Raw genomic sequence first — 57671 nt, 5'->3', positions numbered from 1 at the left:
CATCAATAAATCCACCTGCATTAGATTTACCAGACTGTTCGGCTAAACAGACTCAAGCTGCTCAAAATGGTTCAGCTAAGGTAGATTTATCATGAGCTTACCTGTTTTCAATACAATCCAATACGATGATTATTCGAAAGATATTACTTCTAAAATTGAAGAACAGTGCATCCAAATTCTGAACAAATATGGTCAGATTATTTTTTTATTAGATACTACACTGAATGATTCTATTTTTAACGGTGTAATAGATAATCTATCAAACAAAAATATTGCATATATTCCTTTAGCGCATAAAAAAGAAATTGCAAAGTCAAATCTCTTTTTTATTTGTATTGATGATAAAAAAGTATTTGAGCAGGTCAAAGAGGACTTATTGCAAAATCTATCGAGAAATAAAAATATTACGAATGATTGCTATTTTGTTCATGGGTTTGGCGTGGCGAAGACACGCTCACTTGAGGAATTGCGAGATCAGATAAAAACTAAATTAGTGATTTCTGATCAAGGTAAAAAAATTCTTTTCCGTTGGTATGATCCTAGAGTCATGATCTACTTGGATGAGATTTTTAAAACAGAATATATAGATGGCTTATTGGATGGCTTTAAAGAATGGCATTTTTTACACCCAAAAGGTCTATTTAGTTTTAAGACTTATGATGAATCTCGATCAATCTTGAATCTAACAAAAGTGAACCTTGAGCAATCTATAGATTTAGATTTAATTGAAATTGCTAATAATGTATTTCAACAATTAAATGAATTTGAACAAGTTGATCTAATAAAAATTCATCCAGTTGAAATCCATCAAAATCTTAAAGAGGCTTACTATGATTATGGTCTTCAAAATTATTTAGATTTAGTCACATACGGCCTTTACAGCCAAATTATACATAAAAATTTTATAAAGCATCCTGTGGTAACCAATGTGCTCTACGACCATTGTGTAATGAATAAAATGTCTTTTACAGACGCTATGGATTATGTATCGAAAGACTTATATGAACAGATAGCTAAAGAGTTGAATGGATAAAAAGATGACAGCAAATCAAAAAATGATATTGGGTAAGTCAAAAACGAATAATTCATTTAATGAAATTATTGCTCAGCAAAAACAGAAGCAGGGTCAAATTCCTGTTATGGGAAAAACAGCAACAGTGGGTGATATGCGTAACCCAGCAGTTGCTAAAAATATTAATAAGAAGATTGAAGAAAGTGAAATTGCAAAGTCGGCAAAACAGTCAACTGCTGCAAATATGCAAAATAGTAGTGCGGGACAAACACAGAAAGAGTGTTCAAACTTTTGCCGTAAAAAAGGCTTTAATATTTTACCTTTACGATACACTGTTGTTAAAGATAATCCACCTGCTTTACCTGCAACATTAGGGAAAAATGTCAAAGATATTCAGTTAAGCCATCTCAAATATGCGGTTGAGATGATTGATACTGGTTATATCTATCGCTTAGTAAAAAGAACATCTGGAGCTTTGGAGTGGGCTGGGTATAAAGTTACTCCAAATGGACATTTGTCTTATTTTCCTGTAGGTAAAGAAGCTCCTAAAAGTGTTCCAGAGTTCGCATGTAAAGGAGCAGGTCATAGTTTTAATTCATCTGTGATAGCTGTAGAAAGTAATCCTAAAGATGAGGCGAAGATTGCATATATTATTCATACGCATGTGCCTATGAGTAAAGCCAAAATATCCGAATATGAAAAAAATGCTGATAAGTTTGTAACAGAAGGAAAATGGCAGAAAATTTTAATTAATGGTGGAAGTGCACAAGAACATTGTATTGCTGCAAGCCAATTTAAAACTACGGTTTATAATCTAAACAGTTTTGGTAAAAACCGTATCGATGCGACATTAAATAAATTCAAAAATGAGCCTAAATCGCTTGCCTGTATGGCATTGTATGATCCTGTAGGAATTACAAGAAAATTAAATACATTGCGCAATTCAGAATTTAAAAAAGTAATGGATTTTTTAGCAAAAAAAGAAGGGGATTTTACAAACGAGCATCGTTTACATAGTTCTCAATGTATTGATAGTATTAAAATTTGCTTAGAAAATAGATTGTTAAATGAACGTAGCCAATTGAGTAGTCAGGTAACCAAAAGTCAAGTATTAATGGGTTTGTGGGATGAACTACCAAAGAACTTAACGGATGCTGATGATATTAATTATGAGTTAGAAAAAATATATAAAAGAAAATCAAAAGCAGAACAAGAAAGGCTATTAAAGAAAGCTCAAGAGAAGCAAACGGCAAATAGAGGTATTTATACTGAAGATATGGGGAAATTAAGTAGGAGGGACGGAGAACAGATTTGGATTCAAAAATATAAGCCAAATTTAGATATGGTGGCTAAATCAAATTTTGATAAAAAAATTAACGCATTAATTCAAGAATGTTTAGCTGGAGCAAGAGCTATAGGAGATGATCATATTAAATGGTTATTGTCTAAGGCTGTAATCAATGCTCTTCATGCTTATGATGATCAAGTGCAAGTTCCATATGGAAATATTTTTTATGTTCATGCGATGGATATGATTAATGGTATGAGTGGGGTGCCAAGTGGACAGGCATTGCTTGAAACTTGGTTAGGGGTGGAAAAAATTGCCAAAGAAAATATTTACATGAGGGCAATTTGTTATAACCAAGAAAGTTTAAAAAATAAATATAATGCAGCGGCACCAAGTATTATCGATATTTCTTGGGATGATGGACAAAATGCTGCAAAGACGGTTATTGCTGCATTTGTTGCGGCGGATAAAGCTTGGCAAGAATGGGCGGCAGATAAAACCAATAACGGTTATATGTTACATGGGCAAAAATTTAGCTTGTTAAAAACTTTTTACTGGATGTCTGAACTGACCCAAAGTGCAGTGAAATGGAGTATGAAATATACGCCAGGTTCAGAATTTGCAAAAAAACTTGGACGCTTAACGTTTTATACCTTTGCCCATAGTGGGGCATTGGTTGAGCATGTTGCAAAGAACTCTCTGTATTATCTTATTCCAGTTCAAACTTTAACGGGTCGGATTAAGTTGACACCTGAAATGGTGCAGAACAACTGGAAAAAGTATTCTTCATCCGCAACCAACCCAAGTAAAGCAGCCAAACAAATTGATCGGATAATTGCAAATAGTTCACCAAGTGCAGGTTTACGTATATCTGGTGTGGTTGCAATATTTGAGCTGATTAACTTTGGAACACAGGTTTCTAAATTTAATAATGATCCATCTGTAGATAATGCTCTTTCATATATGTCAGGCATGATGGCAACAACAGCTGCTATTTTAGAAGTGGGTAGTAGTTCAATGGAAAAGTTTTCTTTTGCAGAGCGCGCCGCGTATATTGCTAAGTGTGGGGCATATTTCGCGATCATGGGTGCTACATTTTCTTTAATAATTGATGGTAAAAGTGCCTATAAGTCGTGGAATGAAAGTAATCCATATGCAAAAGCACTTAATACTGCCAAAACAATTAACTCTTTTGCGACTTTAGTTGTGGGAGTTAGTGCTTTCTTGAATCTTCCACTCATGAAAAACACATCACTGTATTATAATGTTGAAAAATATGTAATTGGCCGCGCATTATTAGGTATTAGGGCGATAGAAGCTGCTGCAACCCTAAGTATATTGGGGATAGCACTTGTCGCCTTAGAGATTTATTTAAAGAATTATGTCTTAGATAATGCAATGCAAGATTGGTGTCAAAAATGTGCATTCAAGCTAAAAAAGGAAAATGGTGAAGATGCTTTTAAAGATGTGAAAGAAGAAGAAAAAGAGTTTAATAATGCTGTGGTGAGTGTCTAAATGGAAAATTTAAAGTTAAATCTTAAGTTGGTTAAAGGTCAAATACATTCTTTAGAAAAAGCAAAGTCTAAAATTCCCGTAAATCAGAACATTGGTGGAATTGCAGCTGGGACTGCTTTTGCAGGTGTGCTAGCTGAAAGTAGTTCGTTACTTACCAGTGCTCCTATACTAGTAATGGCAGGTAAGGCTAAAGATGGCATCACCTTTACGGGAGAAATAGAAGAACATTCTTTACTGGGGCAATTTACGACGGTTCGTTTTAAAGAAAATGATGAACTGATTGCTGTAATTAATGATAGCCCTGTGGATGGACGCTACCAAGTTTATGCAATAGTCGATCCCCAATCAGGTCTGTTGTATATGATTTATCAAATGGGGCGATCGGTAAAAAAAGGCTATAAAGCTATTATTATGCAAACCTATTATTTTACTATTATTTGTGGAGGTGGGGTGTCAATAATGTTCTTGCTTTTCTATATTTTTGATTTCAATTACTCTTGGGATTCTTTTTTCTCTTTATTATCTTGGATCTTTATAAGCTTACTAATGTGCATAGGAATGATGGCTTTTGTGAATTACTTTGGTTATCGTAAAAGTTATGAAAATTTTGGAATATTATCAGAGCAAATATTTGAAAAATTGGGTTTTGAAAATCCTAAAGAGCAAGATTTTTACAATGATTTTTTAACTGATGATGGTGTTCAGATTAGTGTAATGAAGTATCGAAAAAATTTAAAAGGTAATGACCCTTACCCTCAAGATTATTTTAGTAAGAATACAACAAGTGAATAAGTAGTGGAACTTAAATTAATTCAGGGTCCAATCTACTCTCTAGAAAAAGCCAAATCTAAAATACCGGTAAATCAGAACGTGGGTGGCATTGCAGCAGGTACCGCTTTTGCAGGTGTACTTGCTGGAAGCAGCTCCTTACTTACAAGCTCACCTATTTTATTAATGGCTGGAAAAGCAAAAGATGGTATAACTTTTATAGGTGAAATAGATAAGTATCCATTAGTAGGGCAATTTACGACAGCACGTTTTGAAGAAAATGATGAACTGATTGCTGTAATTAATGATAGCCCTGTGGATGGACGCTACCAAGTTTATGCAATAGTCGATCCCAAATCTGGTCTGTTGTATATGATTTATGAGATGGGCCGTTCAATAAAAATGGGTTATAAAGCCATTTTTATGCAAACTTACTATTTTACATTGTTGTCATGGGGTTTTCTCTTAATTTTTATTTTATTTTATTTTTAATTTTTCCTATTCTCTGAATACGGTTTTATATTTTCTAGAAGTTGTGGGTATTTCTTTATTTGTTACTGTAGCAATTTCTGGTTTTGTTAATTATTTTGGTTATAGGAAGTCGTATGAAAATTTGGGGGCAATATCGGAGCAAATATTTGAAAAGCTAGGATTTGAATATCCCAAAGAACAAGATTTCTATAATGATTTTTTAACTGATGAAGGTGTCCAGATTAGTGTAATGAAGTATCGAAAAAATTTAAAAGGTAATGACCCTTACCCTCAAGATTATTTTAGTAAGAATACAACAAGCGAATAAGTAGTGGAACATAAATTAAACCTTAAGTTAGTTAAAGGTCTAATACATTCTTTAGAAAAAGCTAAGTCTAAAATTCCCGTAAATCAGAGTATTGATGGAATTGCGGCTGGAACTGCTTTTACAGGTGTACTTGCAGAGAGTAGTTCGTTGCTTACCAATGATTCTAATTTGTCAATATCGTTTAAAAAAATTAAAGATAACTGGATAATTTTTAATAGAAACTCTAATCTATGAAAAAACATACGAAAGTATAAGAAGTTACCTAGAAGGCAGTTCGTTATCACATTTTGATACTAAGATTAGAGAAGATACATAAGTATCTTCTTTTATAAATATTAATTTTAGACGTGCTCAATTTTTTTATCAAAATAAAATAAATAGACAGATTAGTCTTGACAACTTTATTTGTTTTATGTAGTGAGTTAAATTTCGTAAAATTAGCTGGATTGTTACTAACCAGATAGAAGTAAATTTTAATTAATATATGATTAAATATTCTTAAGAAATTGTTTCAAAAACTAAAAATTCTTATATTTGAAATAAAATTTTAATAATTTTAAATAAGTTAAAAAACGATATTTATTAATAACTTATTTTTAATTACAAAAAATAACATTATTATTTTTTTGTTAGAAAAACTTTATTAAGCTATATTTTATAAGCATCTAAACTATTTACTTTTAGTTTAGTTTGATATGAATTTTATATAAAATATGTTTAATTATATGATAAACTGCGTTCAAATTTTTTGAATATAAGGTTTAAGCCTGATTTTTTGATATTTATAAAATGTTAATTTTTCAGTAAAACCTTGATTAAATAAGAAGATAGAGGAATGAAAGTTGTGTTAAAGCAAAGTGTTTTGATACTTTTTTTAATTGGTAACTGTGTTGGTTTATCTTGTGCACAAGCTGCAGAATTAGAACCTATAAAACTAAAGAAAAGCTGTATTAAGAAAAACCCTATAATTGAAGGTCAAACTGATCCTGAGTTATTAAGTCTTTTTAAACAAGTATGCGATACAGATAATTCTACTCAAAAGAATGATTTATTAGCTAAAGCAGCGATGCGGTTTTATCAGACTAACCAACCAGTTAAAGCATTAAATTTAGCTAGTCAATTACAGAGCCAAAACGTTCGTGGTTCATTATTAACAGATGTATTGTTTTTATCTGGCGTAAGCATTGCAAATAGCTCTTTGCAACAAATGCGTGGTCAGGAAATGCGATATTTAACGAATGACGTAACATATCCTCCTGCAAAGCAATTAATTGAAAATATTCATACAGCAATGCCTGCACCTGATCCATCGAATTTCAAAGCGAGCTCGGAAGGTGGTTCGGCTGATAATGAAAAAAGAAGTTATAGAAAACAAAATGTAGTACGTAATCGAGTCTCTACTCCTCGAACGACAACTAAACATACAGTAACTCCAGTAAAAACACCTGCGGTTAAACCAAAAGCAGCGCCTGTTGCGAGTGTTAGTAAATCAAAAAGTTCGCCTTTTGACCCTTTAACTAAATAATCTGGGATAGAACCTTATGGCTAAAAGAGAAAGCGTACAAAAGAAGCTTCAACGAATTCGACCTCCTCGTGTTCAGCTTACTTACGATGTTGAAATTGGTGATGCAAAAGAAGCAAAAGAACTCCCGTTTGTTGTTGGTGTAATGGGTGACTTTTCTGCAGCATCTGAGCTTGAACGTACAAAGTTAAAAGATAAAAAATTTATTAATGTAGATTTAGATAATATCGATGAAGTAATGGAGTCGTTGTCTCCAAGAGCTGCTTTTCAGGTAGATAATACGCTAACTGAAGAGGGTGGGAAGATGGCTGTTGATTTAACATTTAAGTCAATGGAAGATTTCCGTCCAGAAAATGTCGTTCAACAAGTTGATCCATTAAAGAAACTCGTTGAAGCACGTGAACGTTTAACTGATTTAAGAAACAAAATTTCTAACAGTGAACGTTTAGAAGATTTGCTTGATGAAGTTCTTAAAAATACTGATCAGATCCGTAAATTAAGTGCGGAGGCTGACCATGAATAATACTCAATCAGCAGCGATGCCACTTGTTGAAAATGAAGAAGTTAATCTTTTAGATTCAATTGTTGAGCAAAGTCGCATTGCACGAAATGACGAAGAACATTCCCGTGCTAAAAGTTTAATTGGTGAGCTTGCTAAAGAAGTAATGGCTGGAACCATTACTGTTTCTGAAAATATGACTTTATCAATTGATAAGCGTATTGCAGAAATTGATGCGCTAATTTCAAGCCAGTTAAGCCAGATTATGCACAATGAGCAATTTCAAAAAATTGAATCAACGTGGCGTGGCCTTTATTACTTCTGCCAAGAAACACCTTCAAATCCGCTCATTAAAATTCGTATGTTAAATACGACAAAGAAAGAGTTGGTAAAAGATTTTCAGGGTGCTACAGACTTCGATCAAAGCACTTTATTTAAGAAAATTTATGAAGAAGAGTACGGTTCTTTTGGTGGCGCACCATACTCAGCATTAATTGGTGATTTTGAGTTTGACCGTACACCATCTGACATGTATTTGCTTGAACAAATTTCTCATGTTGCAGCAGCAGCGCATGCGCCATTTGTTTCAGCAGCTAGCCCAAGCATTTTAGGCCTTGAGTCATTTACAGATATTGATCGTCCTAGAGATGTTTCAAAAATCTTTGAAACGGCTGAATATGTACAATGGCGTTCATTCCGTGATAGTGAAGATTCACGTTATGTTGCATTGACGTTGCCGCATGTTTTAGGTCGTCTCCCATATCATCCAAAAGAAGGTACTGCGACAGAAGGCTTTAATTTTATTGAAGATGTTTCTGGTGAAAACCACAATGAATATTTGTGGATGAACGCAGCTTATGCTTTTGGTACTCGTTTAACAAATGCATTTGATATGCATGGTTGGTGTGCCGCTATTCGTGGTGTTGAAGGTGGTGGTTTGGTCGAAGGTTTGCCAGTCCATACATTTAAAACACAAGATGGTGAAGTCGTATTTAAGTGTCCAACTGAAATCGCAATCACAGATCGTCGTGAGAAAGAGCTAAGCGATCTAGGCTTTATTCCGTTAGTACATTGTAAAAATACAGATTACGCAGCTTTCTTTGGCGCGCAATCAACTCAAAAACCTAAAAAATATGACAACGATACTGCCAATGCAAACTCGGCTTTATCAAGTCAAATTCAGTACATCATGGCTGTTTCACGTATTGCACATTACTTAAAAGCAATGATGCGAGATAAAGTGGGTAGTTTTGCTTCTGCTGGTAATGTTGAAGCATTTTTAAACGAGTGGTTGTCACAGTATGTATTACTTGATGACGGTGCTTCTCAAGAAGCAAAAGCTCAATATCCATTACGTGAAGCGTCTGTAAAAGTTGTAGAAGATCCTGCTCAACCAGGTCACTACAAATCTGTGGTTTTCTTGCGACCACATTTCCAGCTGGATGAGTTGTCGGTTTCTTTACGACTTGTCACTGAGTTACCTCAGTCCTCAAATTAATCAAGGTCAGCTAAAGAATAACTTTAAATTAAAAATAGGAAAGTTCTAAATGAAAGATATATACGTTGAGTTTCGCGGTAAATACAAAGTTGATGGAGAATCTCGTGATTCTGAGCACAAAGGTTGGTTAGAAGTTAACTCTTGGTCTCATAACATTCGTCAACCTAAATCTGCTACTTCAAGTAGCGTAGGTGGCCATACTGCTGAACGTGTTGAACATTCTGACATGGTTTTCGTGAAAGACTTAGATGCTACTAGCCCGAAACTATGGGAAGCATGTTCAGCTGGTTATACATTTGATGAAGTACAAATCGACTTTTATCGTGCAAATGGCGATAAACGTATCAAGTACTTACAAATCAAATTGAAGCACGTTCTAGTTTCTAGCGTGACTCCAACTGTTAACGAAGAAGGCGTTCCTACAGAAGCATTTGGCTTGAAATATGCTGCTGTTGAGTGGACTTATAACCAACAAGATATTAACGGTACTGCTAAAGGTGCTGTTACTAAGAAATGGTCACTTTCTAATAATACAGCTTCTTACGCGGCGTAATTATTTAAGTGAATATTTGGTGGAGGCTGACACAAAGTTAGCCTCTGCTGTCTCTAAATATGCTTTGTTGTGAACTCGAATGAACTTAGATCGGCTTTATCCATACGGATTTCGTTCAACTTTATTTGATCGCTTAATTCCAGAAAGTGAAGATTATGCAAAAGGTCTTTCTATTCAGCAATTAAGAGAATCTGTAGCAAAGGATTTAGAAGACTTGCTCAATAGTCGGGTAGCAAAGTTAGATCATGTGGTTGATGACTATCCGCTTGTAAAAAAATCGATACTTCAGTTTGGGATTATTGATTTTGTAGGGCTTTCTACAGCCAATCCTCTGGATCGGGATAAAATTTGTCAATCAATTGAGCAATCAATAGCAGCTCATGAACCTCGGCTAAGACAAATACGGGTAGAGATGTTGTTAGATGGACATAATATGGGCGCATTATGTTTAAGTATTCAGGCTTATCTAAATATTCACCCTCTATATGAACCTGTTGTATTTGATGCATTGTTAAAACCAACAACGCAGCAGTATGTAATTTCAGCGAGAACTTAAGCGTAGTGGGTGTGTTGTGATAGAAGAGCTTTTACCGTTTTATGAAAAACAATTACAAGAATTTGGTCAGCAATCTCGAGAATTTGCCCAAAAATATCCAAAAATTGCTCAGCGCTTATCTTTAAATCAAGAGCAAATTGATGACCCGCATATTGAACGTCTGATTCAGGCTTTTTCGCTGATTGCCGCTCGAATCGATAAAAAACTTACAGACAGTTATGATGTTTTTACTCGTTCTTTATTTGAGGTGATGTTTCCTCAATACTTGCGTCATTTTCCTGCTTGTTCAGTTGTTAGCTTTGAAGATATTAATAAAATTAAACAGCTTACAGAACCTCATCTTGTACCTGATCATACGGTTTTGAAATCTCGTAGTTTCAAAGGGGTACAGTGTGAGTTTAATACAACTCAAGATGTTAAATTATTACCTATTCATTTAAGTGGTTTAGATTTTAAAACTACACCTAGTGCACATATGCACTTAAACCAAAATGCAACGTTGAGCCTTAAATTTGAAATTTTTAATAGTGCTCATGCATGCTTAATTCATGAGAAGCTTCCTATTTATTTAGATGCTATCTCTAATTTTCCTTTACAAGTACTTGATAGTATTTTCAAAAAAGGGACCAGTTTTGCGGTTAAACATGGTCAAACGATTGTAGAGTTGGGTAAGAATCCATTCGAGTTAATAGGTTTTTCTGAACAAGAAAGTTTATTACCTCTCGATCAACATACGCATCATGCTTATCGTTTGTTGATGGAATATTTTTGTTTCCCAGAAAAGTTTAGCTATCTTAAACTCGATTTAGATTTTTTAAAGGCTATACCTCAGCAAGTATCCGAATTTGAGCTTTTAATTCATTTTAAATTAAATTTAAATGATCAAGCCGTTGTTAGAAACTATTCTGAATTAAATATTGCAAACTTTAAATTGTTTACTACACCAGTAATCAACTTATTTGAAAAATATGCGGAACCTCAAAAAATAGTTCATAAGCAACTCGAATATCCACTCGTTACAGACGCTCATCATCCTGAATTTTATCAAGTATATTCAATACTTGAGATGAATATGGTACGTGAAAAAACAAATCAGGAAGAAAGCTATGTTCCTGTTTTACCGTTTTTTGCGATGAGCCATTATCACAATGATACAGCTCGCTTTTTTTATTCAGTGAATTATCAAAAGTTACAGTCTAATTTTGTTGAAATGGGCTATTCCATTATTTCTAAAAATCTAAATCCATTTTCAACACGCTCAGATTTTATTAGCACCAAATTATTATGTTCAAACCGTGACTTGCCTCATGAAGCACTGGGTCAGTCTAATAACGTATTAAATTTAAATGACAGTAGCTTGGCGAGACGTGCCATTGTTTTAAAGCGACCAACAAAGCCTTATAAGTTTGAACAAGGCCAAAGTGAGCAATGGCGTGTGATTTCGCATCTTTCATTAAATAGCTTAGCGCTTATGAAAGGGGATGCTGTTTCTCATGTTAAAGAGCTGCTGGCTTTATATAACTTACCGCAGTCAAAAGAAAATTATTTAATTATTGAATCAATTAAAAAATTAGAATTTTCACTTACTCATAAACTTGTAGATGGCAAACCATTTCCAATGTTTGTGAGAGGGGTAAAAGCTGAATTACAAATTGATTCATCAGTGTTTAGAGGGCATAGCTTATATATTTTTAGTCAACTATTAAGTCGTGTTTTTAATTTAAAGGTTCAAATTAATAGTTTTGTTGATTTGGTGGTTAAGGATTATTCATCTCAGCAGGAGTTATACCAATGCAGTCAGAACGTTGGTGGCAAGACTCTTCTATAACGGCTGAGTTATTTCAACGCCCTAAATCTTTTGAATTTATTCAAGCAACACGCTTATTGCGTCATAGCCCAGCTAATGATGCTTTTTCGTCGTGGACTGATCATTTTAAGTTTGAGACCTCATTTAACTTAAACTTTCCGGCTACTGAAATTGAAAGTTTAGAATTAGTAGATGAGCGTATTCATTTAACAAACTTGATCGTTGGTCTTACCGGTATACAAGGTGCGTTACCTTATGCCTATACAAATAAAATTAAGCAGGCTCCACGGCAGCAACGAGCTGAAACTAAAGAGTTTCTGAGTTTATTTAATCACAAGTTAACGAGTCAGTATGTCGAGTCAAGTATTACTTATCACTTGCCTGTGCGATATGAAATAGAAAATAAAAATGATTATCTGGATATTCTACATGCTTTAAATGGTTATGTTCGATCACAACATCAACAACAAGATTTAGATGAATATTTTGCCGAATTTTCAGGCTTAATGCAGGGGCAGAATAATACCGTTCATGCTTTGAAGACTATGTTGAGTTGTATATTTAAGCATGAAATTACGATTAAAGAATTCATACAAGAATCATTTAAGTTGGCAAGTGATCAGTTAACAACTTTGGGCGGAAGCCAGCCTAGCTTACTTGGTATAAATACGTTTTGTGGAGAAACGATTCAACAAATTGATGGAAAAATTGAGATTCAGATTGGTCCGCTTAAGCGTCAGCAATATTTAAAGTTTTTACCTCATCAAGAGCTTAGTTTAAAGCTCAAAAAAATTGTAGAAACATGGTGCAGTCCGACTCTATCAATCGATTTAAGATTGATACTGGATGAGTCGGAAATACAACCTGTTCGCCTAACTCAAAGTCAAGAAAGTGGCTTAGGGCAAGGTGCTTTTTTAATGTCTCGCAAGCCTAGCACACATAGTCATGAAACATGTTATAGCCTTATTGGAGAGCAAATATGATTAAAAAAATATTACTCTCATTCATCGCTATTTTTACAATTGTTAGTGGATTGATTATTTTCTACTGGCGTGATGTTCAATATAACCCTGATAAAGGGGATTTTTTCCTTTATTTTCTTTTGTTACCGGCAATCATTACACTGGCGATTTTATCGCCTTGGCTGATTTATAGCGCTTATAAAAGCTATAAAGAAAAGAAAGAGAAAGCTGCAAATCAAAGTCAAGATGATGATATCCAGAAATCAACAGCTACACCTGATCAGCCTTTAGAACAGCTAGATTTTCATATTTACTCTGCTTTCGCTATACATGCGTTAGGTGAGAATGAAACGATTATTGAAGAAATACAAGATTTCAAAAGCCCAGAACTTGATGATCAGTTGTTAAATTCTTATGGATTGCCTCTTCTATCTTATCGAATTAAAGATTTAGCTGAGTCGAGTGAAGAGGATTTTCAATACGCAGCTTCACCAAGACAAGTTCGGATCATGTCTTTAATAAGACAGCAATTAGAACAAAACATAGAGAATTTGTATCACTTGGCTGAACATTTAAAGCGTTCAATTTTATTTTATGAATCTCATCAGATCCGTGAATATCACATGCATCCTGCATGGGTTGATCCAAATTCTGAATATGAAGATACAGAAACACCTGTAGTTGAAGTACATCGTTTAAATCGACTGAATTTACACATTCTTCTTCCAGAGGATTTATTGCATATATGGAATGATGAGCAAAGTAATGATTTGATTTTAGAATTCTTTACTGAAATTGGCATTATTTCCCAAAAAATTCATATCGAATATCACTTTTTGGGTGAGCGTGTAGCTTATCAAGAATTTATTCATTTATTAAAGCGTATTCAAAAGAAAGAGCATGAAGTTTTTCTCGTGCTTGCTGTTGATTCAGAAATAGATCAAGACCTGATTGATGAAAAGTCTTGGATGGTTAAGGACTATATTCCAGCGGAGTTCGCGGCAAGCTGCCTTATTGCAGATCCCTCTTTAAAAATTGAAGAACTTGAACCCGCTAAAAATTTAAAAATTGTGATTGGTCAAGAAAAAACAGCAAAAGTTCTTAATACGCTGAACTTAAATGAATTACCGCAGTACGCAGGGGAAGAGCCATATGTACTTATTCTTTCAGACCAGACAGATATAAAAGCAGCGAAGCATTTGCAGCAGCAATTTACACAAACTTCTGTTGAACCACATCACTTTATTTATGTGAAATCTTCATTGGGGCATACCCAGCATTTAGTTGATATTTATGGCTTTATGCTCAGTATGCATTTTCCTGAACATATCGTTCCTTTTGTCTTTGGAGAAAATACGGTGTCAGCACATTCCTTTGTGCAGAGTGTCACTGAAAATTCAGAAGATGATGCGATGGTGTTGAATAGCTAATTTAAACTTTGAACTTAGAACGAGAATAGAATGCATACAATTTTAGGCTACTTGTGGCAGTACATCACGAATCCTAAAGCAATTATCGCCTTGTCATTGTTCGTGGCATTGATGTCTTCCTATACTTCAATTCCTCGCCATATATTTTGGGCTTTAGCATCTGCATATGCTTTAGGGCTCATTGTTTATGGAATTTATTGGCTAATTCAGCGCAAGAAGCATGCGGTTCAAGGTGAAGAGCTTGCTGAAGCGATTGAAAAAGATACTCAAGCAGAGTACGGCAAAAATAAAGATAAAGAAGAACTGCAACTTATCAGCCAACAAATGAAAGAATCTATTCAATTGATTCGTAAGTCAAAATTAGGCGATAAGAAGGGTAATGCAGCACTATATGAATTGCCGTGGTATATGGTTATTGGTAACCCAGCCGCTGGTAAAAGTTCTGCGATCTATAATTCTGGTTTAAAGTTCCCTTTTGAAGAAACCCATCAAAAAATGGTTTCGGCCGGTTTAAGTGGTACCCGTAATTGTGACTGGTTCTTTTCTACAGAGGGTATTTTATTAGATACGGCTGGTCGTTATTCGGTATATAGCGAAGATCATTCAGAGTGGTTAGGTTTTTTAAATATATTAAAGAAGAACCGTTCTAAAGCTCCGGTAAATGGCTTAATTCTTATTGTAAGTATTGCTGAGCTGGTGAGCCAAAGCCCTGAACATTCATTGAAGCTCGCTAAAAATTTACGTGCTCGTATTCAAGATTTAACTGAACGTTTAGAAGTTGTAGTACCTGTTTATTTAGTCTTTTCAAAAATGGATTTGATTGCGGGTTTTACCGAGTTTTTCGAATTCTATGAAGTACAAGAATATAATCAGGCATGGGGTGCAACATTACCATATGAGCAAAACTCTTCTCATAATGCGGTAGATCTTTTTGAGAAACATTACACTATTCTTTATGACGGCTTAAAAGGGGTAAGTTCGACTCACCTTAGTCGTCGACATTCTCAAAATATCTCACCGAGTGTGATGACTTTTCCATTAGAATTTAAAACATTAAAACCTGCACTCAAAAGTTTTATTGCTACACTATTTGAAGACAATCCTTACCAGTTCCAGCCAGTTTTCCGTGGTTTCTATTTCACAAGTGCCTTGCAAGAAGGTGTAATAGAAAGTCCAATGACTGAGCAAATTGCACAAGAATTTCAGCTTTCTCAAATTGCACAAAATGAAGTAAGAGATCAATTAAAAACAACACCTAACCATGGTTATTTCTTAAAAGGCCTATTTTCAGAAGTCATTTTAAAAGATAAAGATTTAGTTAAACAGCATGTTAATACAAGCAGAAAACGTCAACGCTACATTGCATTTATCGGTGCTTTAGCGGGTGTTTCAATTATTCTGGGTGTATGGGTTTGGTCGTATCGCAATAACCAACAGCTTATTTCTGAAGTTCAAGCTGATTTAAATAAAGTTGTTCAGTTAGAGAAGGGTTCAAGCCAACAATTATCAACTCAATTGGAAGCCCTACTGATTTTACAAAGACGTCTACAGCAATTAGACGAGTTTGATGAAAATAGACCTCTAAAATTTAGTTTTGGTTTATATCAAGGCAATGAGTTACGTGAAAAATTAAAAGCTGAATATTTAAAAGGCGTTAAACAAATTGTTTTAACACCTACTCAGCAAAATATTGCTCAGTATTTGCAACGTGTGAAAAATAACGAAGCGACTTTAAAAGCAAATCATACCAACGTTGAGATTAAGCAAACTGCTCAAACTCAGCAATATTTAGAGCCGTCAGATACCAATCCACAAGATGCTTATAATGCGTTAAAAGCATATTTAATGATGAGTAATCCACAATATATGGATGCAAGTCACTTAAGCGATCAGGTAACGCGTTTCTGGCGTTCTTGGCTGGATGCCAATAAAGGGCAAATGCCACGTGCAGATATGATTCAGGAAGCTGAACAGATTTTGTCGTATGCAATGACATTAGCAAATGACAAGCAGTTCCCAATTTTGGATGCTGACTCTCAATTAGTTGATCAGACACGTCAAGTATTGCTCTCTGTGATTAGAGGTATGCCAGCACGTGACCGCGTTTATAACGAAATTAAAATGCGTGCAGCTGTTCGCTTCCCAGCTTTGACAGTAAGTCAAATTGTTGGTGAGGCGAATAAAAATGTTGTATTGGGCAGTTATGCATTACCAGGGGTATTTACTCAGAAAGCTTGGAATGACTATGTAGAAAAAGCCATTGAGGAAGCAGCAGATAAGCCTACAGATAGTAAAGACTGGGTGCTTAATAGTCGTCAATCTGATGACTTAACTTTCTCGGGTAGCCCAGAGCAAATTAGAAAGCAGCTCACAGCACTTTATAAGCAAGAATATATTGCGGAATGGAGAAAATTCTTAAGTGGTATTCACTATGCAAAAGCAAATCAATTTGCTCAGCAAGTCAAAAATATTGATGTATTAGGTGAGCCACAAAATTCGCCAATTCGTATCCTTATTGAACGTGTAGCTATTGAAACAAATTGGGACAATCCAGTTGTTCAAGCAGAGTTAGCTGCTCCTCAAAAAGGATTTGTTGCTTGGTTTAAACGTAAAGTCCTAAACCGTGATGATAAACAATTAGCAAACCAAGCAGCTACTAATGCTCAAGGTGCTATTTCTCAAGAATATCAAATGTTCTATCAGTTGGTTCGTAAGCGTGATGATCAACAAGGTAAATCTTTACTTGATGAATATATGACGAATCTTGCTTTAGTACGTAGTAAGTTTAATGAACTTAAAAATGCGGGTGAGGTTGGACCAAGTGCAATGACATTGGTTAAGCAAACCTTAAATGAGCAGACATCGGTATTTAATCAGACTCAAAAAATTGTAGATGAAAAAATGGCGGTTGGTTTCAGTGAAATTGATCAGCAACTTTTACAAAAATTAGTGGTGAGTCCTCTTACACAAGCCTTTGAAAGTTTAATTACGCCTACTCAAGATGAAATTAATAAACTTTGGGTTATGCAAGCGTACCAGCCATTTACTACAAATCTTGCTAAGAAATATCCATTTAACTCATCCGCTTCTTTACAAGCAACAAGTAGTGAAATTGGTCAAATTCTTGGTGAAAACGGTAGCATTTCCCGTTTTGTTAAAGAGAGCTTAGACCCATTTGTTATTCGTCGTGGCTATACCTTAACTTCAAAAACATGGAAAGATTTGGGTATTAGTTTAAACCCGCAATTTGTGATGAATTTCCAGCGCTATGTTGCACCTACAAATGGTATGGCAACTGGGGAATTAAATAGTCAAGCACCAGCGGCTCCAGCAACGAATCAGTCTAACTTCCAGTTCTACCCAATTCAAAACCCGCAATTGCTTTCATATACCGTTGATATTGATGGTCAGCGTATGACTTATGAAAATGGTGTACAGCAATGGGTTAACTTTATTTGGCCAAATCAAGGCAGTATTCCTGGTGCACGTATTACGGCTGTAGATTTACAAGGTCAAACACATACGATTTTTGATGAACCAGGTGAATATGGTATTAACCGCTTAATTGATAGTGCACAGCGTAAAGAGCAGAACGGTGGTTTCGAAATGCTTTGGCGCAGTAAGACAGATCCATCATTGTTTGTGAAAATGAACTTCCGTCTTATTAGTAGTAACTCAGGCAGTATTGGTTCAAGTCGCGGTTACTCTGGTATGCAATTGGTTGACAAAGTTACTGCTGATAAAGCTGCCCGTGTTGTATCGGCGCAGCAAGCACCAGCTCAGGCAGCTGCTCCTGCGAAACCTGCAAATCCAGTTGCTGCATTAACACAACCTGCTGCAACTCAACCAGCTGCGGGAGTTAAGCCATGACAGGGAAAATAACCTCAACATTAAAGGAGGAGGTCTAATGCATATATTAAAAACAACTCCTCTGTATTATGGGAAAAGTCCGGCACGCGGTGATTTCTTAAAAACAAAGGGTCAATATGCCTTAATACAGGTGCTTGACCAGTGGATTACAGAAGCACTGGAATATGCAATGCAATCGACTACGTTCAAAGAGGCATATGGTACGTTGCCTCCATTGGACTTCTTTATTGCAAATCCACAAGAGAATATGTTTTTAGCTGCAAATTTACTGGCGAGCGAAGACAGTTCAGGTCGAGCTTTTCCAATGGTACTCAGTCATTTACTTGAGATTGATTTACCCTACGAAAATTTATTATATGCACCTTATAGTTATAAGCATGTTTTAGTCGATTTATTTCAAAATAATCGTGCTTTAAGAGGTATTAAAGATTCTGACTTATTATTTGGTAAGCTCAATCATTTACCAAATCAAATTCAAGTCTTATCTGAACGTGAATGTATCGGTTTTTATGAAAATCATACAATGCATTCATTTGCTCAATTAATGAAGCTGAGTATTTATGAATTAGCTCAAAGTATGATTGGGCTAGGATTATTACTGCAGCCAATTTTACAAAATGGAACCAGTCGCTTAAATAAAGTGCTGATTTTGCCGATTAACAATCCTGCTTATCGTTATGAAATAGCAGCATTCTGGGTCAGTATCATTTGTCGTTTTTTAAAACAACATAATACTGAAGTCTTGATTGGATTGTTACATCGAGAGCAGCCAGTATTATTCTTTGGTTTTCAGGGTGCGGATATTTTAGCTCTTAGCGATATTTTTACTCAGAATATGGATAGTAAACATTGGGTTTCTTTAATAGAAGCTCAATGGATTGATACTTATTTGGAACAAAATGCTGGTTTAGCTACGCTAGAACAATCTTTATGCCAACGCCAATTAAGTTTAAATCAAGGTTTAAAACTATTTAGACAGACTTTTTTGGGTGAATAACAATGAATCAAAAATATCAAATTAAACTTTCACAATTAATAAAAGGCTGTTTTATTTATGCGATTGCAAATTATGCTTTAGCACAGCCAATTGTTGTTGAAGGTGTCGTGCCAAACGAAGCGAGTAAACAGGCTATTTTAATGAAAATGCAGTCTGTTTATGGTGCAGACCAAGTGGTAGATAAAATACAAGTTCGACCAGTAGCAGCTCCAAATGGCTGGAGTGACTCTGTAACGCGAGTGATTACACCAGACCTTAAAAAAGTTTCTCAGGGTAAGTTAAGCGTTAACGGCACGCGATTTGAACTGACTGGAAAAATGCTAAATCCTACAGAAATACAGCCAACTATTCAGATATTTCAAGGTTTAGTACAGCCACCATATCAATTATTTTCACAGCTTTCTGTAAATCAGGCAGAGCAGAAAGTCATTGATGATGCTTTAAAAAATCGAATTATTGAATTTGAATCTGGTAGTGCCGTGCTCACAGATGCTGGCCAAAAAATTCTAGATGAAATGGCGGTTGCTTTAAATAAAGTTGGCGGTAAAAAAGTCAAAATTGTAGGGCATACCGATAGTTCTGGAGATGCGACTAAAAATTTAAAACTCAGTCAAGACCGTGCATTAGCAGTTAAAAATTATTTGGTGAGTAAGAACATTCCTGCTGATCATTTGTCTGCAGAAGGATTAGGTTCGACTAAACCTGTAGCGGATAATACCTCTCCAGAAGGAAGAAAGAAAAACCGTCGAATTGAGTTCACCGTTTTATAAACATAAGGAGAAGAATATGGCTAGCCCTTATATTACGATTGGTTGCCCAACGACAGGTGGAGGGCAAGTCATTTCTGGTAATAGTGCATTTTTAATAGATGGAATTGCAATTGCATGTGTAGGTGATAAAGCAACTTGTCCGGCGCATAAAACGGTTTCTACTATTGTTTCTGGAGATCCAAATATGCAGGTCATGGGAAAATCAGCAGCAAGAGTAAATGATTCATTATCTTGTGGTTGTAAATTATTACCGAAACAAAGTTTGGTTAATCAAGGATAGCAGAGGATATATCTTTTCACTTAAACTATTAACTTGAAAAGATATATGTACTAATTAAATGTTCTTAATGATATTAGATTTTTTATATAGAGATAAGAAATCGAACAAATCATATTAATGATTATGATGCTAGGTTATTTGTCGGATAAAGCTAAATTTTGGTAATATACGGGCATTATGATTTTAAGTATTAAATTATTTAAAAATATTGAGAGTAATGATGAGTAGTTTAAAAATTTTAATTACAAAACTTTCTACAGTTGCGCGCACTGCTTTAGAAAAATCAGCTAATGCTTGTGTTCTTCAGCAAAACTACGAAATTGAAATTGAACATTTATTTTTAGAGCTACTTAATCAGCCTTTAGAGAATGATTTAAAAATTTTATTAAAAAAATATAAAATCTCAGCTGATGCTTTGGCAGATGATTTAAAAGAGACAATCTCTCAATTACCAAAAGGGAATACACGTACTCCAATTTTTGCCAAATCAATTGTGCGTTTATTTGAGCAAGCTTGGTTACTGGCTTCAGCAGAACAAAACCCTGTCATTCGTAGTGGTCACTTATTGGTTGCATTATTAACTGCACCAGATTTATATCAAATTGCAACAAGAGCTTCGAGTTTATTTGATCTTTTACCTATAGATTCAATGAAACATAAGTTTCTTGAGATTTGTGAAAAGAGCGTAGAACAACAAGAAGAAACTAAAACCTCTTCACAAGAAGATGAGCTAGAACAAGTCGCTACACCAACTGTAAAAACTCAAAAAACACCAGCTTTAGATCAATATACGATTAATTTAACTGAAAAAGCGAAGAATGGTGGAATTGATCCTGTTATTGGGCGCGAATTTGAAATTCGTTTAATGCTCGATATTTTAATGCGTAGACGCCAAAACAACCCGATTTTAACTGGCGAACCAGGTGTAGGTAAAACAGCTGTAGTTGAAGGGCTAGCTTTAAAAATTGCTCAAGGTTTAGTGCCTGAAGCTTTAAAAAATGTACATTTGCATGTTTTAGATATGGGCCTTTTACAAGCAGGTGCAAGTGTTAAAGGTGAGTTTGAAAACCGTTTAAAACAAGTGATTCAAGAAGTTCAGGCTTCGGCTCATCCTATTATTTTATTTATTGATGAAGCACACACCCTTATTGGTGCAGGTGGCCAAGCAGGGCAAAACGATGCTGCTAACCTTTTAAAACCTGCTCTTGCACGTGGTGAACTACGAACGATTGCTGCAACAACATGGGCTGAATATAAACAGTATTTTGAAAAAGATGCTGCGTTAAGCCGTCGTTTTCAGGTCGTAAAGGTTGAAGAGCCGACCGAAGAAGTTGCTGTTGATATGCTACGTGCAATGATTCCAGTAATGCAGAAGCACTTTAATTTACAAATTGATGATGAAGCAATTATCACAGCTGTACATGCTTCTCATCGCTATATCAGTGGTCGTCAACTCCCGGATAAAGCAGTGAGTGTTCTAGACACTGCGGCAGCACGTGTAGCGTTGACCCAAAATGCACAGCCAGTCAAACTTGATCAATTGAAGGCGCAAGAACATAACTTAAAGCTTGAGCAACAGATTTTGGAAAATGAACATCGTCAGATTCCAATACATCATGAACGATTAGAGAAACTGAAAAATCATTTAGAATCTTTGCAAAATGAGATTCAAGAGACTCAGGAACAATGGCAAAAAGAATTAGAGCTAGTTCGTAAAATCCAGGAATTAGAAGCGCAGAGTCATTCTAATGAGTCTGAAGCCTATGATCAGATTAATTTAATGCGCAAAGACCTTACTGATCTTCAAGGCCAACAGCCATTAGTTTTTGAGCGTGTAAATTCTCAAATTATTAATGAAATTATTTCTGATTGGACCGGTATTCCTGTTGGGAAAATGGTAAATGATGAAATTAAGCAAATCTTAACGCTTGAAGATAAATTGGGCGAGCGTGTAATGGGCCAAGATTATGCACTTACACAATTGGTTCAAGGTATTAAAACATCAAAAGCTAAATTAGAAGATCCGAATAAACCTCAAGGTGTATTCCTTTTAGTTGGACCTAGCGGGGTAGGTAAAACTGAAACTGCAATCACCTTAGCAAATGAGCTGTATGGCGGTGAACAGCATTTAATCACGATTAATATGTCTGAATATCAAGAAGCGCATACGGTATCTTCACTTAAAGGTGCACCTCCAGGATATGTGGGCTATGGTCAAGGTGGTGTGTTAACCGAAGCAGTACGTCGTAATCCTTATAGTGTTGTACTACTCGACGAAATTGAAAAAGCACATAGTGATGTACAAGAGCTGTTCTACCAAGTATTTGATAAAGGTACTTTAGAAGATGGTGAAGGTCGCGTTATTGATTTTAAAAACACGACAATTTTATTAACTTCAAATGCAGGTTCTAGTGCAATTATGCAGGCGTGTTTAAATCAGCCTGTTGAAGAGTGGCCTACAGCAGAAGAATTAATCGAACATTTAAAACCAAGTTTATATAAACAATTTAAACCAGCCTTTTTAGGGCGTATGAGAGTTGTGCCATATTTCCCGTTGCATGACGATTTATTGGTTCGAATTATTAAACATAAATTGGGCAAAATTACCGCTCGAATTGAAAAACAATATGGAACAGAAGTCCAATATTCAGATGACTTGGTCGAGTTGCTACTCAGCCGTTGTACTGAAGTGGATAGTGGCGCCCGTAATGTCGATAACATCTTAAATTCGACAGTTTTACCTGCTTTGGCAACTGAAATTTTAGTGGCGTTAGCAGATCAAAAATTGCCGAAAGTGATCTTGATTGATGCGAAAGATGATGAAATCCAATATTTATTAGATCCGGTGGCGAAGCCCGCTAAAAAACGGACTAGTAAAAAGTTGAAATCAGAAGTTTAAAATTAATAGAGCCAAAATTAGATGAGTATTGATATTTCTGAACTACTTAAACCCATTAATGACAGCTTACTTTGTGGTGAGGATTATTCATTTTCTAATGAATTTCACGAAATAAAGAAAGCAAGAACAGAGGATGATCTACTATTAGATCAGGGGGATTGGGTTGCTGAGCGGAAACAGGCAGATTGGGATTTTGTTGCAAAGAGTGTAAGCACTTTGCTCACAGAAAAAACCAAAGATATCCGTCTATTAACATGGTTAATAGAAGCCTGGACTCATCTAAATGGTTTTGACGGTATGGTAAAGGGTTTAACGTTAACCCATACCATGTTGAACCAATACTGGCAGGATATTCATCCGATTATTGAAGATGATGATTTGGACCAACGCATTGGTTTATTACAAGGTTTAATTAATCAGTTGCCTGGTTTGTTGAAGAAAGTCTCTTTAACTAGCGGAGTGCCTTATTACAATTTGCTTGATTACGATAATTTTCTATATCACGAGAACATTCGTCGTAAGCAAACTGAAGAGTACGACAGCCAATCAGGCCCATCTGAATTGGAACAATTTGATCAAGCGATCTTTAATACGTCTAAAACCTTTCAATATTCAAATTATCAAGAATTTACTTCAGTTTTAACTGAGTGGAATGTCTTAAAACAGACGCTTGATCACTTAATGGGATTAGATGCACCAAGTTTTGCTGCAATTGATTCTGCATTTGAAACAATTCACAGCACTTTACGCAAGATTTATAAAGCAGAGGCTTTTGGTACTGGGCTTGCCCAAACCCAAGAACAGGCCGCTGTGATCACGACTCCATCTATGGAAAATCAAGTGCCTGTACAACAAATCGTATCAGAACAGCCTATGTTTCAGCCTCAAGCACAAACTCACTTGGCTAACCGTGAGCAAGCAATGAAAGTGCTACAAGAAATAGCCGATTATTTTCAGGCCAATGAGCCACATAGTCCTGTGAGTTATATGCTTCAAAAGACTATTAAATGGAGTCAAATGCCATTACATGAATGGTTGGCACAAGTCATTAAAGATGAAAATCCATTACAAATGGTTCAGGAAATGTTAGGTGTACAGCCTAAAAATGAATACGAATAAAGATTGGTAAAGACATATGTTTAAAGCTGAAAAAGTCCTGTGGGGCGAAGGTTTATTTTTAAGACCTCAACATTTCCAAATTCAAGATACTTATCATGAACAACGTTTAAATCACACCGTCCGCGCTGTTGTGCCATTTTCATATGGTGTTCAAAAACTTAGTTTTGATGAAGCACAGCTTAGTACACATATTCTTGCGCTTGAGTCGGTAGAAATGATTTGGCAAGACGGTGAAATATACCAAGCACCGGCTTATGACTTATTACCTGAACCAATTTTGCTTGATGAGCTTAATTTACGTGGTGAGATGGTCATTTATTTGGCATTACCATTATTGCAAGCCAATAAACAAAATTTAATCGATCAAAACCAGTCACAGAAGGGACGTTACCAATCGCATCTTGTGGAGACTCACGATCTTTTCACAAATGCGACAGAAGCTGATATCAGCTTATTACGTCGTCGAGCTGTGTTTAAATTATTAGATGCAAACAGCAATCCTGATCATAATTTGGATGGTTTCCTCTATTTGCCAATAGGTAAAATTAAACGTCAGAGTTCAGGTGCTTTTGAAATTGATCGCAAATTTATTCCACCTATTTTGCATGTCGATGCATCTGAAACATTGGTTTCGAATTTAAAACGAACATTGAATGTTATTAAGGCAAAAATTAAAACTATTCAAACCAACAACCGTGAAAATGAACAGAAATTAATTGAATTCCGTTCAGGTGATATCGTTTCGTTTTGGTTAGTCAATGCTTTGAATACCGCACATGCTGGTCTAAATCATTTCTTGCAATATCCGCAAATTCATCCAGAACGATTGTTTTTTGAATTATTGCGTTTAGCAGGCTCATTATTAACTTTTTCGACAGCTTATGAAGTCGATCAGTTACCTGCATATAAACATCACAATTTGCAAGAAAGCTTTACTCAGCTCGATACCATTTTGCGTGATTTATTAGACACCATTATTTCTAGTCGTTATATCAGTATTGCACTTAAAGAAATTCGACCTTCATATTGGGTGGGAAGTCTTGAGACAGATAAGATTACTCGTGACACTAGACTTTATATAGCTGTATCAAGTAGTGCAATGCAGACTCATGAGTTGATTCAGATCGTACCTCTACGATTTAAAATCGGTAGTACGCTGGATGTTGAGCAGCGTGTGGTTGCAGCATTGCCTGCCATTCCATTACACCACTTAATTCAAGTTCCAACGGCTATTCCGGTACGTTCTGGCGTGAGTTATTTCGAAATCGAACCACATCATGAACTCTATCAGCGCATGTTAGATTCAGAGACGATTTGTATTTACGTTCCAGCTGGCTTCCAAGATATCAGTATTGAGCTGATTGCGGTCATGAACGCTTAAAGATAAAGGAGAGAAAAATGTCACAATCTACAGGTGCTCCTTCTTTATTTGATGACGGGCAAATCGGGACTGGAGGAAACAATAATAGTCAGTCGCAAGCAAAACTTCAGGCGATTAATCTGATCGATTTATTGCACGATGGTTTTTATTTAATCTTTTTGATTCGAAATCAGTATGTACCAGCTGACCCACAGCGGTTTCGTGAAAAAATTTTAGATTTGCTTAATCGATTTGAGCAACAGGCTAAAAAGTTGCAGTTTTCAGCAGATGATATTCATGATGCTAAATATGCATTTTGTGCGCTGCTTGATGAAACAATCGTGACCCAACAAGACCCGAGCTATTTTAATTTGCAAAATGCTTGGTTAATTAGTCCATTGCAATTGAGCTTATTTGGTTCTCAATTGGCGGGTTATCAGTTCTTTGAAATATTAGAACAGTTGAGAAGCCGTGGAAAAGATCGTTTAGCGGCTCTTGAAGTATTTCATTACTGCCTATTATTAGGTTTTCAAGGTAAATATCGAATTGAATCTATTGAAAGCCTGAATCATTTGGTTGCGCGAGTAGGTGACGAAATTGATTATTTAAAAGGTAAAAAAGTTGCTTTTTCGCCATTCTCGGCAATTCCCGATCAGATACGAAATATTATTCATCGCGAATTACCTTTTTTCTGGATTTTGATTTTCTTGTTGATTTTTGCATTGCTTACCTTCGCGGGTCTAAGATTTATGCTCAATAATCAAAATGATAAAGCATTATCTAGCTATCAAAATGTGATTTCTGCCCCACAAGAGCAGGCACATATTACAATTTATTTACCTTGATGATGGAACGAAATGGCTCAGGAAAAACCAACTTCTATTCGAGTTTTGCAATCGAATAAAAAAAAGTCGAGATCACCAGTAATCTATATCATCATTGGTATTATTGCCGGGGTGTTTGTAAGCATCTCACTGTTCCTGTTCTTGTCTCAACCGTATTCGTCAGATCCTACAACTGTTGAGAATAAGTCAAATCAAGATCAGGAACATGATCAAGTATTAATGACGAACTCCTCTGCACATGGGCAAGTTGCAGCTGATCAGCAAGAGCAAGCAGATCCAATGAGCCATGATGGTTTTGAGCAGCCTAAAGAAAATGAACTGAGTGGTATTTTTAAACCTGCTCCTCATAAAAATGCCGCTCCAGCAACTCAGCAACGTGTTTCACCTTTTGATGCCCAGCTAACGGGGGAACGGGTAGCACCTAAGCAACAAGTTGTGGCTAAACCCACTCACCCCATACAGCCAGCTCAGCAAAAACCTATCGCTCAACCTAAGGTGGTTCAAGCTAAACCTGTGGAAGCTAAGAAAGCTCCAGCTGAGCCAGAAGCTGAGGTGGAAGCACCAAAAGCATCGGTTGATATCAAAGTGACTCGCAGTCCGTTTGCGGTGAATTAGTAAATTCATGATGATTTTTCTAATTTTCTTTTGTTTTGCCTGCCTTGCTATAGGGCTGGCTTTTTTAATGTCTTATGAACTCAGAAGTAAGGGTAGAACATTTGTCCTATCGTTATTACCTCAGGGACGTCGGCAACTGAATCAGGTTAGGCAATTTGCCCAAACTATGAATCAGGCAGCCGCACCTGAAAAATTACAATCTCATTGGCATTTGCAACAATGGTGGATTGTAATTGCAGGATTTTTCTTATTTGCCAGTATTTTAGTTTTTGCCTTTACTCGCCCGATTAGCTCAACTCGGATTGAAGCCGAATATTTGAAAAAAACTGACCCGCAAATTTACGCGTTATTAAATGGAGAAATCTTATCACCACCACCTGAAGTTGATGAAGGTCTGATTGAAGCGGCAATTGTTGAAGCGACGCAATTAGAGCAGCAGTATGCTTCTCAAGACAGTGGTGCGATTAATTCTTCACCTATTGATAAAGCAAGTTTTGATGGCCGTTCAATTTTAGATACCAATATGGTCAATCGTAAGTGGGACAAAATGAATCCACGCTATAAGCAGCGTTTGCTTATGGTCTTTAAGATTATGAAAGAGCAATATGGTTATGAGCTTGTTTTGCTTGAAGGTTATCGTAGTCCAGGACGCCAGAATATGTTGGCAGGCAACCCGAATACAACCAAGGCAAAAGGGTATCAAAGTTATCATCAGTTTGGTTTAGCGGCGGATGTAGCATTTAAACGAAATGGTAAAGTTGTTATTTCTGAACGTGATCCATGGGCTATGCAGGGTTATCGACTGTATGGGCAAGTTGCAGAGTCAGTTGGACTGACGTGGGGTGGTCGCTGGAAATCTATACAAGACTATGGTCATACGGAGTATAGAATGCCAGGTCTGAAGAAAACTCAGGAAATGGCGGAAAAATTAATTGCTGAAAGCTTAAATGAAATAAGTTAAAAGCTTAAGAGAGTGATCGGAAACGATCGTGCAATACAGTAGTCATCTTATCAGCAAGCTGGGAAATCAACCCAGCTTTTTCCCATGTGTAAATTGAAACTACCATAGGTGAAGCTTCGCCTAACGACCTATATTTACGTACACGACGTCCTTTAGTGGTACTTACAGGAAGTAATGATATTCCCAAACCTGTTTCAACACTCACTAAAACACTTTCTAAACTACTGCCTGTAAAAGCAATATACCAACGACGCCGTTCGCGTTCTAAGGTTTCAAACATTTCGTCTCGATAAAGTCCTCCTTGGGGGAAAGTCACTAAACGAATTGGATCGGACATGGGTGTAGTTGTATTTTTACTTTCAAACCATGCCATTTCTTCTGGAAAAGATGCATAACAATCAGCACTTGCAGCTGGTTCTTTTACAATAATAATATCCAGCTCACCATTTCGATAACGCTCTGTTAGGTTACGGCTTAGGCCAGAAGTAACATCTAAGCGAATAGACCGATGGGCTTGTGCGAACATGCCGAAAATTTCAGCCATAGCGGTACTCATCATATCTTCTGGTAAGCCAATCCGAATAGGAATACTACCTGCTGGATCTTTTAAAACAGCTTCTGCTTCTTGTTGAAGTGTCAAAATCCTTTGAGCATAACCAATTAAATATTCACCTGAGGCAGTCAATTGTAAAGGTCGTGATGTTCGATCAATAAGTGAATGGCCAACAGATTCTTCAAGACGTGCCAACTGCTGACTAATCGTTGATTGTGTCAGGTGTAACTTATCAGCAGCGGCTGTAAAACTGCCACTTTCGAAAATAGTCACAAATGCACGAAGAAGACGAGGGTCAAACATAAGAATTATCACCAACTAGGCAAAGAACGGAATGCTTAAGTATTTATAATCTTAATACAATCGATTAAATAATTTAATTTCCAAATACTTTTAAGGGCACTTATTCTAGTTACAAATTGTTCTGCTCTTAAAGTTTACTTAGAGTTTTTCATAAGTAAATTTCTTATATGGATCAATCTGATCGTTGCTACAGCATGCATGTTGAAGCGAATACCGTGAAATTGAAAAAGTTACTTCTTTTAGCAGGCGCAAACTAGGTTGAGGATAACGGATGAAAGAAAATCAAATGTTTTTACGCCAAGCCATTGAACTTGCTTATCACAATATTGAAAAGGGTGGCAGGCCATTTGGCGCAGTGATTGTAAAAGATGGCCAAGTGATTGCTTCGGGTGTAAATCAAATTTTGATAACCAATGATCCAACGGCTCATGCTGAATTACTTGCAATTCGTGCAGCTAGTCAAGTTTTAGGATCTGCAAACTTAGAAGGCTGCTCTGTGTATGCAAGTGGACATCCATGCCCAATGTGTATGGCTGCAATGCGTTTAGCAGGTATCAAAGCAGTTCACTATGCGTATTCTAATGAAGACGGAACACCCTTTGGTTTATCTACAGCTGAAATATATGCTGATCTTGCAAAACCATTTGCTGAGCAGACTATGAAAATTGAATATGTACCCGTTCGATTTGAAGATCGTACCGATCTTTATGTACTTTGGCAAAATTATCAAACCAATAAGTCAGGCTCAGAGTAATGAAGCAGTCTGGAGCTTTCTTGGCTAGGCCCATGCTCATCGTAACAGTCGCTTTGGTTGGACTTAATTTAAGACCTTTTATGACGAGTATTGGTCCATTAGTCTCCAGTATTCGGGCAGGAACTGGATTAAGTCTACAAGGAATAGCTTTACTCACTTTATTACCCATGATGTTGATGGGCGTTATTGCCTTTGTTGGTCCAATCGTACAGAGCGTGGTTGGGGAACGTAGCGTTGTTTTGGGCTCCTTACTGACTATTTGTATTGGATGCGGACTAAGATTTTTATTTCCTACTGCTGAGGGTTTAATTACCAGTGCAGTCGTGATTGGTTTAGGCGTCGCGCTGATACAAGCAGCTTTTCCTGGCATTATCAAAAGAGAGTTCAGCCAATATATTGGACCGATGATGGGCCTTTATTCAGCCATGCTTATGGGCGGTGGTGCACTAGGAGCATGGTTAGCGCCTGTGGTCTCCAATATAACGGGGTTATGGTCTGTTGGACTGGCTTTCTTTGCTATACCAGCTGTATTGGCATTAATCTCAACATTTATTTTTTTACCCTCTATCGTAATTTCAAATGCACCTCCAGCACCTGTCAAGAGGCTGCTTAAGAAACCTAGAACATGGTTATTAATGCTGTGTTTTGGGCTCGTTAATGGTGGTTATTCCTCGGTTGTTGCTTGGTTAGCACCTTCATTTCAAGATCATGGTTGGAGTAGTGGACAAAGTGGAAAATTGCTCGCTTTACTTGCTTTAAGCCAAGCAGCATCGGCACTAATTTTGCCTATTTTAGCTAGAGACTATAAAGATCGTCGTCCATGGCTATGGTTTACTCTATTCATGCAATTTGCTGGGTTTTCTGGACTTGCATTTGTGCCTGAACTTGCCTCTATTTTATGGGCAATTTGTTTAGGCGTTGGCTTGGGAGGCTGTTTTGCTTTAACACTCATTGTTGCGCTTGACCATTTTGAAGAGCCTAGCAATGCAGGGGCTTTATCTGCACTCATGCAAGGTGGTGGTTTTTTACTTGCGGCAATACCACCTTGGTTCGTAGCGGCATTACATGATTTTACGGGTGCTTATAAAGCGGGATGGATTTTTCATTTATGTTGTGTGATGCTCGTGATGGCTTTAGTGGTAAGGCTGGCACCTAAAAGTTATCGCAAAATTCGCCTATAAAATATGATGTGATTTGAGAATATGACCTATCTAAAGAAATACGATTTGCATGCAAAGAACATTAAGGAATAATGATAGGATGATACTTAAATTTTTAGATTTTAAATGAATACAACAATATTTGATTTTTATGACGTCTTCTTTGAAAAAAATTGCCTTACTTAAACAAGGCTTAGGAAAAAATAGTCCATTTGCGACAGGGGTAGATGGAACTTTACAAGCGATTGAACATTTAGGATATGTGCAGATTGATACCATCTCTGTCGTTGAACGTGCTCATCACCATATATTGTGGAGCCGAGTGCCTGAGTACGATTTAAGTCATTTAAACAGTTTGGTTCGTGAACGTCAGATTTTTGAATATTGGTACCATGCGGCGTCTTATCTTCCTATGAAAGATTATCGCTATGCTTTACCTGCCATGATGTCGGTTAAGAATGGGGAAAGCCGATATTTTAATAGAGGTGATCAACACCTGATGAATGAAATATTGGCGCGTGTTCGTGCCGAAGGTAAAATTCGACTACGTGATATCGACAAGAAAAATAAAAAAAGTTTAGGGAATTGGTGGAATACAGGTCCGGGTCGCCGTGCTTTTGAGCAGTTATATATGCAGGGTGATCTGATGATTTGTGAGCGTAACGGCATGGAAAAAGTCTATGATTTGACTGAGCGTTGCTTGCCTGAAAATATTGATTTAAGAATACCAACGCTTTACGAATATGCGCAGTATTTATTTAATAACACGCTTCGAGCACATGGGGCTTTCACATGGAAGCAATTAGTTCATTTAAAGAAAAATGATTTAAAAGAAACTATGCGTATTGTGCTAAAAGAGCAGGTTGATGCTGGTGTTGTATCAGCGGTGAAACTTGCCGACGGCCAAACTTTATATGTGGATGTAGCTGCAACAGAACAAAAAGTGGAGACTGATTTTGGTTTAAAAATACTTTCGCCTTTTGATAACTCGCTTATTCATCGTGACCGCTTAACTTCTTTATTTGAGTTTGATTATCGAATCGAATGCTATGTGCCAGCAGCCAAACGGGTATATGGTTATTTTTGTTTACCTATTCTTTATCAAGATGAGTTGGTCGGCCGAATCGACTGTAAAGCACACCGGAGTGTGAAAGAGTTAGAGGTAATTAGCTTACATTTAGAAAAAATAGTGAAAGATAAAGAGCATTTCTTTTTCGAGTTAGATCAAGAGCTCAAACGTTTCGCAGCATTTAACCAATGTTTAACTGTGAATGACAAGGTAAGTAAGCTTATTCGCAGCAAGAAGTAAATAATTACTATTCTAGGGTTAAAAATAAAACACCAAAAGAATTAAAGCTTTTGGTGTTTTTACTTTTTTAGGTTAAAGACATACGGTATTCAATAACACCTGGTTTTTGTGCAATCCAGTCATAGAGTTTTTGAGCTGTATGATTGGTCTCTTGTGTATGCCAGTATAAACGGTTGCAGTTTTGTTCAATGGCTTGTTTCTGAACATATTCGATAAGTTGCTTACCAATGTGTTGTCCACGGGCTTCAGGTGAAACATAAAGGTCTTCTAAATAGCAGTAATTATTCTCTGCCCATGTTGAACGATGAATAACATAATGCACAATTCCTAAAATATGTTCATCTTGTTTAGCAACAGCACAATACATAGGTTCTTTTGCATCGAAAAAACGATCCCAAGTTATTTTTGTAACATGCGGAGGCAAACTAACTTGGTAAAAATTTTGATAGGCAAGCCAATATTTTTCCCATTGTGCATAGTCTTGTGGCTGAACAGGGACAATTTGAATATCTTGATTTTGCATAAAAAGTACACTCTATTTTTAAAGTAATGGAAAATTGAGAACTAAAGTGTAGTTTTGAAAGTGGTATTTTTATAAGGTACACTTTTTATATTTTTTACAGTACCAGTTTTGTTATGGCTGTTCCAATTTCTGCGCCTTTTCCTCATTTGATTTTGCCAAAAGGCCAGATTAAAGATGGGCTATATTCAGCTTTACGTGATGCTATTTTAGATGGAAGACTCACCGCTGGAACAAAATTACCCTCAAGCCGTGCTTTAGCAGAGATGATGTCGATTTCACGAAATTCCGTATTGGCGGCTCTTGAACGTTTGCTCGATGAAGGATATTTATTTACTAAACCGAGTTCAGGGACTTACGTTGCTGAAGTTGTACCAGATCAACTCATACATATCCAAGAAAGTCCCAAAAAAGCGACTACAAGTAAACCTCATGCCTTAAATATAAATCCGAATATAGAAGCATTATTGGCTTCATGGCGAGAGCAGTCATGGTCAAGCCAAAAGAAAAAAATGTTCCATGTAGGGGTAGGCTGCGTAGATTTATTCCCTCATCAGCTTTGGGGAAAACTATTAACTCAAGCTTGGCGACAATCTTATTATCAACTAGGTCAGTTTCACGACCCGCGTGGTTATTTACCACTGCGTCAGGCGATTTGCGAATATGTTCGGTCAACCCGAGGGCTGAACTGTAATGAACAGCAAATCATTATTGTAAACGGGACTCAGCAGGCTATTCATTTGACTGCCTATGCGTTACTTCAAGCAAATGATGAAGTGTGCCTAGATGAGCCGGGATATGATGCAGCCTTTAATATTTTTCGAAGTTTTGGAGCTCAGGTCAATTTAATCGAGAGTGATGAAGAGGGCATGCAAATCGCACACATTACTAATCATTATTTAAAAAGCAAACTTGTTTATACCGCACCTTCGCATCAGTTTCCTTTAGGTGGAACTTTGAGTTTGGCTCGCCGTTTTGCTTTATTAGATTGGGCGAACAAAGAGGAAAAATGGATTTTTGAAGATGATTATAATAGTGAATTTCGCTATGGCACTCACCCTATCCAAGCTCTACAAGGCTTAGATCAACAGCAACGTGTTATTTACTCTGGTACTTTTACCAAGATGATGTTTCCTGAATTTCGCTTAGGGTTCATGGTGGTACCTGAAGCATTAATCGAAACCTTTAGTGCTGCTAAATACTATACAGACGTGCGAAATTCATACTTAGAACAGGTTGCTTTAGCTCTATTTATAGAACAAGGTCACTATGCTAGGCATGTGCGTAAAGTGCGCAAAGCATGCTATGAGCGTCAGCAGGTATTAATTAAAGCGATTAATGAGCACCTTTCAGACATACTTGATGTTCAGCCCACAGACTCAGGCATTCATCTTATATGCTGGTTAAAAGGCGCATGGACTGAGCAAAAGTTTATTGCTCATTGTTCGGCTTTGGATTTAGCGATTCAGCCTTTGGCTCGATATTGTCAACTTGCGCCGAAAAAAGCTGCTGTTTTGTTAGGCTATGCTGCCCATCAACCTGAGGAAATTATAGAAAATATTAAGAAACTCGCTTTTAGCCTCAAAAAGTAAATAGTTAAATTTTTCAGTCTTATATATGCAATATAGGCTAATTTTATTTTTAATGTATCGTGTAAAATATTTAGTGGAATTTAATAGTTTTATGAAAATTAATTAAAGTTAAAAAATATTTTAAATTTAAAAATTTATTAATATTATTTTAAGCTAGCTTAATTATTCTAAAAACATCAAAGCTCGTCTAAGTACACCTTTTAGCCACATTCTCCAGATGTGGCTCTTTTTATTTAAGGTTAAAAAATTAGAAAACGAAATAAATATAATTAAATATTTATTTTTAAATAGCTATAGGGATTTTTTAATCTTCTTCCATAGCATTACTATAAAATTTAACACCAAGTTTAATTCGATCTCGGCCATTACTCATGCGCCAGCGATTTGTATCACGTAAAGAATATACACAACCACAATATTCTTGCTGATAAAATTCTTCACGTTTACTAATTTCGATCATACGGCTAGAGCCACCATTTTTACGCCAGTTATAGTCCCAGTACTGGATTTCAGGATAGTGTGCAGCAGCACGAATCCCGCAATCGTTGATTTGAGCCATATTTTTCCATCGTGAAATTCCTAAAGAACTACTGATTAAACTAAACCCATGTTCATAAGCATATAAAGCAGTACGTTCAAAACGCATATCAAAACACATGGTACAGCGAATACCACGTTCAGGTTCATTTTCCATACCTTTCGCACGGGCAAACCAATTGTCTGTGTCGTAATCTGCATCAATAAATGGAATATTATGTTTTTCAGCAAAGCGGATATTTTCCTCTTTGCGAATGAGATATTCTTTCACTGGATGGATATTGGGATTATAAAAGAATATAGAAAAGTTTATATTGGACTCAATTAATGCCTCCATTACTTCTCCAGAGCAGGGAGCACAACATGAATGGAGTAATAATTTATTATGTCCTAATGGCAGTTCAAGTTTTTGTCTTTGAGTAGTCATCATAGAAAATTAAGATATATTTTTATGTATTTTAAGTTGTTTAAATCAATATTGAAATGAATTTTTTTCAATTTAAGATGAAAATATTTAATTATTAATTTTATTATATTAACTCAGATATAAATTAATCTATATTTTTATTTTATGAAATAATAAACACATTATATTTATGCAATATTATAAAAGTTAATTTGATGTGTCAAAAAGCTCAATTAGATAGAAAAGGGTGATGGTTTTATGGTTTTGTAACTATTTGTCTTTTATATATTTATTTTTTATATTTTGATCTTGGATTAGTGTGATAGATGTCACAAATAAGTATTATTTTTTAAATTTAAATATTTTTTTAGATTTATATTTTTATTAAATTTATACTAAAACAGTTATTCTACTTTTTTAATTTGAGTATGTGATATTTTAAGATATGGACGATTGGCAATGTAAGTATTGTAATGGTTACATTATGGTTAATCATTCAAAGATAGAGGTAGGGGAAAAAGTTTACTTTTTGGTGTATAAATTCGACGCAAAAAATGAAAGAAAAAAACTATATAAAAAAGGAACAGTGATCGCGCGCTGCGATAATATTTTACATATCGAATCAAGAAAAAAGACATATAAAATAGAAGAGGCTAAAGTCTATCCACTTGGTGCGCCCATGCCGTTTGTTTACAATATGTTTTGGATTTGTGGCTGTGAAACTAGACCCTAGTATTTTGTTTATGAAATCTGAAATGCAGTATTAATTTAAGTGGTTTGATTATTTTTTATACATTTTGTGGGATCATATTTTTAATTCTTCTCATTGTTTAAAATTTCTATAAATAGTGTGAGCTGTTGAATTGTTAAATTTAGCTCTTCATTTGACAAAGTTTAAGCATCCTTTTATAAAACCTCAACAAAAGTTATGGTTAATAGAAATGACTGAAACGAATCAAAGCCGTTTGTTGACTGTAGGTGAGGTTGCAAAACGTAGTGGTGTTGCAGTTTCAACGCTTCATTTTTATGAATCCAAAGGTTTAATTAAAAGTATAAGAACCAATGGTAACCAACGTCGTTTTACTTTAGTTGTGCTGCGTTATATTGCGATCATTAAAATTGCGCAAAAGGTTGGTATTCCATTAGAGGAAATTAAACAAGCTTTAAGCAAGTACCCAATGGGATCTAAATTAACTGCGCAGCAATGGAAAGAGTTATCTCTCGACTGGCGGAAAAATTTGGATGATCGTATTCAAAAGCTTACGCGGCTGCGAGATGAGATGGATTGGTGTATTGGCTGTGGATGCTTGTCATTAGAACAATGTCCTTTAAGAAACCCAGATGATGTATTGGGACAAGAAGGCGTTGGAGCACGTATTTTAGAAAGGTCGTAGCTCATACATCTGTTGCTTGATCTTGTTCATCATAATTTACCGCTTGGAATAATTCATTATTTTGTAAGTTACTCTCTATGAAGGTTTTTTATTGTAAACAACGCATATAAAACATGAGTTTTTTTGATATCTTTAGCTTTTTTAGTAAGAAGTAAAATTTATGAAAAAAACTATCTTTCTTGGATTAGCGCTTGTTTCGTTAACGGCTTGCTCAGCAGTACAACATAAAGAGTCAACTCCACCAAAAATTGGTTCACCAAATCCAGCAAGCAAATATTGTGTTGAGCAAGGTGGAAAATTAGAAATTAGAAATGAAGCAAATGGTCAGGTTGGGTATTGTCATTTGCCAAATGGTCAAGTGGTCGAAGAGTGGAAATTATTCCGCGATAACCAAGCTAACTGTGTAGCTGAAGAAGCTCAAAAATTAGTTGGTCAGTCTGGCTTAACTGATGACCAAATCAAACAAAAAACCAAGTCAGAAATTGTACGTAGAGTCGCTCCAGGTCAGCCAATGACAATGGATTATCGTACAAACCGTGTCACTGTTACCATTGATCCATCGACTAAAAAAATTACCAACGCGAACTGTGGTTAATTTTTTAATTAAAAATTGATTTAAGACCGAACAAGAAAGCCTGTCAAAAGATGGGCTTTTATTATTTTATTTCACTTACACAAAAAAAAAGCCCCTAGCGGACTAGAGGCAGAAAAACTTCAGATGCAAGAACAGGTGAATTATGCATCTGAGTTAAGTAGGTTGTATCAAACCATGTAAAGCACTTTACCAGTAAAAATGAGCAGAAATAGGGATGTGCGACTAATGGCTAATATTTTCTGTTTGTTATTTATACGAGCTGATGTACTAAATTAATTTAAGAATCATTTTAAACATCTACTAAAAAATAGAAGTCTTAAAATTTATGACTATGGACTCATGAGCTTAGGGCCATTGTTCAACCGTTGTCTTTTTGTGCGACTACCCAAGAGTTATTCGTGATTTGTGCTTGGCTTAATGATAATTTTAGAGCTATCCGCAAGGACACAATAATGACGAACATACGAATAATAATGAATCTAAGGTAGGACCCAGTGTTTATTAGTGTATTTGATCTTTTTAAAATTGGCATCGGTCCATCTAGCTCCCATACAGTTGGACCCATGCGAGCGGCATACAGTTTTGTGGATGATTTATTGAAGCAAAACGATTTACAAGCAACGGTTAAAGTTCAGGTGAATTTATATGGTTCGCTGTCGGCAACTGGTGTCGGTCATGCGACAGACAAGGCGGTTCTGTTAGGTTTAATGGGTTTTGACCCTGAACATATCGATACCCAAGTAAGTACAAGCTTGATTGAAGATGTTCTTGAAAATAAATCCATCCAGCTTAATCAGCAAAAGACTATTTCTTTTGACTATAAGCATGATGTGCTTTTTTTAGATGAATCTTTGCCTTATCACCCCAATGCAATGGAGTTAATTGCCTATAATGAGGCTCAAGAAATTTTATATGCAGAAACTTACTATTCGGTTGGTGGTGGCTTTATTGTTAGCCAAAGACAATTAGCACACACCCAAACTGAAACCAACGACGTTAAAGTTCCATATCCATTTCACAGTGCGGCTGAACTTTTAAGCTTATGTAAGACTCATCATTTATCGGTGAGTGAGTTAATGCTTGAAAATGAAAAAAGCTGGCGTAGTGAAACTGAGATTCGCAGCAAGATTATGGAAATCTGGAAAGTGATGCAGCAATGTATTCACAATGGATTAATTAATGAAGGAATATTACCGGGCGGATTAAACGTAAAACGTCGGGCTAAAAAAATTCACGACAAGTTATTAAATAAGAAAAACTCAAACCTGATTGTGACGACTTTCCATGCGATGGAATGGGTCAATTTATTTGCCTTAGCGGTAAATGAAGAAAATGCTGCTGGCGGTCGAGTGGTGACGGCACCCACAAATGGGGCCGCAGGGATTATTCCGGCAGTTTTATATTACTACGTAACTTTTTCTAAAGACTTTTCCGAAGACAAAGTAGTTCGCTTTTTTCTAAGTGCGGCAGCCGTCGGCATTTTATGTAAACTTAATGCTTCTATTTCTGGTGCAGAGGTAGGGTGTCAGGGCGAAGTCGGCTCAGCATGTGCAATGGCTTCGGCAGGGTTAGCCGAGATTTTAGGAGCATCGCCTGAACAGGTGGAACATGCGGCTGAAATTGGGCTTGAACATAACTTGGGTTTAACATGTGACCCGATTGGTGGTTTGGTTCAGGTGCCTTGTATTGAACGAAATGCAATTGCAGCCGTAAAAGCCATTAATGCAGCCCAAATGGCTCTTCATGATGACGATGAACACTTTGTCACACTAGATAAAGTCATTCAGACTATGAAGGAAACAGGTAAAGATATGTCTGAGAAATATAAAGAGACTTCAAAAGGTGGTCTCGCTGTTAACGCAATTGAGTGCTAAAAAAAGAGATGGGGCCGAGGTGACCCCATCTCTTTTTAAACATTAAGCCTCACGAGCAACTAAGGTTAAAATGTCGTAAGTTGCAACAAGTTCCCCGCGTTGGTTTTTGACTTTAATATCCCATACCACAACGCCATGCGCAGGTTGAGACGGGTCTTTTTGTGGTTTAGGTGTTTTTTGCTTACAGGTCAGTTCAACCTGAATCGAGTCACCGATTTTAACCGGTTCAACAAAACGTAAATTGTCCATACCGTAGTTGGCAATCACAGGACCTTGTGCTGCATCTACAAATAGACCTGCTGCAGCAGACACAATGAAGTAACCGTGTGCCACACGCTCTCCAAAGAAAGACTCGGCCGCTGCGATTTTGTCAGTATGTGCGTAGAAGTAGTCACCGCTTAAACAAGCAAAATTGACAATATCTGCTTCGGTGACTGTACGGCGTGCTGTTAATAGGCGTTCACCAATCATTAACTCATCAAAAGACTTTTTAAATGGATGTACACGGTCCTCATTAACTTTTGAGCCAGCAGTCCATGAGTGGGTAATTTGCGTCAGGCTATTTGGAGAGCCTTGAATTGCAGTACGCTGCATATAATGTTTAACGGCACGAATACCACCTAACTCTTCACCGCCACCTGCACGGCCAGGGCCGCCGTGTACTAAATGTGGAAGTGGTGAACCATGACCTGTACTTTCTTTTGCAGACTCTGCATCGAGTACATGCACACGGCCATGCCAAGGCGCAATTTTTTGAATAATCTGCTCAATATTCTCATCGTTATTTTTAACGACAGAAGCCACTAGGCTACCTTCACCACGTGACACAAGATCAGCTAGTTCTTCAATGTTTTGATATGGCATGAGCGTACATACCGGACCGAACGCTTCTGTGGTATGAACATTCGTTGCTTGTAAAGGCTGTTCGCACACCAATAAAGTTGGAGCGAAAAAAGCACCTTTTTCAGGATGATCTGCATTAAATGTAAAGCTATCGTTGCCACCAAAAACAATTTTTGCATCTTTGCTGAGTTCGGCAACTTTTTCTGCAACGTCATGTTTTTGTTTTATGCTCGCTAAAGCACCCATGGTGGTTTCTTCTTTTTGAGGGTCGCCCACCACAACTTTAGCAAGTTTGGCAGTTAGCTTTTCTTGCACTTTTGCTAACAAATTTTCAGGAACAAATGCACGACGAATTGCAGTACATTTTTGACCTGCTTTTGTGGTCATTTCACGGAAGACTTCACGCACAAATAAATCGACAGTTTCTTCATTTGCTTCAGGGCTTAAAATTGCACTGTTTACCGAGTCAGCTTCCATACTAAATGGAATCGAATATTTATTGAGGTGAGGGTGGTTACGTAGTTTTTGACCTGTGTAAGCAGAACCCGTAAACGTGACACAGTCTTGTGGACCTAACTGTTCTAACAGATCATAGGTCTGACCGCAAATGAGTTGTAGTGCGCCTTTTGGTAAGACATGTGTTTCTTCAATGGCTTTTACAACTGCTTGAGTTAATTGAGCACCATCGGTTGCTGGTTTCACAATACATGGCACGCCTGCAAGTAGAGTCGGTGCAATCTTTTCAAGCATTCCCCAAATTGGGAAGTTAAATGCGTTGATGTGAACGGCAACACCCGCTTTAGGACTTAAAATGTGTTTAGCACCAAAAGTTCCATTTTTAGATAATTGAATCCAGCTGTCTTCAGTAATAATTTTTTCATCATTGAGTTCACGGCGAACCAGACTTGAATAAGCAAATAATGTCTGGATCCCACCTTCAATATCAATCCATGCATCTTTACGAGTCGCACCCGTTGCATAAGCAAGTTTGTAGAAGTCTTCCTTATGCTCAAGTAAATGTTGGGCAATTTGTTTTAACGCATTGGCACGTTGGTGAAACGTCCAGTTAGCCAGTTCTGAACCATTTTGTTTGGCATATTGAACAACACGTTTCATATCAATGCCATGACTACTTACGGCATAAATCGATTCACCTGTAATGGCATGGTAAACAGGGCGTAGTTCTTCGTCAGACGAATGCCATGTTCCATAGACATAAGAAGCAAGATGAGGCAGTTGATGCCCAGATTGCTGAAAATCTGTGTCAGTTGAGGTTCCTTCTAGGTGTGCTTGTTCAAGCATGACCAAACTCCTTTTTTATGTGATACATCAATTATAAAAATTGTGAAAATATGATTCATAATTTCAGATTAATTTGTCTAAAAGTCAACTTTATTTTGATTTATAAAAGTAAAAAGGTTTTTTACAATTGGTTTAAGTTTAATAATTTCAATAATTTGATGTGTTTTACCGTTGGTGATTTAATTTGATACTAAAAAAGTGATTGACTTTGTTTTTAGTGTATCGAAAAATAGATTCAAGGGTGATACCTACAGGGAATGAAAGAATGGAAAACAACTACCAGAAATTTGAACAAAATATTGCCAATGAAATTACGATCGAGGCTAAGGATCAAATGCCTGATGCCTACCGCAAAACATTGATTCGTCAAATCGGGCAACATGGGCATTCTGAAATTGTAGGTATGTTGCCTGAAGGAAACTGGATTACGCGTGCGCCGACTTTAAAACGTAAAGCGGTTTTGCTCGCGAAAGTACAAGATGAAGCGGGTCATGGTTTGTATTTGTACAGTGCGGCAGAAACTTTAGGTGCTGACCGTGACGACATGATGGAAAAGTTGATTAATGGGAAAATGAAATACTCATCAATCTTTAACTATCCAACTTTGACTTGGGCAGATGTCGCTGCAATTGGTTGGCTTGTCGATGGGGCAGCCATTGTGAACCAAGTTGCGCTTTGCCGTACTTCATATGGGCCATATGCACGTGCGATGGTACGTATTTGTAAAGAAGAAAGTTTCCACCAACGCCAAGGTTTTGAAGCCATGATGGCTTTGGCAAACGGTACACCGGAACAAAAACAGATGGCACAAGATGCGGTAAATCGCTACTGGTGGCCAGCACTGATGATGTTTGGTCCAAGTGATGAGCACTCTCCAAACAGCGCACAAAGCATGGCGTGGAAAATCAAACGCTTTAGTAACGATGAATTACGTCAAAAGTTTGTCGATAACACCGTACCGCAAGTGTTGCAACTTGGCTTGGAAGTACCGGACCCAGATTTAAAGTTCAACGAAGAAACAGGCCACTATGAGTTTGGCGAGATTGACTGGCACGAATTTAATGAAGTAATTGCCGGACGTGGACCATGTAATCACGAGCGTATCGAAGCACGCCGTAAAGCATGGGAAAACGGCAAATGGGTTCGTGATGCAGCAGTGGTCTACGCGAAAAAACAGCAGCTTGAAGCGAACAAAGTGGCTTAACAAGATTTATGGAAAAATTTGAGGAAATCAAAATGGAAGATAAAAACAACTGGTCGCTCTACGAAGTATTTGTACGTAGTAAACAAGGCTTAAGCCACCGTCATGTTGGCAGCTTAAGAGCACCTGATGATGAAATCGCATTGCAACATGCTCGTGATGTTTATACACGCCGCAATGAAGGAATTAGCATTTGGGTGGTTCGTTCTGAACTGATTAAGTCATCACAGCCAGATGAAAAAGCAGAATTTTTCGATCCTTCTCTAGACAAGGTTTATCGTCATCCGACTTTTTACCATATCCCAGACGGCATTGAGCATATGTAAGGGAGATGACACATGAATCATTCAGTTTTATCTAAATTCTTATTACATATTGGCGATAGTCAACTGGTTTTATCTCAGCGCTTGGCTGAATGGTGCGGGCATGCACCTGAGCTTGAAATTGATATTGCTTTAGCCAATATCGGTCTGGACTTGTTAGGTCAAGCAAGAAACTTTCTGACTTTAGCTGGTCAATATGATGAAGCTAAGCGTGATGAAGACCAACTTGCGTATTTCCGTACAGAACGTGAGTTTTTAAACCTCTTGTTGTGCGAACAACCCAATGGTGACTTTGCACAAACGATTGTACGCCAGTGGTTGATGGACCATTACCATCTTCATTTATTTACGGCTTTAGCGCAAAGCTCACTTCCTGAATTAAGCGCGCTTGCTGTGAAATCTTTAAAAGAAGTGAAGTATCACATCCGCTTTTCGACAAGCTGGATGGAACGTTTAAGTTTAAGCACAGATGAAGCACATCAACGTGTGCAAGACGGTTTAAATAATTTATGGCGCTTTACCGCTGAGTTATTTGAACTTAATGCAGATGAAAAAGCACTAGTTGCAGAAGGTGTGATTCCAGATTTTTCAAATGAAAAAGAACAATGGAACCAAACCATTGCAGATGAGCTTAAGCGTTTTGAATTAAATGTTGCTGTGAACGGTGCTTATCGCCGTGGTGCCAAACAAGGATTGCATACCGAGCATTTGGGTTATTTGTTGGCTGAAATGCAATGTATTCAAAGAACTTATCCGGGAATGACCTGGTAAGACAAGGAGGTGAGCCATGCAAATGATTCGTCATTGCATCGACCAATGTTGGGACGTTCTACAAACGGTAAGTGACCCTGAAATTCCGGTTTTATCGGTTGTCGATTTGGGCATGATTCGCGGTGTAGAGATTAACGATCAACAAGAAATTATTGTTCGTCTAACTCCGACATATAGCGGTTGCCCGGCAACAGATATGCTCAAAGCACAAATTGTTGAGGCATTTACCGCAGAAGCTTTGACACCGGTCAAAGTCATGGTCGATTTGTCAGAAGCATGGACCACGGACTGGATGTCTGATGCGGGTAAAAAGAAACTGCAAGTTTATGGCATTGCACCACCTGAAGGGTTGGCGCATCAGTGTGGAACTCACGTTCATTTAAATGATGGTGTCGAGTGCCCACGTTGCAAAAGCCGACATACCCGACTGTTAACAGAGTTTAGTTCTACCGCCTGTAAAGCACTTTATAAATGTCAGGACTGTCTTGAGCCTTTTGATTACTTCAAATGTATTTAAGTCTTTAGATAAGGAAATCAGCCATGAGCCAATTTGTACCATTAAAAGTAAAAAGTATTACGCCGCAAACCGATCAGGCAATTTGTATTGCATTTGACGTTGTACCTGAACAACAAGAACAATTTCATTTTCAACCGGGGCAACATCTAACCATTCGCCATTTAACCGAAGCGGGTGAAATCCGCCGTTGTTATTCAATTTGTAGCTATGCGGGCAAAGAAGACATCAGTATTGCGGTTAAAAAAATTGATCAGGGTCAATTTTCAAACTGGGCAAATGACCATTTGAAAGTGGGCGATGTGCTTGACGTGATGCCACCACAAGGCGTGTTTTTTCAAAAAGCAGCCAAGATGGGCGGACAAAACTATTTAGGCGTTGCTGCGGGCAGTGGTATTACCCCAATTTTATCGATTGTTAAGCAAGTTTTATTTGAACAACCTGAAGCTAAATTTACCTTGCTCTATGGCAACCGCTCATGGAAACAAACCATGTTTGCCGAGCAAATTATGGATTTGAAAGATCAGTTTAAAGAACGCTTTCAACTCATCAATATTTTTTCTCGTGAGTTCAACGATAGTGAGCTGATGAATGGTCGTATTGATGAAGAAAAGCTAAAACAGCTTTTTGATTTTGAAGTGCTTGAAACGAGTTTTGACCATGTATTTGCCTGTGGTCCAGACGAAATGATGAATGCTGTAGAAAGCACTTTGCCGAACTTTGGTATTGCCAAAGAGCGCATTCACACCGAACGTTTCCATACAGGCCAAGCGCGTAAACGTAGTGTTGAAACGGATGCAAACCGTAAAGAAGAAAAAGTAAACATTATTTTAGATGGCCGTGAACTGATTGTTTCTGTGGCTCAAGATGATGAAAGTATTCTTGATGCGGCTTTACGTGCAGGTGCTGACTTACCGTATGCATGTAAAGGTGGGGTGTGTGCGACCTGTCGCTGTAAGGTGCTTTCAGGCGAAGTCGACATGTTCCTTAACTATAGTCTTGAAGAAGATGAAGTTGAAAAGGGCTATGTGCTGAGCTGTCAGACCTTGCCAAAAGGCTCAAATGTTCGCTTGAGTTTTGATGAATAGAGGCCGCCATGCAAGAGTTGATCAAAGCCAGTACAGCTGCTGACGGTGTTTTGTTATTAACCCTAAACCGTCCAGAAAAAAGAAATGCTTTAAACAATACAACATTGCAGTGTTTGTGCGAGTTGCTCGAAGAAGCTGAACATAATGCTCAAGTCAAAGCAGTAGTTTTAACGGGTAACGCTCAGTGTTTTGCAGCTGGAGCAGATCTTAGCGAGTTGGCAGCAATGGACGCCGTGTCTTTGCAACTCGATATTCGCCCGAAGCTTTGGCAAAAAATTGATGCGTTTAGTAAGCCACTGATTAGTGCAGTCAATGGCTATGCCTTAGGCGCTGGGTTTGAGTTGGTTTTGCATTCAGATATGGTGATTTGCGGTGAAAATGCCCGTTTTGCTTTACCTGAAATTGGCCTTGGTATGTTGCCGGGTGCAGGCGGAACACAGCGTTTAGCACGCTTGGTTGGGCAACAACTTACCATGCGCTGGAGTATGACAGGTGAGATGATTTCGGCAAAACAAGCCGAGCAACATGGCATTTGCAGTCAAGTGGTTCCGACCGAATTAACCGTTGAATATGCGGTTCAACTTGCAGCCAAAATTGCCAAACAAGCGCCTTTAGCGATTCGCGTAATTAAACAATCAATTAAAAGTATTCATGAAACAACATTAAGTCAGGGACTCAAGTTTGAACGTCAAAACTTTGTCTGGCTGGCGGCTACAAAAGATCGAAACGAAGGGATTAATGCTTTCTTTGAGAAAAGAAAGCCAGTGTTTAGAGGTGAGTGATGGACTATCAAAATATTATTGCTGAAGAAAAAAATGGTGTTGGCTACCTGACATTTAACCGCCCAAAAGCACTGAATAGCTTTAACGTTGATATGCATCGTGAAGTGGCTGAGGTTTTAAACCAGTGGACCAAAAATCCGGATGTTCGTTGTGTGGTGATTAGTGGTGAAGGCCGTGGCTTTTGTGCAGGGCAAGATTTAGGGGACCGTGTAGTAGACCCAAATGCTGAAGCTCCAGATTTAGGATATTCCATTGAAACTTACTATAACCCGCTCATTAAAACGATTGTAAATATGCCAAAGCCTGTCATTTGTGCTGTAAATGGCGTGGCAGCAGGTGCAGGGGCAAATATTGCATTGGCGTGTGACTTAGTGATTGCAGCAAAATCGGCAAACTTCGTACAAGCCTTTTGCCGTTTAGGTTTGGTTCCAGACTCGGCTGGTACATGGTTTTTACCACGTGCTGTAGGCCATGCGCGTGCGATGGGTCTGACGTTGTTAGGTGACAAGCTCCCAGCAGAAACCGCAAAAGAATGGGGCATGATTTGGGATGTCGTAGAAGACGCTGAGCTTAAAACAAGAGTGACTGAACTGGCGGAGCGTTTAGCGAAACAACCTACTTTTGGTCTATCTCTCATTAAAAAAGCCATTCATCAATCAAGCAATAACAACTTTGAAGAGCAAATGCTGTTAGAGCGTGATTTACAGCGTATTGCGGGTCGTTCAGAAGATTATCGTGAAGGTGTACAAGCCTTTATGAATAAACGTGAACCAAATTTTAAAGGGCGCTAAGCATGACAGATTTAGACTTATCTCGTGCCCGAATTGCCGTCATTGGTTCTGGCACCATGGGCATCGGCATTGCCCAGTTAGCGATCGTCAATGGGCACTCGACCGTTTTATATGATCTGGACGCTCAAAAAGCGCAACAAGCCGTTCAAGGTTTAGAGCAGACATTTAAAAAGCTGGTTGAAAAGAGCAAGTTTACACAACAGCAAGCTGATGAAGCTTTAGCGCATTTAACTGTGGTCAATCAAGTTGAAGCACTACGTGATGCTGACTTGGTTATTGAAGCGGTTGTTGAGAAAAAAGAAGTTAAACAGTCTTTATTTAAGCAACTTGCTGAAATTTGTAGTGCACAAACCATTTTTGCAAGTAATACATCTTCAATTTCAGTGACTGCAATTTCGGCGGGTATTGCTCACCCTGAGCGCGTAGTGGGTTTACACTTCTTTAACCCTGCGCCAGTCATGAAACTTGTTGAAATTGTACAAGGCTTAAAAACACCAAACAGCTTATGTTTGGCTTTAAAAAACTTGATGCTGAATTGGAAAAAAATTCCGGTACTCACCAAGTCGACTCCTGGTTTTATTGTTAACCGAATTGCTCGTCCGTTTTATGCAGAAGGCTTTAGAGCACTGCAAGAACAAGTCACCAGCTACGACCAACTCGACTATGCCTTAAAGCAATGTGGCGGTTTTGCGATGGGGCCGTGTGAACTTACTGACCTCATTGGGCAAGATGTTAACTTTTCGGTAACGCAAAGCGTTTACCAAGAGTTTTTTTACGAACCACGCTACCGCCCAAGCCTGATTCAAAAAGAATTAGTCGATGCAGGAGCTTGGGGCCGTAAGTCAAAACAGGGCTTTTATCGCTATAACGAAAAAAATCAGTACGAGATATTTCAGCCTCAAGCTGTGGTTGCCAAACCAGTCGATGCCCATATTCAGCTAAAAGGGACTTGGTCTCAGTTACCTGCGTTTTTAACGCGTTTAGGTTTAAAAAGCGGATCTGCGAGTGACGACAATATCCTTCAAATTGATGATATCGACTTACGTTTAAGCCAAGGTGAGTCAGCCAATATTCATTACCTAAGCCATAAAGTGGTTTTAATGGATTGGCACCATGATTTTGAACAGGCGGAGGCTTTAGTACTCAGTCATAACCAACTTTGTGAAGCAAGTGACCTCTCTAAAGTTGAAGCTTACTTTGCACAGTTTGGTATAAGCGTGATGTGGATTAAAGACCATCCGGCACTGTTAACCTTGCGCACCATCGCTTTACTCATTAATGAAGCCTGCGAAGCAAGTTTACATGGTGTTGCGAGTCTGGAAGATATTGATAATGCTATGAAATATGGAGTGAATTATCCTAAGGGTCCTTACCAGTGGTTGACACAAATGGGCGGTGCTTATGTGCTCCAAACCTTAAATAACTTATATGCACTGTATGGAGAGGAAAAATATCGCGCGAGTATCTACCTCAAGCAATATGTAGCGAAAACTCAAAACATTGCTACTCAATATTCACGTGATATGACCGAATTTGCATAATCAGGAGTCAACATGGAAGACGTTTTAATTTGCGATTTTATTCGTACCCCAATTGGACGATATGCAGGTGCCTTAAGTGCAGTACGTGCAGATGATTTAGCTGCATTGCCCATCAAATATTTAAAAGATAAACACCCGAACCTACCGTGGAATACGGTAGACGAAGTGTTTTTAGGATGCGCTAACCAAGCAGGTGAAGACAACCGTAACGTTGCACGTATGGCAACACTCTTGGCAGGCTTACCTGATACAGTACCGGCGATGACCGTCAATCGCTTGTGTGCTTCTGGCTTAGATGCGGTAGGACTTGCGGCACGCTCAATTAAAGCAGGCGAAGCGCAGTTCGTGTTGGCAGGTGGTGTTGAGTCAATGAGCCGTGCGCCATTTGTACAAGCTAAACCAACTGAAGCATTTAGCCGTACCCCTGAAATTTATGACACCACCATTGGCTGGCGCTTTGTAAATAAACAACTTAAAGCGCAATACGGCACCGACAGCATGCCTGAAACTGCCGAAAATGTAGCTGAAAAATACCAGATTAGCCGTGAAGACCAAGATGCGTTTGCATTGCGTAGCCAACAAAAAACGGCTGCTGCACAGCAAAATGGTTTCTTTAACGACGAGATTTTGCCTGTCGAGATTGTTGACCGTAAGAAAAACGTGAATGTGGTGAACCGCGATGAGCATCCGCGTGAAACGACACTTGAAGCACTCGCAAAACTAAAAGCGCCTTTTAGAAAAGAAGGTGGCTCGGTGACTGCCGGAAATGCCTCTGGTGTAAATGATGGCGCAGCGTGTGTGTTAATTACCAACCGTGAATTTGCAGATACACATGGTTTAAAGCCTTTAGCACGTGTGATTGGCATTGCAAGTGCGGGTGTTGAACCCAAATATATGGGTATAGGTCCTGTTCCTGCTGTGCAGAAGATTTTAAAGCAAACAGGTTTAACGCTAGATCAGATGGATGTGATTGAGCTGAATGAAGCATTCGCGGCCCAATCTTTGGCTTGTATGCGTGAACTTGGTTTAAAAGATGACGATGAACGCGTGAACCCAAATGGCGGTGCAATTGCGTTAGGCCATCCGTTAGGTATGAGCGGTACACGTTTAGTGATTACGGCAACACGTGAGCTAAAAAAACGAGGTGGACGCTATGCACTTTGCACGATGTGTGTGGGTGTTGGACAAGGCGTCGCACTGATTTTGGAAAACTTAAATTAATTCAGACGGTTTTTAAAATTACATAATGAGGAGAGAGGCGATGGACAGCCTTACAATGGATAATGTTGAGCAATTAACACTTGCAGAGCTTAGAGAGCTGCAAACTAAACGGTTAAAACAAACCCTGACTTTTGTATATGAAAATAGTCCGGTCTATAAGAAAAAGTTCGATGAAGCGGGTGTACATCCTGATGACTTCGTGACTTTAGACGATCTGGCAAAGTTTCCATTTACCACCAAACAGGATTTAAGAGATAACTATCCGTTTGGCATGTTTGCCGTACCGCAAGAGCAAATTGTGCGTTTACATGCATCATCGGGCACAACGGGTAAACCGACAGTAGTGGGTTATACCCAAAAAGATATTAATACTTGGTCAGACATTGTTGCGCGTTGCTTACGCATGGCAGGTTTAACCGCGAAAGATATGGTTCAAGTGGCTTATGGCTATGGACTATTTACAGGTGGTCTAGGCGCACATTATGGCGCTGAGCGCTTAGGTGCGACGGTTATTCCAATGTCTGGCGGGCAAACTGAAAAGCAAGTTCAGCTTATTCAAGACTTTAAACCGACTGCAATTATGGTTACGCCATCGTATTGCGTGAGCATTATTGAAAAGCTCGAGCAACAATTTGGTACGGCACGTAATACGTCTTTAAAAGTCGGTATTTTTGGTGCCGAGCCATGGACCAACGAACTTCGCCGTGAAATTGAAGAACGCTTAAATATTAAAGCACTCGATATTTATGGTTTGTCTGAGGTAATGGGGCCGGGTGTTGCCATGCAGTGCTTAGGTGAGGGCGAGGGATTAACCATTTGGGAAGATCATTTCTACCCAGAAATTATTAACCCTGAAACAGGTGAAGTCTGCAAAGATGGCGAACTTGGCGAGCTAGTCTTTACCACCATTACCAAAGAAGGCTTACCGATTATTCGTTACCGTACTCGTGATTTGACCCGTTTATTACCGGGTGAAAATCTGGCAATGCGTAAAATGGATAAAATTGTGGGCCGTAGTGATGACATGCTGATTATTCGTGGCGTGAACGTTTTCCCGACCCAAATTGAAGAGCAAATTTTGCAAGTTCCGCATTTAGTTCCAAATTATGAAATTTTGGTGACTAAAAAAGGCCATATGGATACTTTGCATATTCGTACAGAGATGTGTCATAACTGTACTATACAGGCCAATCAACTTGCTCAAGAGTTGATGAAACGTATTAAAACCATGATTGGGATTAGCGTTACTGTAGAAGTTGTTACAGAAGCGACCTTACCTCGTTCGGAAGGTAAGGCAAAGCGGGTAATCGATATGCGTCAGATTGCTTAACATCAAGATCATTCAGGGTATAGAATCTATACCCTGAAACTAAACGCCAAGACATGAGTATGAGTGCAAAAATACAGCAAATAATTGATTCTGTTGTAAAGAATGAGACCTTAAGTGGAACTTCGCTTATTTCGACAATTTTTGGAGATTCAGTACTTCATCGGGGTGGAAACATTAGTCTTGCAAGCCTGATTCAGTTATTAGAGCTATTTGGTTTTAATGACCGCGCTGTAAGAACCTCTGTTTTTCGTTTAGTTAAAAATGATTGGTTATGTTCAGACAAAATCGGCAGAACCAGTTTTTACCGAATTACCGATTCGAGCCGTTCGACTTATTTGCAGGCCGAGCAACGTATTTATAACGACCAGATGAAAGAGTGGGACCATTATTGGGATCTTATTCTGATGTCTAGTCTCGACACCGAAAATAAAGCATTGTTAAAGAAAGAACTCGAATGGTTAGGATTTGCCAATATTTCGACAAACTTAATGGCTTATCCGGGTTGTAACCGTATTGAACTGCAACGCTTGTTGGTCGACTTAAATATGAGTGAGCAAGTGGTGGTGTTTAAAGCCGAAACATTGCAGCTCTTTAATAATTCGGTCGATACCATCGGGCGTATGCTCAGAACCAACTGGCCAATCGATGAGTTACGCCAAAGATATTTACAGTTTCTCGATATTTTTAGGGAAATTGGCGTGTTGCTGATGCAGGAAAACGAACAACTCGAACCAGTTCAGGCCTTTCAAATTCGAACTTTGCTGATTCATTACTATCGACGGATTTTATTGAAAGACCCTGCATTACCGCTTGAATTGTTGCCAACTGACTGGCCTGCGATTAGTGCACGAACGTTATCAATGAATATTTATAAAAAAGTATTTGAACCTGCGGATGAATACTTCTTGTCTGTTGCCGCAACAGCAGAAGGACCAATGCCAAATGCCACAGCACATTATTGGCGCCGTTTCGGAGGTTTGGTGGCGACAAATGAGAGGTTAAATCATGCCTTGTTATAGTATTGACGGTGTTATTCCCGTCGTCAGCCCAGAGGCTTTTGTACACCCAACTGCTGTTTTAATTGGTGATGTGATTATTGAAGCGGGTGTATATGTAGGACCATTTGCTTCATTGCGTGCCGATTTTGGACGTATTCATATTAAGCAAAATGCCAATATACAAGATAGCTGCACCGTACATGGCTTTCCGCAAAGCGTGACTTTAGTTGAGGAAATGGGGCACGTTGGGCATGGCACAACTTTACATGGTTGTCGCATTGGAAAAAATGTTTTGGTCGGCATGAACAGCGTAATTTTGGACTATGCCGAAATTGGTGAAAACACTATTATTGGCGCAAATAGCTTGGTGAAAACCAAAGATATTATTCCGGCAAATGTATTGGCAATGGGTAGTCCTGCAAAAGTTGCACGTGATTTATCAGAACAAGAAAAAAAATGGAAAACCAGAGGCACGCAAGAATACATTGAACTTGCACAGCGCTGCTTAAATTCAATGCAAGAAGTTCAGCCTTTAGCCTCAGAGTCAGATGACCGCTTGACCTATAAGGACTTTAGTTCTTCAAACTATCAGATTAAACAAGATAGTGTTTAACGGCTTTTAATCAGTCGATTTCAATATAGATAGATTCATAACATTTAAGGAATACTCGCACGAGTAGGGAGACGTTTGTGCAAAAAATGGAAACCACTGCGGTTGATCAATTCGCAGAGCTATTGGGTGTTCAAGTGCTGCATCGCAGTTTTGATGAAGCGCGTTGTCAGCTTAATGTAAAAGACGAACACATGAATGCCTTGGGTGGTGTGCATGGTGGAGTCATATTTTCTTTAGCCGATATCGCTTTTGCGATGGCTTGTAATGCAGGGGATGCGCCATATACTGGCCTACAGGCTGATATTCGCTATATGAGCGGTGCAAAAGATAGGGTGTTATTTGCAACGGCAACCAAGGTCGGCAGTAGTAAAAAATTCGCGCATTATGAAGTGTTGATAACAGACGGTTTGAATAATAAAGTCGCTTTGTTTACATCTACGTGTTACAGACTTGCGCCGTAAGATAAAGCAAAGTCTATTAACTCGTCTAGTTGCTACCACCATGAGCAGCGATGAACATTTCAACAGACGATCGACAATAGGATTCGATTTCATTATCGTCCATTGCTTTCGCTTCATCAAAACGCGCAATCATTAATAAATCAGATCCTTTAAAAAGCGCGGCAAACATTCGTGCAGATTGATGAGGATTAGGCACGTTCAGAAGCTCTTTTGTATGCAACTGACATAGCATAGCTTCGATTTGGGCGATGACATGAGTAGGGCCTGCATCGTAATGAAGCTTACTTAATGATTTTTGATTTGTTTTGTCGGCGACGATCATAGCCTCGACACTGCGAACATCCGAGCTTAATAATGTACGCAGTAAAGATGAACCTGCTGCCATAAGCTGTTCTTCGGCCGAACCTTGGATTCCTTCAAAAAGATTTTGTGGTGCAAACTGTTGGCATCGGGCCAATATTGCTGCACTGAAAAGGGCTTCCTTGTTCTCAAAGTGCCGATAGATACTAAGCTTCGATATCTTTGCTTTTTGGGCAACTTTATCTAATGTTGCTGCTTGAAAACCCAATTCGACAAAAAGTTCAAATGCCGTATCAACTATCGTTTTAGCTAATTCTTGATTTACTGGCCGACCGCGTTGACTTCTCTTTTTTTCGCTCACAATAATTATAGTCCTTGACAGTATCTTAATTACTGAATTACGATACCATAAAGTATCCTAAATGTGCAATCAATTGATAAGATCTTAGCGAGATCCTTCAGAACGAGATCTCTACTAGTATATCTAACGCAATGACGTTCGGTTGGTTAGCACAGTGATGGGTGACTTTCTCTGCAATGCAGAAGTGTATTTATTGCCTGTTAAAACTAAATATCTGAGCAGGGTATTGAACCTCAGGCATTACCTAACTTCTTGATTTAAATTAGGAGCCTATCACTATGGATGACGTCATCATTATAGGCGGCAGTTTTGCTGGTCTTGCCGCTGCACTGCAACTCGGCCGTGCTCGTCGTAAGGTTACTGTTCTTGATACGGGCCTGCCGCGCAATCGCTTCGCTGGTCATTCTCATGGTTTGCTTGGACATGACCATAAGCCACCGCTGGAAATCTTAGCTGAAGCACGTCGACAGTTAGAACGCTATCCAACGATTAAGCTAGTCAATGCTCGGGCTGAAAGCATCTCAGGTTCTATCGATAACTTCTCGGTCCTTACGAGCGATGGCAAAACTATGGGCGCACGTCGTCTTATCTTAAGCTATGGTGTGGTCGACCAGATGCCTGATATTTCTGGTTTTGCTGAAAATTGGGGCGCCTCTATCGTGCCTTGTCCTTACTGTGACGGTTTTGAAGTTGCTGAACAACATTGGGGACTCATTTGGTCTGGTCCAAAGTCCCACAATTATGTACGTCTATATCATGATTGGACGAGTACATTAACGGTCTTCACCAATGGTCACGAGATTTCTGCTGATATTCTGGCAGATCTCGAACGCCGTAATGTAAATGTGGTAGAAGGCCAGATTACCGAAATTGTCCACAACGAAGGGCGTGGTGTAACGGTATGCCTCGATAACCACCAAAATGTTATGGTTGATATTCTATTCGCACATCCAGACACTAAGCCGTCCGCAGGCCTACACGAACCATTAGGTCTTGAAACGGTCGATACACCTTTCGGTATAGCAATTAAAGTTGATGAGCGTCGTGAAACTAGTATGCCTGGTATCTATGCCGCTGGTGATCTCGCTAATCCGCTCATGTCTTCAGTTACCGCAGCATCATCGCAAGGCGCAATTGCGGGTATCTCTGCTCAGCAGTCGATGTTGGTTTGAGCGTATATTAAATTAGCTCTTATCAGAGATATCTGATCTGGTTCATGTAATCAGATGTCTCTAAATAGGAGCAGTGCTAAAGATAAGGTGTTATTTGCAATGGCAACCAAGGTCGGAAGTAGTAAAAAATTCGTGCATTATGAAGTTCTGATAACAGATGATTTGAATAATAGAGTCGCTTTATTTACATCTACTTGTTACAGGCTTGTGCTGTGATATGTAGTTATTTGGGCGTTAGATGCAGAGCAGAACTTAATTAAAATAATAAAAGCGTTGGAAGAAAATAAAGTTAATAAAAATATTGCTTAAATTGTTTGGAAATAGTTAATGGATCTCCCTAATTGGATAGAACAGGCTGCATTAGATACGGGAAGAAAATAGAATTTAATTTTTTCTATTAAATATTTTAAATTAATATGGCTAGTTTTAATTTAAATAAAACTAGCCATATTTTAGCCTAATATTTATAATTTACTGATATGGAATAATTAATAGAATATATTTTAAAAATGATATATCTTTTATTAGAAAAATAGGATGAGATTAATTTATCATAAAACTTAATGATAAGAGAAGTTACTTTGGGGAGGTGTGATTTTAATGATAGATGAAGAAAAAATTAGTTCTTTTGAGGATATTCATAATATTTTAAGGAATGTATCTCTCGATGATGGGCATTACTTCCGTGGTGAGCGGCGTAGTGATTATTCATTAATTCCTAAAATTGGTCGAATAACAAGTAAACCTCAGCAGTATGAAAATGGGAAAATATATTTTGATTTAAGATATCCAGTCAGTATTATCAATGAACGTGAAGCTTTTAAACGCTTCAAGAATGCTGCTCGTCCATATCTTGAATCATCGCCAGTAAATGATTGGGATTGGCTAGCTCTCGCGCAGCATTATGGATTACCAACTCGTCTTTTAGACTGGACAACAAATCCACTCGTTGCTCTATATTTTGCAGTATTTGAATTTGTAAATGATACTTGGTTATTGAAAGAGCAGATCGATACGCCTGATTTTCTTGGAGATGCTGCATTTTATGTTATGCGCGTAAAACATCCACCTCTAGACATTAACACTTGTGATCCATTTGCTAGTGATGGTTTGTTCTTTTCAAATCATGTCAGCCCTCGAATTACTTCACAAGGTGGACTCTTTTCAATTCAGCAAAATCCACACATTCCGCTAAGATGGGGGCGTATAACAAAGTACCACATCCCATTTTCAGTTAGAATGGAAATAAAGCGTGAACTTGCTCTTTTTGGGGTGACACATAGTTTTATCTACCCGGGATTAGAGGGAATTAGTAAAGATTTACAAGAGCGAATTAATTGCTTTTGATGTTATGTAGTATTTAGCTCAATCGATGTTTTAGTATATTAAAAATATTAGAATGGTACAGTAGTGATAACCTTATGCTGACAAAGCATAAGGTTAATATAATTATATTTTTCCTAAAAAATTGTTAGATCTAAGTTAGCAGCTAATCCATTGCTATGATGCTTCTTTAAAAGTCATTTCAAATTTCTTTTAAATTGGTTTAAAGAAAAGTTAGTAAAACATTTCAATTAATAGAAAATGGAAAAGAATCGAAATAAGAAATTAATAAAGATGCAATAGATCTCTAAATTTCTGCTCATATCGCAAAATTAGCACCGCATTAAGCCTAGAAAATTCTCCCTCTATAACGCTCTACTTAACAATAACCCACTCATTATTTAGCCGTACTTTTCTAATGATTTAATTTAAAACAAATGGCATTTTGCGTGCTTGACTGCAAAAGGGTTGGGCACTATTCTTTGCCTGCTGGTCACATTACCAGCCGGTCGTCGCGGACCGAGTACAACAGCATCAGAATTATTCCTTTCTGAGGGATAATTTTGTGTGAGCATCTCCTCGTCTCCTCCCGTAGCGGTAGGACGGGAGAGGGACACCTTCGGGTGTGCTGGTTGTTGTACCAGTCCGCGAACCTTCTTCCGTTCTGCCACCATAATTTCTATTCATGTCGGCAGAACTCCCAATAAAAAGGAGTTGGCTTTGCACATCCATTATTTCTTGGCTCTCAATGCCAAAAGCTATAACGACACAGCTTAAAAATTAAAGCAGCTTGAATGCCTCAAGGTTTTCAGGCTTAAAGTCTTTTTTACTTAAAACTTAGCAACAACAAAACTTGAGATGTGCCAAGCACAGTCTTTACGGCTTTGCTGTGCCTTTTTTTCTCCCAAAAAGGGCACAGGCTTTTTTATCTCATTTAGAAACAACAAGAACTTATAACGGAAAAATTATGCGAAATTTAGTTCTCTCAACACGTGCTTTAAAAGTTGTAAAAAAAGGGATTAATCTGTTTCATCACGGTGGGTTCCACCTTGTCGGTGTTGACAAAATTGTGAAAGAAACAAAAGTGAACAAAATGACATTTTATAGTTATTTTCACTCTAAACAACGCTTCATTGAAATTTGTCTAATCGTACAAAAAGAACGACTCCAAGACCAAGTCATTGCACTGGTCGAGTACGACCAATACACAAGCGTGATGGAAAAACTCAAAAAGCTCTATTATTTACATACCGATGTAGAAGAGTCGTATTACTTAATATTTAAAGCCATTTTTGAAACTAAAAATAATTATCCAAATGCCTATCAAACCGCAGTGAGGTATCGAACATGGCTAAAGAATGAAATTTATAGTCAGCTTAGAATACTTAAGAACAATGCTTCTTTTAATAATGCCAAGCTTTTTTTATACATGATTGAAGGCACAATCTTACAGCTTTTAAGTTCCGATGGGGCAATCGATCAGGAAAAGATGTTGGAGCGTTTTTTTGAAGGTTTTATTTCATCTATATAAATAATCTATCTAATCCTCCAGCTTATGGTTTACTTATAAGGGAAAGAAGAGCTCCTTAAATCAGATATTATCAAGGGAGCTCTATATTGAAAATTTAGAGCCATTTTCTAAAATATTAATTAGAAAGAATAAAGCTATTTTTTATATTATTTAATATATGAATGTTTCTTGGTTTTTATTGTGGAAATTAATTTGTATACTTAATATAATTTAAAAATACTTTTTAAATTATAGTTGACTTGTTTGTTAAATTGGATAGTTTTAAGATGGAAAGATTAAATAC

At 37.8% G+C, this 57671-nt stretch carries 51 protein-coding genes and 2 pseudogenes (1 of these 53 running past the window's edge); 48 read left to right on the top strand and 5 right to left on the bottom strand.

Translation table 11 applies throughout. The annotated features are described in order from the left end of the window. The 23 genes and pseudogenes from ACG59Z_RS10205 to ACG59Z_RS10095 all read left to right on the top strand — a co-directional run. A protein-coding gene (locus tag ACG59Z_RS10205) for a type VI secretion system Vgr family protein (RefSeq protein WP_400199142.1) crosses the window boundary here: on the top strand, window positions 1-95 show its 3' portion. 2536 nt of this gene lie to the left of the window's left edge; the window shows 95 of its 2631 coding nt (coding positions 2537-2631); the start codon falls outside the window, past its left edge; the stop codon is at window positions 93-95. Continuing rightward, window positions 92-1033, top strand: a complete 942-nt coding sequence (locus ACG59Z_RS10200; protein ID WP_311087904.1) for a hypothetical protein — start codon at window positions 92-94, stop codon at window positions 1031-1033. The genes ACG59Z_RS10205 and ACG59Z_RS10200 overlap by 4 nt, the downstream gene beginning before the upstream one ends. 4 nt (window positions 1034-1037) lie before the next feature. Next, complete coding sequence (locus ACG59Z_RS10195) at window positions 1038-3815, top strand: T6SS effector BTH_I2691 family protein (protein ID WP_400199139.1); 2778 nt, start codon at window positions 1038-1040, stop codon at window positions 3813-3815. Beyond that, window positions 3816-4607, top strand: a complete 792-nt coding sequence (locus ACG59Z_RS10190) for a putative type VI secretion system effector (RefSeq protein WP_400199138.1) — start codon at window positions 3816-3818, stop codon at window positions 4605-4607. Window positions 4608-4610: 3 nt separating this feature from the next. Continuing rightward, window positions 4611-5382, top strand: a pseudogene (locus ACG59Z_RS10185) (putative type VI secretion system effector). Window positions 5383-6217: 835 nt separating this feature from the next. Further along, window positions 6218-6907 (top strand): hypothetical protein, encoded by a 690-nt coding sequence (locus ACG59Z_RS10180; RefSeq protein WP_311087901.1) that lies wholly within the window; start codon window positions 6218-6220, stop codon window positions 6905-6907. Window positions 6908-6923: 16 nt separating this feature from the next. Further along, a complete protein-coding gene (gene tssB, locus ACG59Z_RS10175; RefSeq protein WP_001119042.1) occupies window positions 6924-7427 on the top strand; it encodes a type VI secretion system contractile sheath small subunit in 504 nt (167 codons plus the stop codon). Then, a complete protein-coding gene (gene tssC / locus ACG59Z_RS10170) occupies window positions 7420-8901 on the top strand; it encodes a type VI secretion system contractile sheath large subunit (RefSeq protein WP_233930115.1) in 1482 nt (493 codons plus the stop codon). Before tssB ends, tssC begins: the two co-directional genes overlap by 8 nt. A 49-nt stretch (window positions 8902-8950) precedes the next feature. Beyond that, window positions 8951-9454, top strand: coding sequence for a type VI secretion system tube protein Hcp (locus ACG59Z_RS10165; protein ID WP_000653195.1), 504 nt, complete (start codon window positions 8951-8953; stop codon window positions 9452-9454). Between the two features lie 79 nt (window positions 9455-9533). Further along, window positions 9534-10010: a type VI secretion system baseplate subunit TssE gene (gene tssE, locus ACG59Z_RS10160; RefSeq protein ID WP_002048404.1), complete on the top strand. Its 477-nt coding sequence runs from the start codon at window positions 9534-9536 to the stop codon at window positions 10008-10010. Window positions 10011-10026: 16 nt separating this feature from the next. Further along, window positions 10027-11838 (top strand): type VI secretion system baseplate subunit TssF, encoded by a 1812-nt coding sequence (gene tssF, locus ACG59Z_RS10155; protein WP_174743892.1) that lies wholly within the window; start codon window positions 10027-10029, stop codon window positions 11836-11838. After that, window positions 11802-12800 (top strand): type VI secretion system baseplate subunit TssG, encoded by a 999-nt coding sequence (tssG, locus tag ACG59Z_RS10150; protein WP_400199131.1) that lies wholly within the window; start codon window positions 11802-11804, stop codon window positions 12798-12800. The genes tssF and tssG overlap by 37 nt, the downstream gene beginning before the upstream one ends. Next, window positions 12797-14209, top strand: coding sequence for a hypothetical protein (locus ACG59Z_RS10145; RefSeq protein ID WP_400199130.1), 1413 nt, complete (start codon window positions 12797-12799; stop codon window positions 14207-14209). Before tssG ends, ACG59Z_RS10145 begins: the two co-directional genes overlap by 4 nt. 30 nt (window positions 14210-14239) lie before the next feature. Next, window positions 14240-18079 carry a type VI secretion system membrane subunit TssM gene (tssM, locus tag ACG59Z_RS10140; RefSeq protein WP_400199128.1) on the top strand — a complete coding sequence of 1280 codons (3840 nt, stop codon included), beginning with the start codon at window positions 14240-14242 and terminating at the stop codon, window positions 18077-18079. A gap of 37 nt (window positions 18080-18116) precedes the next feature. Beyond that, window positions 18117-19076 carry a type VI secretion system-associated protein TagF gene (tagF, locus tag ACG59Z_RS10135; RefSeq protein ID WP_400199126.1) on the top strand — a complete coding sequence of 320 codons (960 nt, stop codon included), beginning with the start codon at window positions 18117-18119 and terminating at the stop codon, window positions 19074-19076. 2 nt (window positions 19077-19078) lie between these two features. Further along, window positions 19079-19846 carry an OmpA family protein gene (locus ACG59Z_RS10130; protein WP_022574836.1) on the top strand — a complete coding sequence of 256 codons (768 nt, stop codon included), beginning with the start codon at window positions 19079-19081 and terminating at the stop codon, window positions 19844-19846. Window positions 19847-19862: 16 nt separating this feature from the next. Continuing rightward, complete coding sequence (locus tag ACG59Z_RS10125; RefSeq protein ID WP_002048345.1) at window positions 19863-20126, top strand: PAAR domain-containing protein; 264 nt, start codon at window positions 19863-19865, stop codon at window positions 20124-20126. 217 nt (window positions 20127-20343) lie between these two features. Further along, complete coding sequence (tssH, locus tag ACG59Z_RS10120) at window positions 20344-23025, top strand: type VI secretion system ATPase TssH (RefSeq protein ID WP_400199125.1); 2682 nt, start codon at window positions 20344-20346, stop codon at window positions 23023-23025. Between the two features lie 21 nt (window positions 23026-23046). Next, window positions 23047-24144 (top strand): type VI secretion system protein TssA, encoded by a 1098-nt coding sequence (tssA, locus tag ACG59Z_RS10115; RefSeq protein ID WP_400199123.1) that lies wholly within the window; start codon window positions 23047-23049, stop codon window positions 24142-24144. Window positions 24145-24160: 16 nt separating this feature from the next. Beyond that, complete coding sequence (gene tssK, locus ACG59Z_RS10110; RefSeq protein ID WP_004702450.1) at window positions 24161-25525, top strand: type VI secretion system baseplate subunit TssK; 1365 nt, start codon at window positions 24161-24163, stop codon at window positions 25523-25525. A gap of 17 nt (window positions 25526-25542) precedes the next feature. Beyond that, on the top strand, window positions 25543-26349 hold the full coding sequence (icmH, locus tag ACG59Z_RS10105; RefSeq protein WP_191000350.1) for a type IVB secretion system protein IcmH/DotU: 807 nt from the start codon (window positions 25543-25545) through the stop codon (window positions 26347-26349). Between the two features lie 12 nt (window positions 26350-26361). Continuing rightward, on the top strand, window positions 26362-26964 hold the full coding sequence (locus ACG59Z_RS10100; RefSeq protein ID WP_400199119.1) for a hypothetical protein: 603 nt from the start codon (window positions 26362-26364) through the stop codon (window positions 26962-26964). 7 nt (window positions 26965-26971) lie between these two features. After that, on the top strand, window positions 26972-27925 hold the full coding sequence (locus ACG59Z_RS10095) for a M15 family metallopeptidase (protein ID WP_263613413.1): 954 nt from the start codon (window positions 26972-26974) through the stop codon (window positions 27923-27925). A 4-nt stretch (window positions 27926-27929) separates the two neighbouring features. On the opposite strand, the gene ACG59Z_RS10090 is transcribed toward ACG59Z_RS10095, so the two are convergent. Then, a complete protein-coding gene (locus ACG59Z_RS10090; RefSeq protein WP_400199117.1) occupies window positions 27930-28781 on the bottom strand; it encodes a LysR family transcriptional regulator in 852 nt (283 codons plus the stop codon). Between the two features lie 271 nt (window positions 28782-29052). Here ACG59Z_RS10090 and ACG59Z_RS10085 point away from each other — a divergent pair, with 271 nt between their 5' ends. The 3 genes from ACG59Z_RS10085 (at window position 29053) to ACG59Z_RS10075 (ending at window position 32004) form a co-directional block, all read left to right on the top strand. Then, window positions 29053-29535: a nucleoside deaminase gene (locus ACG59Z_RS10085; protein ID WP_396482011.1), complete on the top strand. Its 483-nt coding sequence runs from the start codon at window positions 29053-29055 to the stop codon at window positions 29533-29535. After that, complete coding sequence (locus tag ACG59Z_RS10080; RefSeq protein WP_400199114.1) at window positions 29535-30716, top strand: cyanate transporter; 1182 nt, start codon at window positions 29535-29537, stop codon at window positions 30714-30716. The genes ACG59Z_RS10085 and ACG59Z_RS10080 overlap by 1 nt, the downstream gene beginning before the upstream one ends. 130 nt (window positions 30717-30846) lie before the next feature. Further along, complete coding sequence (locus tag ACG59Z_RS10075) at window positions 30847-32004, top strand: winged helix-turn-helix domain-containing protein (protein ID WP_400199113.1); 1158 nt, start codon at window positions 30847-30849, stop codon at window positions 32002-32004. Window positions 32005-32071: 67 nt separating this feature from the next. Here ACG59Z_RS10075 and ACG59Z_RS10070 read toward each other — a convergent pair whose 3' ends face one another. Beyond that, the gene (locus ACG59Z_RS10070; protein WP_400199111.1) at window positions 32072-32527 is read right to left on the bottom strand and encodes a GNAT family N-acetyltransferase; all 456 of its coding nucleotides are present in this window, start codon (window positions 32525-32527) and stop codon (window positions 32072-32074) included. 113 nt (window positions 32528-32640) lie between these two features. Between ACG59Z_RS10070 and ACG59Z_RS10065 the strand changes: the two genes are divergently transcribed. After that, entirely contained in the window at window positions 32641-34116 is a 1476-nt protein-coding gene (locus ACG59Z_RS10065) for a PLP-dependent aminotransferase family protein (RefSeq protein WP_400199109.1), read from the top strand. Between the two features lie 304 nt (window positions 34117-34420). On the opposite strand, the gene ACG59Z_RS10060 is transcribed toward ACG59Z_RS10065, so the two are convergent. Continuing rightward, a complete protein-coding gene (locus tag ACG59Z_RS10060) occupies window positions 34421-35080 on the bottom strand; it encodes an epoxyqueuosine reductase QueH (RefSeq protein ID WP_263614959.1) in 660 nt (219 codons plus the stop codon). A gap of 424 nt (window positions 35081-35504) precedes the next feature. On the opposite strand from ACG59Z_RS10060, the gene ACG59Z_RS10055 reads away from it, so the two are divergent. The 4 genes from ACG59Z_RS10055 (at window position 35505) to ACG59Z_RS10040 (ending at window position 38922) form a co-directional block, all read left to right on the top strand. Beyond that, window positions 35505-35792: a hypothetical protein gene (locus tag ACG59Z_RS10055; protein WP_263613420.1), complete on the top strand. Its 288-nt coding sequence runs from the start codon at window positions 35505-35507 to the stop codon at window positions 35790-35792. Between the two features lie 208 nt (window positions 35793-36000). After that, on the top strand, window positions 36001-36453 hold the full coding sequence (gene soxR / locus ACG59Z_RS10050; RefSeq protein WP_263613421.1) for a redox-sensitive transcriptional activator SoxR: 453 nt from the start codon (window positions 36001-36003) through the stop codon (window positions 36451-36453). Between the two features lie 160 nt (window positions 36454-36613). Continuing rightward, window positions 36614-37048, top strand: coding sequence for an I78 family peptidase inhibitor (locus ACG59Z_RS10045; RefSeq protein ID WP_400199108.1), 435 nt, complete (start codon window positions 36614-36616; stop codon window positions 37046-37048). 494 nt (window positions 37049-37542) lie between these two features. Beyond that, window positions 37543-38922 carry an L-serine ammonia-lyase gene (locus ACG59Z_RS10040; protein WP_400199107.1) on the top strand — a complete coding sequence of 460 codons (1380 nt, stop codon included), beginning with the start codon at window positions 37543-37545 and terminating at the stop codon, window positions 38920-38922. Between the two features lie 42 nt (window positions 38923-38964). Here ACG59Z_RS10040 and paaZ read toward each other — a convergent pair whose 3' ends face one another. After that, window positions 38965-41067 carry a phenylacetic acid degradation bifunctional protein PaaZ gene (gene paaZ / locus ACG59Z_RS10035; RefSeq protein ID WP_400199106.1) on the bottom strand — a complete coding sequence of 701 codons (2103 nt, stop codon included), beginning with the start codon at window positions 41065-41067 and terminating at the stop codon, window positions 38965-38967. Between the two features lie 265 nt (window positions 41068-41332). Here paaZ and paaA point away from each other — a divergent pair, with 265 nt between their 5' ends. The 13 genes from paaA to ACG59Z_RS09970 all read left to right on the top strand — a co-directional run bounded on the left by paaA (window position 41333) and on the right by ACG59Z_RS09970 (window position 52701). Further along, window positions 41333-42271: a 1,2-phenylacetyl-CoA epoxidase subunit PaaA gene (gene paaA / locus ACG59Z_RS10030; protein WP_004887791.1), complete on the top strand. Its 939-nt coding sequence runs from the start codon at window positions 41333-41335 to the stop codon at window positions 42269-42271. A gap of 32 nt (window positions 42272-42303) precedes the next feature. Beyond that, a complete protein-coding gene (gene paaB / locus ACG59Z_RS10025; RefSeq protein ID WP_000389648.1) occupies window positions 42304-42594 on the top strand; it encodes a 1,2-phenylacetyl-CoA epoxidase subunit PaaB in 291 nt (96 codons plus the stop codon). Between the two features lie 12 nt (window positions 42595-42606). Beyond that, a complete protein-coding gene (gene paaC / locus ACG59Z_RS10020) occupies window positions 42607-43362 on the top strand; it encodes a 1,2-phenylacetyl-CoA epoxidase subunit PaaC (RefSeq protein ID WP_272265942.1) in 756 nt (251 codons plus the stop codon). 16 nt (window positions 43363-43378) lie between these two features. Then, a complete protein-coding gene (paaD, locus tag ACG59Z_RS10015) occupies window positions 43379-43879 on the top strand; it encodes a 1,2-phenylacetyl-CoA epoxidase subunit PaaD (protein WP_001177936.1) in 501 nt (166 codons plus the stop codon). 23 nt (window positions 43880-43902) lie between these two features. Continuing rightward, complete coding sequence (gene paaE / locus ACG59Z_RS10010) at window positions 43903-44964, top strand: 1,2-phenylacetyl-CoA epoxidase subunit PaaE (RefSeq protein ID WP_400199103.1); 1062 nt, start codon at window positions 43903-43905, stop codon at window positions 44962-44964. Window positions 44965-44972: 8 nt separating this feature from the next. Then, window positions 44973-45746 (top strand): enoyl-CoA hydratase-related protein, encoded by a 774-nt coding sequence (locus tag ACG59Z_RS10005; RefSeq protein WP_400199101.1) that lies wholly within the window; start codon window positions 44973-44975, stop codon window positions 45744-45746. Then, a complete protein-coding gene (gene paaG / locus ACG59Z_RS10000; RefSeq protein WP_400199100.1) occupies window positions 45746-46537 on the top strand; it encodes a 2-(1,2-epoxy-1,2-dihydrophenyl)acetyl-CoA isomerase PaaG in 792 nt (263 codons plus the stop codon). The genes ACG59Z_RS10005 and paaG overlap by 1 nt, the downstream gene beginning before the upstream one ends. Window positions 46538-46539: 2 nt before the next feature. Further along, entirely contained in the window at window positions 46540-48078 is a 1539-nt protein-coding gene (locus ACG59Z_RS09995) for a 3-hydroxyacyl-CoA dehydrogenase (RefSeq protein ID WP_400199098.1), read from the top strand. Between the two features lie 12 nt (window positions 48079-48090). Next, window positions 48091-49299 carry a 3-oxoadipyl-CoA thiolase gene (pcaF, locus tag ACG59Z_RS09990; protein ID WP_049836278.1) on the top strand — a complete coding sequence of 403 codons (1209 nt, stop codon included), beginning with the start codon at window positions 48091-48093 and terminating at the stop codon, window positions 49297-49299. A 40-nt stretch (window positions 49300-49339) separates the two neighbouring features. Then, window positions 49340-50629 carry a phenylacetate--CoA ligase PaaK gene (paaK, locus tag ACG59Z_RS09985; RefSeq protein ID WP_000377856.1) on the top strand — a complete coding sequence of 430 codons (1290 nt, stop codon included), beginning with the start codon at window positions 49340-49342 and terminating at the stop codon, window positions 50627-50629. A gap of 53 nt (window positions 50630-50682) precedes the next feature. Further along, window positions 50683-51648, top strand: coding sequence for a phenylacetic acid degradation operon negative regulatory protein PaaX (paaX, locus tag ACG59Z_RS09980; protein WP_000062822.1), 966 nt, complete (start codon window positions 50683-50685; stop codon window positions 51646-51648). Further along, window positions 51635-52240, top strand: a complete 606-nt coding sequence (locus ACG59Z_RS09975; protein WP_400199094.1) for a gamma carbonic anhydrase family protein — start codon at window positions 51635-51637, stop codon at window positions 52238-52240. The genes paaX and ACG59Z_RS09975 overlap by 14 nt, the downstream gene beginning before the upstream one ends. Window positions 52241-52317: 77 nt before the next feature. Then, window positions 52318-52701, top strand: a complete 384-nt coding sequence (locus ACG59Z_RS09970) for a PaaI family thioesterase (protein ID WP_111854833.1) — start codon at window positions 52318-52320, stop codon at window positions 52699-52701. Window positions 52702-52726: 25 nt separating this feature from the next. Here ACG59Z_RS09970 and ACG59Z_RS09965 read toward each other — a convergent pair whose 3' ends face one another. Next, window positions 52727-53362: a TetR/AcrR family transcriptional regulator gene (locus ACG59Z_RS09965; protein ID WP_400199091.1), complete on the bottom strand. Its 636-nt coding sequence runs from the start codon at window positions 53360-53362 to the stop codon at window positions 52727-52729. 278 nt (window positions 53363-53640) lie between these two features. Here ACG59Z_RS09965 and ACG59Z_RS09960 point away from each other — a divergent pair, with 278 nt between their 5' ends. From ACG59Z_RS09960 to ACG59Z_RS09945, 4 genes and pseudogenes are all read left to right on the top strand, one after another. Then, window positions 53641-54534 carry an NAD(P)/FAD-dependent oxidoreductase gene (locus ACG59Z_RS09960; protein ID WP_400199089.1) on the top strand — a complete coding sequence of 298 codons (894 nt, stop codon included), beginning with the start codon at window positions 53641-53643 and terminating at the stop codon, window positions 54532-54534. A 69-nt stretch (window positions 54535-54603) separates the two neighbouring features. Then, a pseudogene (locus ACG59Z_RS09955) lies at window positions 54604-54750 on the top strand (phenylacetic acid degradation protein); the annotation flags it as partial. Window positions 54751-55134: 384 nt separating this feature from the next. Next, on the top strand, window positions 55135-55881 hold the full coding sequence (locus ACG59Z_RS09950) for an FRG domain-containing protein (protein WP_400199087.1): 747 nt from the start codon (window positions 55135-55137) through the stop codon (window positions 55879-55881). Window positions 55882-56824: 943 nt separating this feature from the next. Then, window positions 56825-57388, top strand: coding sequence for a TetR/AcrR family transcriptional regulator (locus tag ACG59Z_RS09945; RefSeq protein WP_400199085.1), 564 nt, complete (start codon window positions 56825-56827; stop codon window positions 57386-57388). The last annotated feature ends 283 nt before the right edge of the window (window positions 57389-57671 follow it).

It is taken from the genome of Acinetobacter sp. ABJ_C1_1, from assembly GCF_044684115.1.
Classification (GTDB): Bacteria; Pseudomonadota; Gammaproteobacteria; order Pseudomonadales; family Moraxellaceae; genus Acinetobacter; species Acinetobacter nosocomialis_A.
Note: the sequence above shows the minus strand (reverse complement) of the source record. Positions and strands in the feature narration are given on the sequence as shown.

Coding starts and splice junctions, on each gene's coding strand:
- ACG59Z_RS10200 (WP_311087904.1), top strand. CDS start 92: ATGAGCTTACCTGTTTTCAATACAATCCAATACGATGATTATTCGAAA.
- ACG59Z_RS10195 (WP_400199139.1), top strand. CDS start 1,038: ATGACAGCAAATCAAAAAATGATATTGGGTAAGTCAAAAACGAATAAT.
- ACG59Z_RS10190 (WP_400199138.1), top strand. CDS start 3,816: ATGGAAAATTTAAAGTTAAATCTTAAGTTGGTTAAAGGTCAAATACAT.
- ACG59Z_RS10180 (WP_311087901.1), top strand. CDS start 6,218: ATGAAAGTTGTGTTAAAGCAAAGTGTTTTGATACTTTTTTTAATTGGT.
- tssB (WP_001119042.1), top strand. CDS start 6,924: ATGGCTAAAAGAGAAAGCGTACAAAAGAAGCTTCAACGAATTCGACCT.
- tssC (WP_233930115.1), top strand. CDS start 7,420: ATGAATAATACTCAATCAGCAGCGATGCCACTTGTTGAAAATGAAGAA.
- ACG59Z_RS10165 (WP_000653195.1), top strand. CDS start 8,951: ATGAAAGATATATACGTTGAGTTTCGCGGTAAATACAAAGTTGATGGA.
- tssE (WP_002048404.1), top strand. CDS start 9,534: ATGAACTTAGATCGGCTTTATCCATACGGATTTCGTTCAACTTTATTT.
- tssG (WP_400199131.1), top strand. CDS start 11,802: ATGCAGTCAGAACGTTGGTGGCAAGACTCTTCTATAACGGCTGAGTTA.
- ACG59Z_RS10145 (WP_400199130.1), top strand. CDS start 12,797: ATGATTAAAAAAATATTACTCTCATTCATCGCTATTTTTACAATTGTT.
- tssM (WP_400199128.1), top strand. CDS start 14,240: ATGCATACAATTTTAGGCTACTTGTGGCAGTACATCACGAATCCTAAA.
- tagF (WP_400199126.1), top strand. CDS start 18,117: ATGCATATATTAAAAACAACTCCTCTGTATTATGGGAAAAGTCCGGCA.
- ACG59Z_RS10130 (WP_022574836.1), top strand. CDS start 19,079: ATGAATCAAAAATATCAAATTAAACTTTCACAATTAATAAAAGGCTGT.
- ACG59Z_RS10125 (WP_002048345.1), top strand. CDS start 19,863: ATGGCTAGCCCTTATATTACGATTGGTTGCCCAACGACAGGTGGAGGG.
- tssH (WP_400199125.1), top strand. CDS start 20,344: ATGATGAGTAGTTTAAAAATTTTAATTACAAAACTTTCTACAGTTGCG.
- tssA (WP_400199123.1), top strand. CDS start 23,047: ATGAGTATTGATATTTCTGAACTACTTAAACCCATTAATGACAGCTTA.
- tssK (WP_004702450.1), top strand. CDS start 24,161: ATGTTTAAAGCTGAAAAAGTCCTGTGGGGCGAAGGTTTATTTTTAAGA.
- icmH (WP_191000350.1), top strand. CDS start 25,543: ATGTCACAATCTACAGGTGCTCCTTCTTTATTTGATGACGGGCAAATC.
- ACG59Z_RS10100 (WP_400199119.1), top strand. CDS start 26,362: ATGGCTCAGGAAAAACCAACTTCTATTCGAGTTTTGCAATCGAATAAA.
- ACG59Z_RS10095 (WP_263613413.1), top strand. CDS start 26,972: ATGATGATTTTTCTAATTTTCTTTTGTTTTGCCTGCCTTGCTATAGGG.
- ACG59Z_RS10090 (WP_400199117.1), bottom strand. CDS start 28,781: ATGTTTGACCCTCGTCTTCTTCGTGCATTTGTGACTATTTTCGAAAGT.
- ACG59Z_RS10085 (WP_396482011.1), top strand. CDS start 29,053: ATGAAAGAAAATCAAATGTTTTTACGCCAAGCCATTGAACTTGCTTAT.
- ACG59Z_RS10080 (WP_400199114.1), top strand. CDS start 29,535: ATGAAGCAGTCTGGAGCTTTCTTGGCTAGGCCCATGCTCATCGTAACA.
- ACG59Z_RS10075 (WP_400199113.1), top strand. CDS start 30,847: ATGACGTCTTCTTTGAAAAAAATTGCCTTACTTAAACAAGGCTTAGGA.
- ACG59Z_RS10070 (WP_400199111.1), bottom strand. CDS start 32,527: ATGCAAAATCAAGATATTCAAATTGTCCCTGTTCAGCCACAAGACTAT.
- ACG59Z_RS10065 (WP_400199109.1), top strand. CDS start 32,641: ATGGCTGTTCCAATTTCTGCGCCTTTTCCTCATTTGATTTTGCCAAAA.
- ACG59Z_RS10060 (WP_263614959.1), bottom strand. CDS start 35,080: ATGACTACTCAAAGACAAAAACTTGAACTGCCATTAGGACATAATAAA.
- ACG59Z_RS10055 (WP_263613420.1), top strand. CDS start 35,505: ATGGACGATTGGCAATGTAAGTATTGTAATGGTTACATTATGGTTAAT.
- soxR (WP_263613421.1), top strand. CDS start 36,001: ATGACTGAAACGAATCAAAGCCGTTTGTTGACTGTAGGTGAGGTTGCA.
- ACG59Z_RS10045 (WP_400199108.1), top strand. CDS start 36,614: ATGAAAAAAACTATCTTTCTTGGATTAGCGCTTGTTTCGTTAACGGCT.
- paaZ (WP_400199106.1), bottom strand. CDS start 41,067: ATGCTTGAACAAGCACACCTAGAAGGAACCTCAACTGACACAGATTTT.
- paaA (WP_004887791.1), top strand. CDS start 41,333: ATGGAAAACAACTACCAGAAATTTGAACAAAATATTGCCAATGAAATT.
- paaB (WP_000389648.1), top strand. CDS start 42,304: ATGGAAGATAAAAACAACTGGTCGCTCTACGAAGTATTTGTACGTAGT.
- paaC (WP_272265942.1), top strand. CDS start 42,607: ATGAATCATTCAGTTTTATCTAAATTCTTATTACATATTGGCGATAGT.
- paaD (WP_001177936.1), top strand. CDS start 43,379: ATGCAAATGATTCGTCATTGCATCGACCAATGTTGGGACGTTCTACAA.
- paaE (WP_400199103.1), top strand. CDS start 43,903: ATGAGCCAATTTGTACCATTAAAAGTAAAAAGTATTACGCCGCAAACC.
- ACG59Z_RS10005 (WP_400199101.1), top strand. CDS start 44,973: ATGCAAGAGTTGATCAAAGCCAGTACAGCTGCTGACGGTGTTTTGTTA.
- paaG (WP_400199100.1), top strand. CDS start 45,746: ATGGACTATCAAAATATTATTGCTGAAGAAAAAAATGGTGTTGGCTAC.
- ACG59Z_RS09995 (WP_400199098.1), top strand. CDS start 46,540: ATGACAGATTTAGACTTATCTCGTGCCCGAATTGCCGTCATTGGTTCT.
- pcaF (WP_049836278.1), top strand. CDS start 48,091: ATGGAAGACGTTTTAATTTGCGATTTTATTCGTACCCCAATTGGACGA.
- paaK (WP_000377856.1), top strand. CDS start 49,340: ATGGACAGCCTTACAATGGATAATGTTGAGCAATTAACACTTGCAGAG.
- paaX (WP_000062822.1), top strand. CDS start 50,683: ATGAGTATGAGTGCAAAAATACAGCAAATAATTGATTCTGTTGTAAAG.
- ACG59Z_RS09975 (WP_400199094.1), top strand. CDS start 51,635: ATGCCTTGTTATAGTATTGACGGTGTTATTCCCGTCGTCAGCCCAGAG.
- ACG59Z_RS09960 (WP_400199089.1), top strand. CDS start 53,641: ATGGATGACGTCATCATTATAGGCGGCAGTTTTGCTGGTCTTGCCGCT.
- ACG59Z_RS09950 (WP_400199087.1), top strand. CDS start 55,135: ATGATAGATGAAGAAAAAATTAGTTCTTTTGAGGATATTCATAATATT.
- ACG59Z_RS09945 (WP_400199085.1), top strand. CDS start 56,825: ATGCGAAATTTAGTTCTCTCAACACGTGCTTTAAAAGTTGTAAAAAAA.